General features: G+C 72.6%; 53 protein-coding genes and 1 tRNA gene (2 of these 54 cut by a window edge). 18 read left to right on the top strand and 36 right to left on the bottom strand.

What is annotated here, in order from left to right; all coding sequences use genetic code 11:
- On the top strand, positions 1-531 hold the 3' portion of the coding sequence (locus ACSDG8_RS26835; protein ID WP_210895024.1) for an MBL fold metallo-hydrolase. The gene continues 123 nt to the left of window position 1, outside the view; 531 of the gene's 654 nt are visible here — the last part of the coding sequence; the start codon falls outside the window, past its left edge; it ends in the stop codon at positions 529-531.
- A 45-nt stretch (positions 532-576) separates the two neighbouring features.
- Here the strand turns inward: ACSDG8_RS26835 and ACSDG8_RS26830 are convergent, their stop codons facing one another.
- Positions 577-1,191 carry a DedA family protein gene (locus ACSDG8_RS26830; protein WP_210942495.1) on the bottom strand — a complete coding sequence of 205 codons (615 nt, stop codon included), beginning with the start codon at positions 1,189-1,191 and terminating at the stop codon, positions 577-579.
- A gap of 89 nt (positions 1,192-1,280) precedes the next feature.
- The gene (locus ACSDG8_RS26825) at positions 1,281-1,955 is read right to left on the bottom strand and encodes a class I SAM-dependent methyltransferase (protein ID WP_210895022.1); all 675 of its coding nucleotides are present in this window, start codon (positions 1,953-1,955) and stop codon (positions 1,281-1,283) included.
- Positions 1,956-2,136: 181 nt separating this feature from the next.
- Between ACSDG8_RS26825 and ACSDG8_RS26820 the strand changes: the two genes are divergently transcribed.
- Positions 2,137-2,340 (top strand): cold-shock protein, encoded by a 204-nt coding sequence (locus tag ACSDG8_RS26820; RefSeq protein WP_184686822.1) that lies wholly within the window; start codon positions 2,137-2,139, stop codon positions 2,338-2,340.
- A gap of 50 nt (positions 2,341-2,390) precedes the next feature.
- Here ACSDG8_RS26820 and ACSDG8_RS26815 read toward each other — a convergent pair whose 3' ends face one another.
- From ACSDG8_RS26815 to ACSDG8_RS26795, 5 genes are all read right to left on the bottom strand, one after another.
- Positions 2,391-3,665, bottom strand: a complete 1,275-nt coding sequence (locus ACSDG8_RS26815) for an MFS transporter (protein ID WP_210895021.1) — start codon at positions 3,663-3,665, stop codon at positions 2,391-2,393.
- Positions 3,666-3,711: 46 nt separating this feature from the next.
- Entirely contained in the window at positions 3,712-4,287 is a 576-nt protein-coding gene (locus tag ACSDG8_RS26810; RefSeq protein ID WP_210895020.1) for an ArsR/SmtB family transcription factor, read from the bottom strand.
- Positions 4,288-4,383: 96 nt separating this feature from the next.
- Positions 4,384-5,292, bottom strand: coding sequence for a hypothetical protein (locus ACSDG8_RS26805; protein ID WP_210895019.1), 909 nt, complete (start codon positions 5,290-5,292; stop codon positions 4,384-4,386).
- Positions 5,293-5,462: 170 nt separating this feature from the next.
- Positions 5,463-7,112, bottom strand: a complete 1,650-nt coding sequence (locus ACSDG8_RS26800) for a CocE/NonD family hydrolase (protein WP_374223492.1) — start codon at positions 7,110-7,112, stop codon at positions 5,463-5,465.
- Positions 7,113-7,114: 2 nt separating this feature from the next.
- On the bottom strand, positions 7,115-7,639 hold the full coding sequence (locus ACSDG8_RS26795; protein ID WP_210895143.1) for a MarR family winged helix-turn-helix transcriptional regulator: 525 nt from the start codon (positions 7,637-7,639) through the stop codon (positions 7,115-7,117).
- A 135-nt stretch (positions 7,640-7,774) separates the two neighbouring features.
- Here ACSDG8_RS26795 and ACSDG8_RS26790 point away from each other — a divergent pair, with 135 nt between their 5' ends.
- Positions 7,775-9,910 carry an MMPL family transporter gene (locus ACSDG8_RS26790; protein WP_210895018.1) on the top strand — a complete coding sequence of 712 codons (2,136 nt, stop codon included), beginning with the start codon at positions 7,775-7,777 and terminating at the stop codon, positions 9,908-9,910.
- Positions 9,911-9,974: 64 nt separating this feature from the next.
- On the opposite strand, the gene ACSDG8_RS26785 is transcribed toward ACSDG8_RS26790, so the two are convergent.
- Positions 9,975-10,838 carry a lytic transglycosylase domain-containing protein gene (locus tag ACSDG8_RS26785; RefSeq protein ID WP_210895017.1) on the bottom strand — a complete coding sequence of 288 codons (864 nt, stop codon included), beginning with the start codon at positions 10,836-10,838 and terminating at the stop codon, positions 9,975-9,977.
- Positions 10,839-10,870: 32 nt separating this feature from the next.
- Positions 10,871-12,328, bottom strand: coding sequence for a DedA family protein (locus tag ACSDG8_RS26780; RefSeq protein ID WP_210895016.1), 1,458 nt, complete (start codon positions 12,326-12,328; stop codon positions 10,871-10,873).
- A 131-nt stretch (positions 12,329-12,459) separates the two neighbouring features.
- On the opposite strand from ACSDG8_RS26780, the gene typA reads away from it, so the two are divergent.
- Complete coding sequence (gene typA, locus ACSDG8_RS26775) at positions 12,460-14,328, top strand: translational GTPase TypA (RefSeq protein ID WP_210895015.1); 1,869 nt, start codon at positions 12,460-12,462, stop codon at positions 14,326-14,328.
- A 9-nt stretch (positions 14,329-14,337) separates the two neighbouring features.
- Here the strand turns inward: typA and ACSDG8_RS26770 are convergent, their stop codons facing one another.
- Positions 14,338-14,577: a hypothetical protein gene (locus tag ACSDG8_RS26770; protein ID WP_439427320.1), complete on the bottom strand. Its 240-nt coding sequence runs from the start codon at positions 14,575-14,577 to the stop codon at positions 14,338-14,340.
- 62 nt (positions 14,578-14,639) lie between these two features.
- On the opposite strand from ACSDG8_RS26770, the gene ACSDG8_RS26765 reads away from it, so the two are divergent.
- The gene (locus tag ACSDG8_RS26765) at positions 14,640-15,506 is read left to right on the top strand and encodes a serine hydrolase (protein ID WP_210897492.1); all 867 of its coding nucleotides are present in this window, start codon (positions 14,640-14,642) and stop codon (positions 15,504-15,506) included.
- A 5-nt stretch (positions 15,507-15,511) separates the two neighbouring features.
- Here the strand turns inward: ACSDG8_RS26765 and ACSDG8_RS26760 are convergent, their stop codons facing one another.
- A complete protein-coding gene (locus tag ACSDG8_RS26760; protein ID WP_210897490.1) occupies positions 15,512-16,309 on the bottom strand; it encodes a tyrosine-protein phosphatase in 798 nt (265 codons plus the stop codon).
- A gap of 44 nt (positions 16,310-16,353) precedes the next feature.
- Between ACSDG8_RS26760 and ACSDG8_RS26755 the strand changes: the two genes are divergently transcribed.
- Together ACSDG8_RS26755 and ACSDG8_RS26750 are read left to right on the top strand one after the other, a co-directional pair.
- Positions 16,354-17,451 (top strand): mandelate racemase/muconate lactonizing enzyme family protein, encoded by a 1,098-nt coding sequence (locus ACSDG8_RS26755; protein ID WP_210897488.1) that lies wholly within the window; start codon positions 16,354-16,356, stop codon positions 17,449-17,451.
- A gap of 99 nt (positions 17,452-17,550) precedes the next feature.
- A complete protein-coding gene (locus ACSDG8_RS26750) occupies positions 17,551-18,417 on the top strand; it encodes a C40 family peptidase (protein WP_307856287.1) in 867 nt (288 codons plus the stop codon).
- 61 nt (positions 18,418-18,478) lie between these two features.
- On the opposite strand, the gene ACSDG8_RS26745 is transcribed toward ACSDG8_RS26750, so the two are convergent.
- Positions 18,479-19,477: a TerC family protein gene (locus ACSDG8_RS26745; RefSeq protein WP_210897485.1), complete on the bottom strand. Its 999-nt coding sequence runs from the start codon at positions 19,475-19,477 to the stop codon at positions 18,479-18,481.
- Between the two features lie 406 nt (positions 19,478-19,883).
- Here ACSDG8_RS26745 and ACSDG8_RS26740 point away from each other — a divergent pair, with 406 nt between their 5' ends.
- A complete protein-coding gene (locus ACSDG8_RS26740; RefSeq protein WP_210897483.1) occupies positions 19,884-20,177 on the top strand; it encodes an antibiotic biosynthesis monooxygenase family protein in 294 nt (97 codons plus the stop codon).
- A 117-nt stretch (positions 20,178-20,294) separates the two neighbouring features.
- Here the strand turns inward: ACSDG8_RS26740 and ACSDG8_RS26735 are convergent, their stop codons facing one another.
- The 4 genes from ACSDG8_RS26735 to uvrB all read right to left on the bottom strand — a co-directional run bounded on the left by ACSDG8_RS26735 (position 20,295) and on the right by uvrB (position 24,647).
- On the bottom strand, positions 20,295-21,191 hold the full coding sequence (locus ACSDG8_RS26735; RefSeq protein ID WP_210897515.1) for a DUF5753 domain-containing protein: 897 nt from the start codon (positions 21,189-21,191) through the stop codon (positions 20,295-20,297).
- Positions 21,192-21,286: 95 nt separating this feature from the next.
- On the bottom strand, positions 21,287-21,619 hold the full coding sequence (locus ACSDG8_RS26730) for a VOC family protein (protein WP_439427319.1): 333 nt from the start codon (positions 21,617-21,619) through the stop codon (positions 21,287-21,289).
- A gap of 60 nt (positions 21,620-21,679) precedes the next feature.
- Positions 21,680-22,516, bottom strand: coding sequence for a helix-turn-helix transcriptional regulator (locus tag ACSDG8_RS26725; RefSeq protein WP_210897479.1), 837 nt, complete (start codon positions 22,514-22,516; stop codon positions 21,680-21,682).
- Between the two features lie 25 nt (positions 22,517-22,541).
- Positions 22,542-24,647, bottom strand: a complete 2,106-nt coding sequence (uvrB, locus tag ACSDG8_RS26720) for an excinuclease ABC subunit UvrB (RefSeq protein ID WP_210897477.1) — start codon at positions 24,645-24,647, stop codon at positions 22,542-22,544.
- 300 nt (positions 24,648-24,947) lie between these two features.
- Here uvrB and ACSDG8_RS26715 point away from each other — a divergent pair, with 300 nt between their 5' ends.
- A complete protein-coding gene (locus tag ACSDG8_RS26715; protein ID WP_439427318.1) occupies positions 24,948-26,567 on the top strand; it encodes a hypothetical protein in 1,620 nt (539 codons plus the stop codon).
- Between the two features lie 44 nt (positions 26,568-26,611).
- On the opposite strand, the gene coaE is transcribed toward ACSDG8_RS26715, so the two are convergent.
- Together coaE and rpsA are read right to left on the bottom strand one after the other, a co-directional pair.
- Entirely contained in the window at positions 26,612-27,790 is a 1,179-nt protein-coding gene (gene coaE, locus ACSDG8_RS26710) for a dephospho-CoA kinase (RefSeq protein WP_439427317.1), read from the bottom strand.
- Positions 27,791-27,951: 161 nt separating this feature from the next.
- The gene (gene rpsA / locus ACSDG8_RS26705; RefSeq protein WP_210897473.1) at positions 27,952-29,484 is read right to left on the bottom strand and encodes a 30S ribosomal protein S1; all 1,533 of its coding nucleotides are present in this window, start codon (positions 29,482-29,484) and stop codon (positions 27,952-27,954) included.
- A 312-nt stretch (positions 29,485-29,796) separates the two neighbouring features.
- Between rpsA and ACSDG8_RS26700 the strand changes: the two genes are divergently transcribed.
- From ACSDG8_RS26700 to ACSDG8_RS26680, 5 genes are read left to right on the top strand one after another with little or no spacing between them, the layout of a single operon-like run.
- The gene (locus tag ACSDG8_RS26700) at positions 29,797-30,600 is read left to right on the top strand and encodes a class I SAM-dependent methyltransferase (RefSeq protein ID WP_210897471.1); all 804 of its coding nucleotides are present in this window, start codon (positions 29,797-29,799) and stop codon (positions 30,598-30,600) included.
- A gap of 56 nt (positions 30,601-30,656) precedes the next feature.
- Complete coding sequence (locus ACSDG8_RS26695) at positions 30,657-31,259, top strand: Uma2 family endonuclease (protein ID WP_247679201.1); 603 nt, start codon at positions 30,657-30,659, stop codon at positions 31,257-31,259.
- A gap of 41 nt (positions 31,260-31,300) precedes the next feature.
- Positions 31,301-31,519, top strand: coding sequence for a DUF2945 domain-containing protein (locus tag ACSDG8_RS26690; RefSeq protein WP_030503817.1), 219 nt, complete (start codon positions 31,301-31,303; stop codon positions 31,517-31,519).
- The gene (locus ACSDG8_RS26685) at positions 31,506-31,853 is read left to right on the top strand and encodes a DUF3140 domain-containing protein (RefSeq protein ID WP_210897469.1); all 348 of its coding nucleotides are present in this window, start codon (positions 31,506-31,508) and stop codon (positions 31,851-31,853) included. Before ACSDG8_RS26690 ends, ACSDG8_RS26685 begins: the two co-directional genes overlap by 14 nt.
- Before the next feature lie 41 nt (positions 31,854-31,894).
- Positions 31,895-32,761, top strand: a complete 867-nt coding sequence (locus ACSDG8_RS26680; RefSeq protein WP_439427316.1) for a lysostaphin resistance A-like protein — start codon at positions 31,895-31,897, stop codon at positions 32,759-32,761.
- 75 nt (positions 32,762-32,836) lie between these two features.
- Here ACSDG8_RS26680 and ACSDG8_RS26675 read toward each other — a convergent pair whose 3' ends face one another.
- From ACSDG8_RS26675 to ACSDG8_RS26620, 12 genes are all read right to left on the bottom strand, one after another.
- A complete protein-coding gene (locus tag ACSDG8_RS26675; RefSeq protein WP_439427315.1) occupies positions 32,837-33,151 on the bottom strand; it encodes a hypothetical protein in 315 nt (104 codons plus the stop codon).
- Between the two features lie 71 nt (positions 33,152-33,222).
- Complete coding sequence (polA, locus tag ACSDG8_RS26670) at positions 33,223-35,922, bottom strand: DNA polymerase I (RefSeq protein ID WP_439427314.1); 2,700 nt, start codon at positions 35,920-35,922, stop codon at positions 33,223-33,225.
- 72 nt (positions 35,923-35,994) lie between these two features.
- Entirely contained in the window at positions 35,995-36,798 is an 804-nt protein-coding gene (locus ACSDG8_RS26665) for an amino acid ABC transporter ATP-binding protein (protein ID WP_439427313.1), read from the bottom strand.
- Positions 36,795-37,766, bottom strand: coding sequence for an amino acid ABC transporter permease (locus ACSDG8_RS26660; protein WP_210897462.1), 972 nt, complete (start codon positions 37,764-37,766; stop codon positions 36,795-36,797). Before ACSDG8_RS26660 ends, ACSDG8_RS26665 begins: the two co-directional genes overlap by 4 nt.
- Before the next feature lie 2 nt (positions 37,767-37,768).
- The gene (locus ACSDG8_RS26655; protein WP_210897460.1) at positions 37,769-38,680 is read right to left on the bottom strand and encodes an ABC transporter substrate-binding protein; all 912 of its coding nucleotides are present in this window, start codon (positions 38,678-38,680) and stop codon (positions 37,769-37,771) included.
- Positions 38,681-38,712: 32 nt separating this feature from the next.
- Positions 38,713-39,423, bottom strand: a complete 711-nt coding sequence (locus ACSDG8_RS26650; RefSeq protein ID WP_210943225.1) for an ABC transporter ATP-binding protein — start codon at positions 39,421-39,423, stop codon at positions 38,713-38,715.
- Positions 39,413-40,258 (bottom strand): ABC transporter ATP-binding protein, encoded by an 846-nt coding sequence (locus tag ACSDG8_RS26645; RefSeq protein WP_439427312.1) that lies wholly within the window; start codon positions 40,256-40,258, stop codon positions 39,413-39,415. Before ACSDG8_RS26645 ends, ACSDG8_RS26650 begins: the two co-directional genes overlap by 11 nt.
- Positions 40,251-41,390 (bottom strand): branched-chain amino acid ABC transporter permease, encoded by a 1,140-nt coding sequence (locus tag ACSDG8_RS26640; RefSeq protein ID WP_439427311.1) that lies wholly within the window; start codon positions 41,388-41,390, stop codon positions 40,251-40,253. Before ACSDG8_RS26640 ends, ACSDG8_RS26645 begins: the two co-directional genes overlap by 8 nt.
- A complete protein-coding gene (locus tag ACSDG8_RS26635) occupies positions 41,387-42,337 on the bottom strand; it encodes a branched-chain amino acid ABC transporter permease (protein WP_116507345.1) in 951 nt (316 codons plus the stop codon). Before ACSDG8_RS26635 ends, ACSDG8_RS26640 begins: the two co-directional genes overlap by 4 nt.
- Before the next feature lie 105 nt (positions 42,338-42,442).
- The gene (locus ACSDG8_RS26630) at positions 42,443-43,603 is read right to left on the bottom strand and encodes a branched-chain amino acid ABC transporter substrate-binding protein (RefSeq protein WP_439427310.1); all 1,161 of its coding nucleotides are present in this window, start codon (positions 43,601-43,603) and stop codon (positions 42,443-42,445) included.
- A 257-nt stretch (positions 43,604-43,860) separates the two neighbouring features.
- A complete protein-coding gene (locus tag ACSDG8_RS26625) occupies positions 43,861-45,081 on the bottom strand; it encodes a hypothetical protein (protein WP_439427309.1) in 1,221 nt (406 codons plus the stop codon).
- 36 nt (positions 45,082-45,117) lie between these two features.
- Complete coding sequence (locus tag ACSDG8_RS26620; RefSeq protein WP_030503803.1) at positions 45,118-45,738, bottom strand: ANTAR domain-containing response regulator; 621 nt, start codon at positions 45,736-45,738, stop codon at positions 45,118-45,120.
- 81 nt (positions 45,739-45,819) lie between these two features.
- Here ACSDG8_RS26620 and ACSDG8_RS26615 point away from each other — a divergent pair.
- Positions 45,820-45,902: transfer RNA gene (locus tag ACSDG8_RS26615), tRNA-Leu, on the top strand.
- A 99-nt stretch (positions 45,903-46,001) separates the two neighbouring features.
- Positions 46,002-46,685, top strand: a complete 684-nt coding sequence (locus ACSDG8_RS26610; RefSeq protein WP_439427308.1) for a transcriptional regulator — start codon at positions 46,002-46,004, stop codon at positions 46,683-46,685.
- Positions 46,686-46,712: 27 nt separating this feature from the next.
- On the opposite strand, the gene ACSDG8_RS26605 is transcribed toward ACSDG8_RS26610, so the two are convergent.
- Positions 46,713-47,888: a trans-sulfuration enzyme family protein gene (locus ACSDG8_RS26605; protein ID WP_210897451.1), complete on the bottom strand. Its 1,176-nt coding sequence runs from the start codon at positions 47,886-47,888 to the stop codon at positions 46,713-46,715.
- An 83-nt stretch (positions 47,889-47,971) separates the two neighbouring features.
- On the opposite strand from ACSDG8_RS26605, the gene ACSDG8_RS26600 reads away from it, so the two are divergent.
- Both ACSDG8_RS26600 and ACSDG8_RS26595 read left to right on the top strand, forming a co-directional pair.
- Positions 47,972-48,451 carry an Lrp/AsnC family transcriptional regulator gene (locus ACSDG8_RS26600; RefSeq protein ID WP_047894721.1) on the top strand — a complete coding sequence of 160 codons (480 nt, stop codon included), beginning with the start codon at positions 47,972-47,974 and terminating at the stop codon, positions 48,449-48,451.
- 61 nt (positions 48,452-48,512) lie between these two features.
- The gene (locus tag ACSDG8_RS26595; protein ID WP_210897449.1) at positions 48,513-49,508 is read left to right on the top strand and encodes an LLM class flavin-dependent oxidoreductase; all 996 of its coding nucleotides are present in this window, start codon (positions 48,513-48,515) and stop codon (positions 49,506-49,508) included.
- Positions 49,509-49,675: 167 nt separating this feature from the next.
- Here the strand turns inward: ACSDG8_RS26595 and ACSDG8_RS26590 are convergent, their stop codons facing one another.
- The 5 genes from ACSDG8_RS26590 to pyk all read right to left on the bottom strand — a co-directional run.
- Positions 49,676-51,973 (bottom strand): cellulose binding domain-containing protein, encoded by a 2,298-nt coding sequence (locus tag ACSDG8_RS26590; RefSeq protein ID WP_210897447.1) that lies wholly within the window; start codon positions 51,971-51,973, stop codon positions 49,676-49,678.
- A gap of 334 nt (positions 51,974-52,307) precedes the next feature.
- Positions 52,308-53,381 (bottom strand): sulfite exporter TauE/SafE family protein, encoded by a 1,074-nt coding sequence (locus ACSDG8_RS26585; protein WP_210897444.1) that lies wholly within the window; start codon positions 53,379-53,381, stop codon positions 52,308-52,310.
- Between the two features lie 111 nt (positions 53,382-53,492).
- The gene (locus tag ACSDG8_RS26580) at positions 53,493-53,960 is read right to left on the bottom strand and encodes an RrF2 family transcriptional regulator (RefSeq protein ID WP_210897442.1); all 468 of its coding nucleotides are present in this window, start codon (positions 53,958-53,960) and stop codon (positions 53,493-53,495) included.
- A gap of 70 nt (positions 53,961-54,030) precedes the next feature.
- Positions 54,031-54,915, bottom strand: coding sequence for an acyl-CoA thioesterase (locus ACSDG8_RS26575; RefSeq protein WP_210897440.1), 885 nt, complete (start codon positions 54,913-54,915; stop codon positions 54,031-54,033).
- A protein-coding gene (gene pyk, locus ACSDG8_RS26570; RefSeq protein WP_210897438.1) for a pyruvate kinase crosses the window boundary here: on the bottom strand, positions 54,912-55,952 show its 3' portion. It continues 408 nt past the right edge of the window; only the last 1,041 of its 1,449 coding nucleotides appear in the window; the start codon falls outside the window, past its right edge; the stop codon is at positions 54,912-54,914. Before pyk ends, ACSDG8_RS26575 begins: the two co-directional genes overlap by 4 nt.

Raw genomic sequence — 55,952 nt, 5'->3', positions numbered from 1 at the left:
GCCACCGGCGAGCAGGTGCTGATCGACGCCGCGAACGAGGCGCCACGCCTGCTGGAGCTGGTCGGCGACGGCGGGCTGTCCGCCGTGGTGACCACGCACCGGCACATGGACCACTGGGTCGCGCTGGAGGAGGTGGTGGCCAAGACCGGTGCGCGCGCGCTCGTGCACGCCGACGACGCGGAGGGCCTGCCGATCGAGGCCGAGCGGCTCAGCGAGGGCGACACCGTGCCGGTGGGCGACTGCGCGCTGGAGGTCATCCACCTGCGCGGGCACACGCCGGGCTCGATCGCGCTGCTCTACCGCGACCCGTCCGGCACCCCGCACCTTTTCACCGGGGACTCTCTCTTCCCGGGCGGGGTCGGAAACACCGACCAGGACCCGGAGCGCTTCGGGCAGCTCATCGACGACGTCGAGGCCAAGCTCTTCGACCGCCTGCCCGACGACACCTGGTTCTACCCGGGGCACGGCAAGGACAGCACCATCGGCGCCGAGCGGCCCGCCGTGCCGCAGTGGCGCGCCCGCGGCTGGTGAACACGACCGGCCCGGCCTCCCCCGTGGCGGCCGGGCCGGTCGCGGTCAGCCGGTGACAGTGACCGCGCGCAGCCGGCGCCGGGTGGCGAGCAGCACCGGCCCGGCGAGCAGCAGCCCGACCGCCATGGTCAGCACCGTGGGGTTCAGCGCGCCGGGAAGCAGCCCGGTCAGCGCCCGCGCGGTGAGCCCGAGCGCCACGTAGAGCCCGGCCCAGGCGGTCGCCCCGGCCGCCGCGCAGGCCAGGAACCGCCGGTACGACATCCGCAGCCCGCCGGCGGCCAGCGGCAGCAACGCGTTGAACACCGGCAGGAACGGCGCCACCAGCACGATCCGTCCGCCGCCGCGGTGCAGCAGCGTCTCGGCGGCGGCCCACCGGGACTCGCCGATCCAGCCGCCCACCCGGCTGTCCCGCAGCTGCCCGCCCCAGCGCCGTCCGGCGAAGAAGCTCAGCGACCAGCCCGCCAGGCAGCCGGCGACCACCGCCGCGACGGTCAGCGCACCGCCGGCCGGGCGACCGGCGCCGACCGCCGCGAGCACCGCGGCGTCGCCGGGCACCAGCACCCCGATCAGGGGTACGGCGTCGGCGAGCATCACGATGCCCAGCAGACCCATCAGCAGGGTGGTGGGCAGCTCACCGGCGGCGGCCACGAGATCGTTCATGAGCTGCACGCTATGGCCCGCCGGTCACCCGGCACATCGGGCATGATCCCCCAGTGGCCCCGGACACCCGACCCGGAGATCCCTGAGGGTCATCGGGGGCGCAGCACCTGCACCCGTCGTACCGGGGAGTCGACAAACGGTTCGGTGGTCGGCACCAGGTAGGTGGCCACCAGTTCCAGCCCGTCCGGCGGCAGGTGGCCCCGGTCCGGGTCGCCGACCAGCACCTGGACTCCGTGCGCGGCGCAGCGCCGCAGGTAGGGCAGGACCCGGGCGGCCAGGCCCGCGTCGTAGAGCGCGTCGCCTGCCACCAGCAGGTCGGTGGCCGGCACCCCGTCGAGCAGGTCGGCGCCGTCGGCGGTCACCCGGACCCGGTTGGCGCGGGCGTTGACGGTGATCGCCGCCACCGCGTACGGGTCGATGTCGTTGGCGATCACCTCGTCCGCGCCGGCGAGCGCGGCGGCGATGGCGACCAGCCCCGATCCGGCGGCCAGGTCGAGCACCCGCCGCCCGGCGGCCAGTTCGGGGTGGTCGAGCAGGTGCCGGGCCAGCGCCTGCCCGCCGGCCCAGACCGACGCCCAGTACGGTGGCGGCAGCGACCGCCCGGCGGCGGCCTCCATCCGGGCCCACCAGAGGATGGCGTCCTCGGCCAGGTGGAGGCGCACCTCGGGCACGAACGGCGTGTCGACCAGGCGCAGGCGGTCCGGGCCCACGCCGGGCGCCGCGATCTCCTGTTCCAGGTCGGCCAGAGCCGTCTGCGTGCTCATCGGGGCAAGCATGCCGCGCCCCGCCGGACGCCGGGGTCATTTTCCCGGCGCGCCACGTATTCACGGGCGCGCCGCGCGCTTCCGGCAGCGGAATGCCGCCCGGACGGTTACTGTCAGGGTGGTACAGGGCGACCACCGGCCGCGGGGCCGGGGCTCGCCCGCATTGAACAGGGAGAGACGCATGGCAACCGGCACGGTCAAGTGGTTCAACTCGGAAAAGGGCTTCGGCTTCATCGAGCAGGACGGCGGAGGCCCGGACGTGTTCGTCCACTACTCGGCCATCCAGAGCAATGGCTACCGCGAGCTGAACGAGGGCCAGAAGGTCGAGTTCGAGGTGACGCAGGGCCAGAAGGGCCCGCAGGCGGACAACGTCCGTCCCATGTAATGACGTGCCGGTGACGGCGGTCGGAAACCGACCGCCGTCGCAGCGCACCATCAGGACGGCGCGGCCGGCAGGTCGCGCCGTTTCCGTAGCGGTCCGGCCAGCAGGATGAGCGGGGTCGCGGCCAGCCAGGCGGTCATCACCCGGATCGCGCCGCCCGGCCCCCAGGCCGCGCCCAGCGCACCGGCGAGCAGGGCGGCCAGCGGAATCGTGCCGTAGTTGAGCAGGTGCATGCTCACCGTGACGCGGCCGAGCAGCCGGTGCGGCGTGTACGTCTGCCGGAAGCTGCCCTTTACCACGTTGCCGACCGCGACGCCCAGGCTCACCAGCACACCGCCGAGCACCAGCCACGCCGTGCGCGCGCCCGGTCCGGCCAGCGGGATGAGCAGCGCGGGCGGCCCGGTGAGGGCGCCGGCGACCAGCAGCGTACGGGCGCTGCCGATCCGGCGGGCCAGGCGCGCGGCGAGCGCGGCGCCGATCACGCCGCCGAGGCTGGCGAGCCCGATCAGGAGGCCGACCAGGCCCGCCGGGAGTTCGGCCGAGCGCACCAGGAACACCACGAGCAGCGCCTGGTAGCCGGTGAGCCCGATGTTGCTCGCCGCCCCGAAGACCGTCAGCACCCGCAGGTACGGGTCGCGGACGACGAACCGCAGTCCGTCGGCGACCTCGCGGCGCAGCGACGTCGTCGCGTCCGGACGGTGCGGCCGGGCCTCGACCGCGCTGATGCGACGCAGGCAGAGCGCGGACAGCAGGAACGTGAGCGCGTCCAGCGCCACGGCGGTCACCGCGCCGACGAGCTGGGCGACGAGACCGGCCAGTCCGGGCCCGACGAGGTAGCTCGCGGTCTGTGTGGCGTGCAGCCGTGCGTTGGCCTCGGGCACCTGCTCGGGACGCAGCAGCGTGGGCAGGTAGACCTGGTCGGCGGTTTCGAAGAAGACCCGGGCCAGGCCGGCGCCGAGCGCCACGATCAGCAGGTGCCCGACGGTGAGCATCCCGGCCAGGGCGGCCACCGGCACGCTGGCGAACAGCGCCGCGGCGGCGAGGTCGGCGGCGATCATCACCGGGCGGCGGCGGACCCGGTCGACCCACGCCCCGACCGGCAGGCCGGCCAGCAGCCAGGGCAGCCAGGCCGCGGCGGTGAGCACCGCCACCTGGAAGGTGCTCGCGTCGAGCACCGCGACAGCCACCAGCGGCAGCGCCACGGCGGTCATGTTGCTGCCCACGGCGCTGACCGTGTGGCCGGTCCAGAGCAGCCGGAAGTCTCGGTTCCGGAACAGCCCGCCGCGCGGCGGGGCGGCCGGCCCGGCCGTACGCGCGGAGGCGGTCACGACGGGCGCCCCGGTAAGGCGTTCGCGGCCGCAACACTGTGGGCGGTCACGGCCGGCCCGGGACGCCGTGGGCGAAGACGAAGACGGGCTCGCGGCGCTGCCCGTCGTCGGGGATCGGCCGGTCGGCCCATCGGGTGAGCAGGGCGATCACCTCGCGGCCGAGCGTGTCCAGCTCGTCCGGGGTCAGGTGCAGCCAGTGGTCGGTGCTGAACGGGGCGTCGTTCCACGCGGCGTGCGTCTCGTCGGACGCGGTGTGCCAGGCGCGCACCATCTCGGTGTGCCGCTCCAGGTTGAGCGAGCCGGCGGCCTCGACGACCACCCGGGTGGACGGGTCGTCGCCGAAGTCGGACTCGGACCAGCGCACGCCCCGGTTGCGGGGCTTCCACCAGCGTTCCCGGCGGTCGCGTGCCAGCTCGGGCGCCTCGACCAGCAGGTCTGCGGCGGCCAGCACCTTGAGGTGGTGGCTCACGTTCGCCGGCGCCTGGTCGGTGCGCTCGGCGAGCATGCCGACGGTGCACGGGCCGTACACCTTGAGCACGTCCATGAGCCGGCGGCGCAGTGGGTGGGCGAGCGCGGCGAGCACCCGCGAGTCGGTGATCTGCCGGACGGTCGGCTGTTCCATGCGCCGAGTCTCACATCAGCAAGAGGTGTTGCGCAACACCTCTTGCCGAATTGCCCCGCCGACGGCGCCGCGACCGGCGGTCGCGGCGCCGGACGGTCAGGCGGTCAGCCGCCGGGACAGCTCGTCGGCGACGTCCCGGGCGATCTGCGGCGGGATGGCCTCGGCGATCTTCTCCGGCGGCAGGCCGGCCAGCACGCCGGAGACGATCTGCTGCTCGTCGGTGAAGTCCTTGCCGGACAGCTCGTTCACCTGCGCGACGAGCGCCGGCCAGGCGCGCAGCATCGCCAGCATCTGCTGCAGCGGCGAGTTGGCCATGGGCGGGTTGACCAGACCGGTCGTGTTGGCCGGCGAGATCAGCCAGTTGCGCAAATTCTGCAGGTCGGCCAGGACGTCGCCGACGGTACGGTTCCTCGATCCGGTGTCGTTGATGAGCCGGTCGGTCTGTTCCATGTCGTCCTCCGGTTTCGCGATGGCGATCATTCCGATCGCGGTCAGGTAGCGGCGGAACAGCGGGGTCTGGTCGCGCCCCGCCTTGGTCGAGTCGCGGAAGAAGCTGAAGTGGGTGTGGAACAGGTGGCTGCTGTCGCCGCCGGTACGCCGTCCCAGCCGGTCCCAGCGCCGCACGGTCCGGCCGTCCGGCGAGTAGATGATCTCCCTGATGTCCCGGGTGTCGGCCGCGTCCGCCCTGCACTGCGCCACCATCCAGGTGGAGAACGTCCGCAGGTTGTGCGTGCTGCCGCCGGAGCGGACGGAGAACGTGCCGACGTCCAACCCGGACGCGTGCAGGGTCAGCCCGTTCCGGTCCCGGCTGGACTCCACCACCGAGTAGTCGTTGCGCACGACCCGGTCCGAGCCGCAGTGGTAGCCACCTCGGTGGTTGACGTCGCCGACGATGCCGACCTCCGCCGGCTCCAGGTCGTCGCCGCGTACGGCCTTCTTGTCGACGTTGAGATAGGTGAGCAACAGGTTCCGGACGGCCAGCAGGTTCGCCGGGGCCGACGTCATGGCAGATCCCCTTCCGATCGATGACCGGCGAGGGCATGACAATCACACCGCGTGATGACATGCGATCCGCGGACGCGCCCCGCCGGATAACTGCACGGCACCGGGCACTTGCCCCGAGCTTAACCACGGTTAGGCAGAAGTGCCCAGCTCAGAAGCGGTTTTTTGGACTATCAGCCTGCTGTGGACGGTGGCCGCACGAGCGGCAGCGCCAACCCCGAGGGATGCTCACGATCGTGGAGGATCTCTCGCCAGCCAGCACGAAGAGTCACGGCCGTGCCGAGTGGCTCGCCGGTGCCGGGGTTACGGGCGTAACGGGGATGGGCGCCACCGGAGACTTGGACGCGCAGCCGGTGCCCGGGCGCGAAGCGGTACGCGGTCGGCCAGAGCGTCACCGGCACCGTGACCACACCGGACGGATCGCGTGGGAACCGCCCGGGCTCGACGCGGACCAGTCCGTCGCAGACGTTCCAGGAACGCTCCCGCCGGTCCACGTCGCACAGACGCACGAACACGTCCAGGTACGACAGTTCGCTGCGCAGGTGAATCTCGGCGCGTACCGGCCCGGCCACCTCGACCGGCTCGGCCAGCGGCTCGCTGGTGTAGGTGAGCACGTCCGGCCGGGCCTCCACCGGCCGGTTGTCCACCGCGCCGGCCCGCTGGGCCACGAGCAGCGGTCCGCCCAGCGACGGCGTCGGGTCGGCCGGGTCGTACCAGAAGCGGTCCGGCGCGCCGTGCTCCGGCGGTTGCGCGGCGAGCCCGCCGCCGGAGCGCAGGTGCCATCGGACAGGCGTGGCCGGCGGCGGCCAGTCGGGCAGGTCACGCCAGCCGCCGCCGGCCCCGCCGACGTGCACCCGCACCGGCGCGCGCTGCGGCGCGGGCCGCCCGGCCAGGTGCGTGTCGAGCCAGTCCAGCCCTTCGCGCAGCGACGCCACGAGCAGGCCCGGGCTGCCGTGGGTCCACGGACCGACGACCAGGCGGGGTCGCGCTCCGGTGGCCCGCAGGCGGGCGTAGTCGTCGAGCTGGGCCGGCAGGAAGATGTCCTGCCAGCCGCTGACCATGGCGACCGGGGCCCGTACCTCGGTGATCCGTTCGCCGAAGACCCGGGTACGCCAGTAGTCGGCGTCCGGGGTGTGGTGGCGCAGCCACTCCTGGAAGAACGGCACCGTGACGCCGGTGGCGACCCGGTCCGCCTCGGCCAGCGGCAGATGCGCGAGGGCACGGGCGAGCCGGGGCTGGCCGCGCTTGAGTTCCCACTGCCGGGCCAGCCAGGGCACCGTCTGCGCCTGGAGCAGCTCGGCCCAGGTGAGCACGGTGTCCAGCGCGAACGACTCCCCCGCGTACGTGGAGTCGCGGGTGGCCGAGGCGGTCACCACGGCGACCATCGCGCGCAGCTCCTCGCCCGCGTCGGCGGCTACCGCCCACTGCACGAAGCCCTGGTAGCTGGCGCCGAACATGCCGAGCGAGCCGGTCCACCACCGCTGGCGGCGCAGCCAGTCCAGCGTGTCCAGCCCGTCGTCGCGCTCGTGCACCAGCGGAGCGAACTCGCCGCCGGAGCCGTACGTGCCGCGGCAGGACTGGATGACCACGTGGAAGCCCCGCTCGGCGATCAGGCGGCCGAGCAGCCGGACCGGGCCGCCCCGCCCGTACGGGGTGCGGATCAGCACGCAGTGGGCGCCGGGCAGGTCGGGCGCGTAGTGGTCGGCGCGCAGCGTCACGCCGTCACGGACCCGGACCGGGATGTCCCGGGTGACGGTGACCCGCCCGGTGCGGGCGGCGGGCAGTCGCAGCGCCGCGGTGGCGGCCCGGGTGACCAGCCGCACGGTCAGTCGTCTCCGCCCGGGACTGGCGCGGCGCCGCGGCGGGGCGCGGCGCGGATCTCGTCGCGGTGGGTCCGCATGGAGTGCACCATCTCCGCCATGAACCGCTGCACCACGGCCAGCTCGTCGTCGCTGAAGCGGTCCATCACCTCGTCGGTACGGCGCCCGAGCGGGCCGAAGAAGCTCTGCGCGAGCGTGGCGCCACGGTCGGCGTAGTGCAGGAGGATCTTGCGGCGGTCGGCGGTGTCCCGGTCGCGGCGGATGTGGCCGCCGCGTTCCAGGCGGTCGACGAGCGCGGTCACCGAGCCGGAGGAGATGTTCAGCGCCTCACCGAGGCGGCCCGGGGTGATCGGGTCGCCGACCAGCTCGGCCTCCATCACCGCGATCAGCGCGTGCAGGTCGGTGGCGTTGAGCCCGTGCAGCCCGGCGAAGGCGTGCCCGATGTGCTGGGCGTCGACCGAGTAGCGGCGCAGGTCGTTGGTGATCTCGGCGACCATCCGCCCGCGCGGGTCGTCCCGTCGCCGGTACATCCTGTGCGCCACCGCTCGCCGCCACCCCCCTGTCCGGACCCGGTCCGGTTGCAGCATAGAACCACCCCGGATAATCTCGCTTATCAAGATACTCGTTCAAAGAGAATCCTCCGCGACCAATAGTGAGGGCATCCGATGTCACTGTTCTCCCGCGTCGTCCGGGGCCGGCTCGCCGCCTGGCTCACCCTGGCCGTCGCGCTCGTCGTCGGCGTAGTCGCCTTCGGGCTGCCGAAGCCGGACAATCCCGACCCGGTCTCCGGCACCGGCCTGTCCGTGGAATGGCAGTCGACGCAGGTCGAACGGCTACAGGACCAGTTGCCCTCCAAGGACGCCCAGACCGCCCTGGTGGTGGTCAGCCGCGCCGACCAGGCGCCGCTGAGCGGCGCCGACCGCGGCACGCTCGACGGCCTCTCCGGCCAGCTGAGCTCGCTCGCCGCCGGCGGGCGGGTCTCCCCCGCCCAGGTCTCCCCGGACGGGACCGTGGCGCTGGTCGCGGTGCCGCTGTCCACCGAGGGCGGCCCGTCGGCGGTGGTCGACGAGGTGGAGAAGCTCCGCGAGGCGGTCGGTGACCTGCCCGGCGAGCTGACCGTCGAGGTCACCGGCGGCCCGGCGTTCACCGCCGACCTGGGCAAGGTGTTCGAGGGCGCCGACACGACGCTGCTGCTGTTCACCGCCGCCGTGGTGGCGGTGCTGCTGCTGATCACCTACCGCAGCCCGTTCCTGTGGCTCGTACCGCTGCTCGTGGTGGGCGCGACCGAGCAGATCACGCTGCGCGTGGTGGAGTCCCTCGTGCCCGCGTTCGGCATCTACCTGCCCAGCGGGCAGGTGACCGGCATCGCCAGCGTGCTGGTGTTCGGCGCCGCGACCAACTACGCGCTGCTGCTCATCGCCCGCTACCGGGAGGAACTGCGCCGGGAGGAGGACCGGTTCGCCGCCATGCGGTCCGCGCTGCGCCGTACCGCCGAGCCGATCCTGGCCAGCGGCAGCACCGTCGTCCTCGGCGTCCTCACGCTGCTGCTGTCCGAGCAGGAGACCAACCGGGCGCTCGCCCTGGCCTGCGCCACCGGTGTGATCCTCGCCATGCTCTCCGCGCTGTTCGTGCTCCCCGCCGCGCTGCTGCTGTTCGGCCGGGGCCTGTTCTGGCCGTTCATCCCCCGCGTCGGCAGCGCCGCCCGCGAGGGCCGGATCTGGGGCCGCCTGGGCGAGATGGTCGTCCGCCGGCCGCTGCCGGTCGCCGCGCTCGCCGTCCTGCTGCTCGCCGGCCTGGCCCTCGGCGGCCTCGGCATCCGCACCGGCCTGTCCGAGACCGAGCAGTTCAGCGAGAAGCCGGAGGCGGTCGCCGGGGCGGAGACGCTCGCGCGGGCATTCCCGGCCGGCAGCACCCAGCCGGTGGCGGTGCTCACCAACCCGCAGGCCGCCCAGGCCGTCCTCGCCGCCGCGAGCGACGTCGACGGGGTCGCCTCGGCCCGCCCGGGCGCCGCCGGCGACCGGGTCGCCCAGATCGACGTGGTGCTCACCGCCGAGCCCGGCAGCGCCGCCTCCGACCGGGCCGTGGTGGCGCTGCGCGACGCCGTGGCCGCCGTACCGGATTCCGCGCCGCCCGCCGTGGACGGCGCGGACGCCCCCGACGGCGCCCTGGTCGGTGGTTCGGTCGCCGCCACGTACGACTCGAACGAGGCGAACACCCGGGACCTGCAGCTGATCCTGCCGCTCATCCTGCTGCTGGTCGGCGCGGTGCTGGTGCTGCTGCTGCGCGGAATCCTGGCGCCGCTGCTGCTGGTGCTGACCGTGATCGCGTCGTTCTTCGCCAGCCTCGGCGCGGCCTGGCTGCTCTTCGACCACGTGCTGGACTTCCCGGCGCTGGACAGCGGGGTGCTGCTGCTCGCGTTCGTCTTCCTGGTGGCGCTCGGCGTCGACTACAACATCTTCCTGGTCACCCGGGCCCGGGAGGACGCCCGGCGCACCGGCACCCGCGAGGGCATGCTGTCGGCGCTGCGGGTCACCGGCGGCGTCATCACCAGCGCCGGCATCCTGCTCGCCGCGGTCTTCGCGGTGCTCGGCGTGCTGCCGCTGATCACGCTCACCCAGATCGGCATCATCGTTTGCCTCGGTGTGCTGCTGGACACGCTGCTGGTCCGTACCGTGCTGGTGCCGTCGCTGGCGTTCCTGCTCGGCGACCGGTTCTGGTGGCCCGGCCGGATCAAGCGGGACGCCGACGCGCCCACCGGCGCCGCCGAGGCGCCGGCCGAGCCGGTGCCCGCGCGGGACTGACCTCGACGGAACGGGCGGGGGCCGGCACGTTCGCCGGCCCCCGCCCGTTCGTCTGTTCTTCAGCTCAGAAGCTGAGGCACTCGCACTCGGTCATCAGCGCCCGCACGTTGCGCACGTACTGCGGGTTGGGGATGGCCAGCGGCATGTCCTTCTGCGCCACCTTGCCGTGACCGAAGTTGTAGGCCGCGATCACGGCGTTGAGCAGGCACGAGTCCAGCTGCGCGGTGCACAGCGAGGCGTCGAGACGGTAGTCGGCCTTGAAGTACATGTCGCCGATGTACTTGGTCAGCCAGGCCAGGTAGCTGCCGCCCAGGTAGGCGTTGTCGCGGTAGTCCTCGACGTCGTACGACTGGCCGAACCGCTGGTTCATCCACTCCGCCGTATCCGGCATGACCTGCATCAGCCCGATCCCGGTGTCACAGGCGATGATGTTGGACTGCCACCCGCTCTCCTGCCAGGCGGTGGCCTTCAGCAGCGCCGACGGGATGCGGATGTCCGGCGCGGAGGTCGGCCAGTAGGTGCGCGCCGCGGCGTCCGCGAGCGCCGCCTTGACCTGGCTCCGGCTGGCCTTGGTGCCCCGGTAGCTCGGCTTGCAGCCCTCGTCCACGTCCTTGGGCGGTTCCGGCGGAAGCCGGGTCTCGGTCGGCGGATCCGGCCGGGCCAGCGGCTTGGTGGACGTGCGCGGCGGCTTGGCTCGTGAGGCCGACGCGCTCGGGCTGGGCCGCCCGCCCATCGCCGCCACCGCCGGCGGCTCCTCGCTGGGCGCGTCGGCGGGCGCCTCCTGCGGTTCGTCCGCCGGCGCCGCCGTGGGCAGGTCCGCGGCGACCTCTCGGACCGGCCGTTCCTGTTCGCCGCACGCCGTCAGCGTGCCCGTCGCGAGCAGCGCCGCCACCGCCACCGCGGCCCACCGGCCGAGTCCTCGCCGCATCCGACCTCCCCCGTCGTCGCCGTCGGCGCACCCTAACAAGGATCGGCAGGTCCACGGGGTACCCGAGACGCCGACCGGCGCCGCCGCGGACGGGGCGGCGCGTCCCGTGGGGCCGGGTCGCCGTCGGCCGGGTCCGGCCGCTCGGCGCCGTCGGCCAGCCGGTCCCGGGTCGCCCACGCCACCACGAACACCGTGGTCCAGGCGATGCCGAGCAGCACCGCCGTGACGGTGCCGCTCGCGGTGCTGAGTCCCAGGTAGAGCCGCGCGCCGGTGACCATGACCACCCCTGCCGACGCGGCCGTCCAGACGGCCACGCCGACCGGCCAGCGCACGCCGCGGGACAGCAGCCAGGCCAGCGTGCCGAAGCTCGCCGTCACCACCGCGTTCTGGGTCGGGAACAGGTCACCGGCCCGGTCCGGGCCACCCGGATCTGTCAGATCCGCGACAACGACGAGCAACACCAGCGGCACCGCCGCGCCCACGGTGCCCAGCACCCCGAGCGGATCGGCCCGCCACGGCCGGCCCCGCCCCGTCACCACGGCGGCCACCACGGCGACCGCGGCGATGAGCAGCCAACCCCGCAGACCCGACACCGCGGCCTGCGCCGCGTCGACCACCCCGGGGGTACGCCGGGCGGCGAACCAGTCGGCGACCAGCCCGTCGAGGACGCCCAGCCCGCTGTGCCGGACCACCGCCTCCAGCAGCAGCGCCACGGCCAGCCCGGCGACGAACAGCAGCGCCAGCCCCAGCACCAGGTTGACCAGCAGGCTCCAGGCCGGCCCGACCCGCATCCCGAGCAGGAAGAACAGCACGCCGTACCGGGACCGCAGCCAACGCAGCGGCGGCAGCGCGGCGGCCCGTGCCGCCAACGCGCGCACCGGGTCCGGGTTACGCCCCAGCCAGCGTCCCGCCAGCACCACGCCGAGCAGGCACAGCAGCAGGGCCAGCACCGCCCCGGTGGCCCGGCCGAGCAGCTTCGACACCCGCTCGTACGACTCGCCCGCCAGGTAGCCGGCCAGCACCGAGGCGCCGACCCAGCTCGCCACCCCGGCCAGGTTCCACGGCGCGAACCGCCGGTACGGCATCCCGGCCGACCCGGCCAGCCGGGGCGCCAGCGTACGGGCGAACGCGATCCAGCGGGCGGCCAGCACACCCCGGCCGCCCAGCCGGTCCAGCAGCGAGTCGGCGCGCCGCCACCGGTGCGCCCCGATCCGGGCGCCCACCCCCGAGGCGCGCAGCCGTGGGCCGTACCGCCGCCCGGCCCGCCACGCGAGTGTGTCTCCGATCACTGCGGCGGCGGTCATGGCCACCAGCACGGGCGCGAGGCGCAGCGTCCCCGCGTACGCTAGGAAGCCGACCAGAAGCAGGGTCGCCTCGCCGGGCATCAGCAGCCCGACGATCACCGCGGTCTCCGCCGCGACGATCGCCGCGGCGGCCAGGTAGATCAGCAGGGGCGGCAGCTCCTGCAGCCAGCTCAGCAGGTCAGGCATCGGGCACACCGCACGGGTGTCAGCATGCCAGTCGCTGGAACGGTCGGCACAGCACTTTCGACGCAGATCCGGGCGATCTCGGGGTGACCCCGAGGCGTGCCCGGGCAACCGCAGACAGGAGTATGGAGGGTATGCAGCTACGCACCGACCTCCGCAACGTCGCCATCATCGCCCACGTCGACCACGGCAAGACGACCCTGGTCGACGCCATGTTGCGGCAGGCCGGCGCCTACGGCGCCCGCGGTGAGACCACCGATCGGGTCATGGACTCGATGGACCTCGAGCGGGAAAAGGGCATCACCATCCTCGCCAAGAACACCGGCGTGCGGTACCTGCCGGCCGACGGCTCGGAACCGGTCACCATCAACATCATCGACACCCCCGGTCACGCCGACTTCGGCGGCGAGGTCGAGCGCGGCCTGACCATGGTCGACGGTGTGGTGCTGCTGGTCGACGCCAGCGAGGGCCCCCTGCCGCAGACCCGGTTCGTGCTCCGCAAGGCGCTGCGCGCCCGGCTGCCGATCATCCTGGTGATCAACAAGGTGGACCGTCCGGACGCCCGGATCAAGGAGGTCGTGGACGACACCTACGAGCTCTTCCTCGACCTGGACGCCGACGAGGAGCAGATCGACTTCCCGATCGTCTACGCCTGCGCCCGCGACGGCATCGCCTCGCTGACCCAGCCCGCCGACGGCGCGGTCCCGGACGACAGCAGCAGCCTGGAACCGCTGTTCCGCACCCTGCTGGACACCATCCCGGCGCCCGCGTACGACGAGGACGCGCCGCTTCAGGCGCACGTCACCAACCTCGACGCCTCGCCGTTCCTGGGCCGGCTCGCGCTGTGCCGGGTCCGCCAGGGCACCATCAGCAAGGGCCAGACCGTGGCCTGGTGCCGCACCGACGGCAGCACCCAGCGGGTCCGCATCTCCGAGCTGCTGATGACCGAGGGCCTGGAGCGCAAGCCCGCCGAGTCCGCCGGACCGGGCGACATCATCGCCGTCGCCGGCATCCCGGAGATCATGATCGGTGAGACGCTCGCCGACGCCGAGAACCCGGTCCCGCTGCCGCTGATCACCGTGGACGAGCCGGCCATCTCGATGACCATCGGCACCAACACCTCGCCGCTCGTCGGCCGGGTCAAGGGCGCCAAGGTCACCGCCCGGATGGTCAAGGACCGGCTCGACAAGGAGCTCGTCGGCAACGTGTCGCTGCGGGTGCTGCCCACCGAGCGGCCGGACGCCTGGGAGGTGCAGGGCCGCGGCGAGCTGGCTCTGGCCATCCTGGTCGAGCAGATGCGCCGCGAGTCCTTCGAGCTCACCGTCGGCAAGCCGCAGGTGGTAACCCGGGAGATCGACGGGAAGACCTGCGAGCCGGTCGAGCGGCTGACCATCGACTCCCCGGAGGAGTACCTCGGCGCGATCACCCAGCTGCTGGCGACCCGCAAGGGCCGCATGGAGCAGCTGGTCAACCACGGCACCGGCTGGATCCGGATGGAGTGGCTGGTCCCGGCGCGCGGCCTGATCGGCTTCCGCACCGAGTTCCTCACCGAGACCCGCGGCACCGGCATCCTGCACCACGTCTTCGAGTCGTACGAGCCGTGGTTCGGCGAGCTGCGCACCCGCAACAACGGGTCGCTGGTCGCCGACCGGGCCGGCGCGGTCACCGCGTTCGCCATGACCAACCTCCAGGAGCGCGGCCAGCTCTTCGTCGACCCGGGCACCGAGGTGTACGAGGGCATGATCGTCGGTGAGAACTCCCGCTCCGACGACATGGACGTCAACATCACCAAGGAGAAGAAGCTCACCAACATGCGCTCGTCGACCGCCGACGAGACCGAGAAGCTGATCCCGCCGCGCAAGCTGTCGCTGGAGCAGGCGCTGGAGTTCTGCCGCGAGGACGAGTGCGTCGAGGTCACCCCGGCCGCGGTGCGCATCCGCAAGGTGGTGCTGGACCAGACCCAGCGCGGCCGGATGGCCGCCCGCCGCAAGCACGCCGGCTGACCCACCCGCTCACCAGCCCCACCCGGAGCCCGGCCCGCCCTCAGGCGGGCCGGGCTCCGGTGTCCACCCGAGACGGCGCAGCTCGGCCGCGTGCGCGCCGGTGCCGCAGCACAGGTCCAGACAGCGGCCGGGGCCCTCGCCCAGCAGGCCGGCCAGCACCGACCGGATCCGGTCCATGTAGACGGACGAGGTCTCGCTGGCGTACTCCTCGTACCAGTCGGCGATGTCGTCGTACAGCGGGGTCGTCATCTCCGCACGCTAGCCCCGCACCGGGGCCCGCCGCTGCCCCGCAGATCGGCTACGGTGCCCCCATGACCTGGGAGGAGCTCGACGCGCACCTGGACAAGGTGCCCGGCACCGTCTCCGCGTACGTGGGCCGGCCCGGCGCGCGGCCCACGTGGACGCGACGCGCCGACGCCACCCACTACGCGGCGAGCACCATGAAGCTCGCAGTGCTGGTGGCGCTGTTCCGGGCCGCCGAGGCCGGCCGGCTGGACCTGGACGCGCCGGTGCCGGTGCGCAACTCGTTCGACTCGGCCCTGCCCTGCGCGCCCCGGTTCGCCAACGCCCGGGACTACGACAACGACGAGGCGGTCTGGGACCGGGTGGGCGGGGACGCGCCGCTGCGCTGGCTCGCCGAACGGATGATCGTCCGGTCCAGCAACCTCGCCACGAACATCTGCATCGGCCAGGTGGGGCTGCCCGCGGTGGCGCAGGCGTGGGCGCTCGCCGGGGCCCGGCACAGCGTCACCGGGCGCGGCATCGAGGACTTCGCCGCCCGCGACTCCGGCATCGACAACCTGGTCACCGCCGCCGACCTGGCCGCGCTGCTCGGCGAGCTGGCGCTCGGCGCGACCCGGCCCGGCCCGCTCGCCCCGCCGTCCGCCTGCACGGCCATGCTCGACGTGCTCGCCGCCCAGGAACACCGCGAGGACCTGGCCGCCGGGCTGCCCGACGGCACCCGGATCGCGCACAAGAACGGCTGGGTACGCGGCGTGCGCCACGGTGCCGGTGTGGTCTTCCCGGACGACGCCCCGCCGTACACGATCGTCGTCTGCACCACCACCGACCTGGCCGACGGCGGCGCGGACGGCGACGAGGTCGAGGACGACGCCTGCCGTCTGATCGCGCACGTCTCCGCGCGGGTCTGGGCGGCGCGGCACGACCTGGCCGGCTGACCCGGCTACTCCAGCAGCCGCTCGCGCAGCGCCGCGCGGTCCGCGTCGGTCACCCCCAGACCGTCACGCAGGTACGCCTCGAACGAGCCGTGCGCCCGGCGCACCTCGTCGTAGGCGGCGTCCAGGTATTCCGGGCGCACCTCCAACAGCGGCCGCGCCGCAGCCGGGTCCAGGTCGGGCCGGCGCCGGATCATCGCGGACAGCAGCACCTCGCGCAGGCTCTCGGTCAGCTCGTTGTGCACCAGGTAGTCAGCGCGGATCGCCTCCTCCTCGACGCCCAGCGCGGTCAGCAGCACCACCGACAGCCAGCCGGTGCGGTCCTTGCCGGCCGAGCAGTGGAACAGCAGCGGCAGGTTCGCCTCCTCCACGGCCAGCCGCACCGCCGCGCTGAAGCCGGCCCGCGCCGGCTCGCCGGTGACGAACCAGCGGTAGATCGCGGTCATCGCCCCCGGCATGCCCTCGCGGGCCAGCGCCGCGTACGCGTTCAGGTCGTGGCCCTGCAGCACCGCCGAGACGTACGTGAAGACGGGGTGCGCCGCGTCGTAGACCGGCAGGTGCACCTGGCGGGGCTCACCGACCAGCCGGTCGGGCGGGGCCACCGCCTGCTCGTGGACGTCGCGCAGGTCCACCACGCAGGCCGGGCCGAGTTTGCCCAGCACCGGCAGGTCCTCGTCAGTGAGCCGGCCCAGCGCGGGCGTGCGGATGAGCCGCCCGGCGCGTACCCGCCGCCCGTCGGTTGTCGGCAGTCCGCCCAGGTCACGCGCGTTCGGCGCGCCCACCAGCTCCCATTCCCGCCCGGTCATCGGCCCTCCCCTGTTCGCCGCCAGTTGGCTATAGGGTGCCCCACATGACGATCGCCGCGGTACGCACCCACCGGCTCTCGGCCCCCTTACACACCCCGTTCGTCACCGCGCTGCGCCGTACCACCACCGTGGACACGCTGGTCGTGGAGGTGATCGACGGCGACGGCCGTTCGGGTTTCGGTGAGGCGCCGCAGGTCTGGCAGGTCACCGGCGCGTCGGTGGCCGGCGCCGAGGCGTGCGTACGCGAGATGCTCGCGCCGCTGCTGATCGGCCGGGACGCCGACGACCTCCAGGCGGGTTGCGCGCTGGTGCGTCGCGCCGTGGTGGGCAACGAGTCGGCGAAGGCGGCGCTCGACGTGGCGCTGCACGACCTGGCCGCGCGGCGGCTCGGCGTACCCCTGGTGCGCCTGCTCGGCGGCTCGGCGCTGCGCGTGCCGACGGACGTCACGCTCGCGGCCGGCGACGCGGTCGACCTGGCCGCGACGGCGGCGCGGCGCGGCGCCGAGGGGTTCGGGGTGCTCAAGCTCAAGGTCGGCACCGACGCCCGCGGCGACCTCGAGCGGGTGCGGGCGGTGCGGGCCGCGGTCGGGCCGGAGGTGCGGATCCGGCTGGACGCCAACCAGGGCTGGACGCCGCGGGAGGCGGTCCGGGTGATCCGCGCGATCGAGGACGCGGGGCTGGACGTCGAGCTGGTCGAGCAGCCGGTGCACCGCCGTGACCTGGACGGGCTGGCCTGGGTCAGTGAGCGGGTCGGGCTGCCGATCCTGGCCGACGAGTCCGTCTTCGACACGCGTGACCTGGTCGAGGTGATCCGGCGGCGGGCGGCGGACATGGTGAACGTGAAGCTGGCCAAGTGCGGCGGCCTGCAACCGGCCCGCACGCTGCTGGACCTGGCCGCCGCGCATGGCATGGGCACCATCGTCGGGTCGATGATGGAAGGGCCGGTAGGGGTCGGCGCCGCCGCCAGCCTGGTCGCCGCCTACGGGACCACGGCGGTGTCGGACCTCGACGCCGCGTGGTGGCTGGCCTGGTCGCCGGTCACCGGCGGCATCCGGTACGAGGGCGCGAGCGTGCTGCTGCCGGACGCGCCGGGGCTCGGCGTCACCGGCCTACGTGAAGCTAAGATTCAAAGAAGTGGTTGAGTGGCGGCAGAATTTTTCATAGGGTCGCCCGGAGAACCACTGCAGAGAGGGGTGCGCGTGGTGCCTCAACCGTGCCGACAGGCCGTCGTACGGGTGCCGGTGGCGACCCTGTGGACAGCACCCGACGCGGTGCGCCCGATCGACCGGCCCGCCCTCGCCGACTGCCCCGACATCGCCGGCTGGATCGCCGGAATGGACCGCGACCAGCTGGTCGGCGACTGCGTCCTGACCCAGTTGCTGCTCGGCGAGCGGGTACGGGTCACCGAGACGCGGACGGACGGCTGGACCCGGGTGGTGGCACTCGGGCAGCCCGCCGCGAAACACGGCGCCGACGGCTACCCGGGCTGGATGCGGACCGCCCACCTGACCGTCGCCGACCCGGTCGACGCCGCGCTGACCGTCGACGTCGCCCACACCACGCTGCGTGTCGCGCCGGGCGGCGCTGCGGCGCTCAGCGGCCTGGTGCTCGGCACCCGCCTGGCGTCGGCCGGACGGCCGGTGGACGGCGGGCGGCCGGTCCGCGTACCGGGTCGGGCCGACCCGCTGTGGGCCCCGGAGGGCGACCTGGTGCCGCTGCCGGCCGAACGCCCCGAGGCCAAGGAGGTGCTCGCGGTCGCCGAGCGGCTGCGCGACCTGGTGTACGTCTGGGGCGGCCTGTCCACCGACGGCATCGACTGCTCCGGGCTGGTCCACCTGGCCTGGCGGCGGTACGGGATCACGCTCCCCCGCGACGCCGACGATCAGGCGGACGCGACGACTCCGGTGGCGCTCGACGACGAGCGTCCCGGCGACCTCTACTTCTTCGCGCGGCCCGGCCGGCGCGTCCACCACGTCGGGATCGTGTCGGCCGAGCCGCACGGCGGCCGGCGCCGGATGCTGCACGCCTGCTACCTGACCCGCCGGGTGGTCGAGGAGGAGCTGCCCGCCGACCGGGTCGCCACACTCGTCGGCGCGCACCGCGTCTGACACTCGCAGAAACGCCGCTGGGCGCCCCCGGCACGAGGACGCCCAGCGGTTGGTGATCCGGTCAGCGGCGGGCCTTGACCAGCTCCCGGCGCCGGTCCCGCGACGACTTCGCCAGGCTTGCCACAGTGGCCACGGCCAGGGTGCCGAGGATGACGGTGAGCGACAGCCAGATCGGGATGTGCGGGGCCCATCCCACCGGCTCGCCGCCGTTGATGAACGGCAGGTGGTTGTCGGCGAGCGCCTCCAGCACCAGCTTCACGCCGATGAAGCCGAGCACCACCGCCAGCCCGTAGCTGAGGTAGATGAGCCGGTCCAGCAGGCCGCCGAGCAGGAAGTAGAGCTGCCGCAGCCCCATCAGCGCGAACACGTTCGCGGTGAAGACCAGGTACGGCTCCTGGGTGATGCCGAAGATCGCCGGGATCGAGTCGAGCGCGAAGATCAGGTCGGTGGTGCCGATCGCGATCATCACGATCAGCATCGGGGTGAAGAGCCGCCGTCCGTTCTCCCGGGTGGTGATCCGCGCCCCGTCGTAGTCCCGGGACAGCGGCAGCGCCCGCCGGCTCCACCGGATCAGCAGGTTCTCGCTGAACTCGTCCTCGTCCGGCTCGCCCTGCCGGGCCAGGTTCACAGCGGTGTAGATGAGGAACGCGCCGAAGATGTAGAACACCCAGGAGAACTGGGAGATCAGCGCCGCGCCGGCCGCGATGAAACCGCCGCGCATGACCAGCGCCAGGATGATGCCGACGAGCAGCACCTTCTGCTGGTACTGCCGGGGCACCCCGAAGCGGGCCATGATGATGACGAAGACGAAGAGGTTGTCCACCGAGAGGCTGTACTCGGTGAGCCAGCCGGTGTAGAACTCGCCCGCCACGCGACCACCGGCGGTCAGCCAGAGCACCACGCCGAAGATCAGCGCCAGGCCCACGTAGAAGCCCACCCAGAGGCTCGACTCGCGGACGCTGGGCTCGTGCGGTCGCCGGCCGATGATGAACAGGTCGGCGAGCAGGACCGCGGTCATCGCGATCAGCGTTACCGCCCACACCAATGCGGACACGTTCAAATCCATCCTCCGGCAGACACGCGGCGTCGGGCACACCGTACGCCGGGTGGGGTGCCGGGGTGCGTCGACGCTGACAGGGGTGACTGTCGGAGGTCTCTTCCGCCGGAACCCGGTAGCTGGTTCCGACCGACGGAGCCGGGTCGGGCCACCGTGGGGGTACCGGGGCTCTTCCGTGCTGACGACTCCGCCGCGAGGGAATACTCCCCTCCTCGGCAGCCATTGTTCACCATCACACCCAGGCGCCGCATCTCCGGGCCGTCGTCCGGCTGGGTGACGTGTGCCGCCTCACGTCGCGCAGCGCGTCCTAGGAGGCTAGCTCATAGCCTGCCCGCTCGGACATCGACCCGGCCGGACGGGATCTCCCCCGGGGCGTACGCCCGTCGGGGCGGCATGGCAGGCTGCGGGCATGGTTCTTGAGGTCGCGCTTATCGATGTGACGCCCGGAAACGAGGACGACTTCGCCGCCGCCTACGCGCAGGCGCGGCCGATCCTCGCCGGCGCCGAGGGCTGCCGTTCCGTGCGGATGACCCGGGGCGTGGAGTCGCCCACCCGGTTCGTCCTGCTGGTCGAGTGGGACTCGGTCGAGGCGCACGACGTGAACTTCCGCCAGACCGAACGGTTCGCGCAGTGGCGCGGGCTCATCGGCCCGTTCTTCGCCGGGCCGCCGCTGGTCGAGCACTTCACCGACGTCCCGGCCTGAACTGTCGTACCCGTGCCGTAGCCTGCGCGCTGCGCGGCCATCGGCCCCGACGGTCATCGGGGGCGCCGGGCCCGGTGGTCGCGCCAACTCGTGCCGGTCAGCCCGCCATGCTCACAGTCAGTCCAGCTCGTGCGGATCGCGCTGACGGGGCACCGGCGCGGCGCCCAGCCGCCGGGCCACCAGCTCGGCCGTGGCATCCGGTGGCAGCGCGACCGCGAGCAGCCGTTCGATGACCCGCTCGTAGTGGGCCACGTCCGTCTCGGACACCAGGCGCACGTCGGTGGTGAGCGTCTCCACCAGCACCGTGCGCGGGTCCGCCGGATCGGGGTAGGCGTAGTACGAGAACGGCGCGAGCGGGTGCGGGCCGTCGCCGCAGGACGCGCCGGGCAGCAGCCGGACGCTGACGCGTGGCCGCTCGCCGAGGGCGAGCAGATGCCGCATCTGGTCGCGCCACACGTCACCGGGCAGGCCGTCCGGGTCGCAGACCCGCTCGTCGATCAGCGCCGTGTAGTGCGGCGGGTCCGGCCGGATCAGCAGCTCCTGACGCGCCGCGCGGGCGCGGACCTCGGCCTCCACGTCGACATCGCCGGTCAGCGCCGCGCCCGCCGACACCCGCAACCGGGCGTACGCCGGGGTCTGGAGCAGGCCGGGCACGAGCGCGCACTGGTACTCCACGATGCGCTCGGCGCCCGCCTCCAGCTCGACGTACGCCCGCTGCCGTTCGCCCATCTCGCCGAGCGCCCGGGACCAGCCGCGTCCGGTGGCGGCGTCCCGGGCGATGACGATCAACTCGTCCCGCTGCGGCGACGGCACCTGGTAGACGTCGAGCAGGTCGAGCACGTCGGCCAGGTCGGGCCGGCTCTGCCCCAGCTCGATGCGGGACAGCTTCGAGGTGGACGCCCAACCCAGCCGGACGCAGACCTGCTCCAACGTGAGCGACTCGCGGCGGCGCAGCCGGCGCAGCTCCACACCGAGCCGCGCCCTCCGGACCACGGGACTTGCTGACAACGGCATGCACGCCTCCCAGGGGAGGAGCGTACGCATGACCATCACGCTCGGCAATACCTCGCCCACACAGCGCTACCATGCCCGAAGTAGACGCCAGTCGTTCAGGGGCGGTAGGTGCCGAACGACCAGACCACTCCGGACAGGTCGCGGGCGATGTAGTCCCGGGAGCCGTAGTCGGTGTCGAACGGCGCCCGGACGATCTCCGCGCCGGCCGCCCGGGCCCGCTCGTGGTGCGCGTCGACGTCGTCGATCGCCAGGTAGACGCGGTGGTCGTCGTCGGCCGGGCGGGGCTGCGGCGCCGGCCCCGGGCCGAGCATCACCAGGTCGCCGGCGTACTCCAGCTCGACGTGGACGAGCGTGCCGTCGGGCAGCTCGTGCAGCTCGCGCACGGTGAGGCCGAACGCGGAACAGAGGAAGTCGACGGCGGCTCGCACGTCGGGATACCGCAAGACGGGATAAACGCTCTGCATGCCGCCAGTCTGCCGCCCGGCCGGTCAGGCCGGATTGGACGAATGGGATCCCGGCCCGACCAGCGCGGCCGGGGTGGCCCCGGCGAACTCGCGGAACTCCCGGATGAGATGCGACTGGTCGTAGTAGCCCCACCGGGCCGCCCGCTCCGCCCAGCCGGTCTCGTCCGCCACGGCGGCGGGCGCGGTGAGCACGGTGCGGCCCAGGCTCGCGTACGCCCGGTCGAAGCGCAGCAGGCGGGCGACGGTCCTCGGCGGCAGTCCGAACTCCTGCCGGAACCGGACCGACAGGTGGCGGCGCGAGAAGCCCAGCTCCTCGGCCAGCGTGGCCACACCCACCCCGCCCTCGCTGCCGGCCAGCCGCCGCCAGGCCGCCAGCAGGTACGCGTCCACCGGCGCGGTCTCCGCCAGCCGCGCGGCCAGGACGGCGTCGAGCCGGGCGAAGCGCTCCGGCCAGCCCTGCGCTCCGGCCAGCTCGTCACGCAGCCGGGCCAGCCAGCCCGCCACCGCGTCGACCGGCACCGCCCGGTTGGCCAGGTCGGCCAGCGGCAGCCTGAGCAGGCGGCGGGCCGCCGGGGCGGTCAGCAGCACCTGGACCCCGGTGCCCGTCCCCACGGTGCGGGTGGCGCACCAGCCGTCGAACGGACCGGCCAGGAACGCGTTCGTGCCGTACGCGCCCCGGGCCGGGTCACGCGGGTCGGTGACGTCCATCGGGTCGCCCCAGCCGAGGATCAGCACCACGAACGCGCCCGCCACCTCCCGGCGCGCCAGCGGGACGGGCACGTCCTCGCGGTAGCCGAGGTAGCGGTCCACCCACTGGCGCAGTCGCGGGTCGGGGCGCGCGACGACGGCCTCGGTCAGCATCGCGCCGCCCCGGCCGCCGTGCCGGTCACCGGACCCCTGCGGCGTCCATTCCGCGCAGCTCCTTCTTGAGGTCGGCGACCTCGTCGCGGATCCGGGCGGCCAGCTCGAACTGCAGCTCCCGCGCGGCGGCGAGCATCTGGTCGTTGAGCTCCTGGATGAGGTTGGCCAGGTCGGCCCGGGCCATCCCCTCGCGCGACGGGGTCCCCGCGGCGCTGCGTCGGCTGCGCGTCTCCTTCACCGGCGCCTTGCCCCGGGAGAGCTGCCGCACGGCCCCGCCGACGTTGCTGTTCTCGGTGTCCTCCGCCTCGCGGTAGATGTCGTCGAGAATGTCGTGGATCTTCTTGCGCAGCGGCTCCGGGCTGATGCCGTTCGCCTCGTTGTGCGCGATCTGCTTGGCCCGGCGCCGGTTGGTCTCGTCGATCGCGTTCGCCATCGACGGCGTGATCTTGTCGGCGTACATGTGGACCTGGCCGGAGACGTTACGGGCCGCCCGGCCGATGGTCTGGATCAGCGACCGGCCGCTGCGCAGGAACCCCTCCTTGTCGGCGTCGAGAATCGCCACCAGGGAGACCTCGGGCAGGTCGAGACCCTCCCGGAGCAGGTTGATGCCGACGAGCACGTCGTAGTCGCCCTTGCGCAGCTCGCGCAGCAGCTCGACCCGGCGCAGCGTGTCGACCTCGGAGTGCAGGTAGCGCACCCGGATGCCGTTCTCCAGCAGGTAGTCGGAGAGGTCCTCGGCCATCTTCTTGGTGAGCGTGGTGACGAGCACGCGCTCGTCCCGCTCGGTGCGCAGCTTGATCTCGTGCATGAGGTCGTCGATCTGGCCCTTGGTCGGCTTGACCACCACCTCGGGGTCGATCAGGCCGGTGGGGCGGATCACCTGCTCGACGAACTCGCCCTGGGCCTGCTCCAGCTCCCACGGGCCGGGGGTGGCGGAGAGGTAGACCGTCTGGCCCACCCGCTCCAGGAACTCGTCGAAGCGCAGCGGCCGGTTGTCCGCGGCGCTGGGCAGGCGGAAGCCGTGGTCGACGAGCATGCGCTTGCGGGAGGCGTCGCCCTCGTACATGCCGCCGATCTGCGGGATCGTCACGTGCGACTCGTCGACCACCGTGAGGAAGTCGTCGGGGAAGTAGTCGAGCAGGCAGTGCGGCGGGCTGCCGGGCAGCCGGCCGTCGATGTGCATGGAGTAGTTCTCGATGCCGGAGCAGAAGCCCACCTGGCGCATCATCTCGATGTCGTAGGTGGTGCGCATGCGCAGCCGCTGGGCCTCCAGCAGCTTGCCCTGCCGCTCCAGCTCGGCCAGCCGCTCGCCCAGCTCGACCTCGATGTCGCGGATCGCGCGTTCCATCCGCTCCGGGCCGGCGGCGTAGTGCGTGGCCGGGAAGATCATCAAGCTGTCGACCTCGCGGACCACGTCGCCGGTCAGCGGGTTCAGGTAGTAGAGCTTCTCGATCTCGTCACCGAACAGCTCGATCCGGACCGCCAGCTCCTCGTACGCCGGGATGATCTCCAGCGTGTCGCCGCGGACCCGGAAGGTGCCGCGCTGGAAGGCCATGTCGTTGCGGGTGTACTGGATGTCGACCAGCCGCCGCAGCAGCTGGTCGCGGTCGAGCTCCTGGCCCACCTTGACCCGGACGGCGCGCTCGAGGTATTCCTCCGGCGTGCCCAGGCCGTAGATCGCCGACACCGTGGCGACCACGATGACGTCCCGCCGGGTGAGCAGCGACATGGTGGCCGAGTGCCGCAGCCGCTCGACCTCCTCGTTGACCGAGGAGTCCTTCTCGATGTAGGTGTCGGTCTGCGGGATGTACGCCTCGGGCTGGTAGTAGTCGTAGTAGGAGACGAAGTACTCCACCGCGTTGCGCGGCAGCAGCTCGCCGAACTCCTTCGCGAGCTGGGCGGCGAGGGTCTTGTTGGGGGCGAGCACCAGGGTCGGCCGCTGGAGCCGCTCGACCAGCCACGCCGTGGTGGCGCTCTTGCCGGTGCCGGTCGCGCCGAGCAGCACCGTGTTACGGTCGCCGCGCCGCACGCGACGCTCAAGCTCGTCGATCGCCGCCGGCTGGTCACCGGCCGGCTGGAACTCACTGACGACCTGGAATCGGCCGTCGAGCCGGGGAATGTCGAGCGCCATGCCACCAACGGTACGCCCGAGGTCCGACACTTCCGGCCACGACCACGGACCGTCCCTGATCAGCTTCGATATTCCCATTGTGTGGCTCATCTCACGGGTTTACCCTCGTACCGTAGGCCGCTCGCGGCGGCCGACCGGGCCGGCGACCGCCCCCTTCCGGGGCCCGGTTGCCCCCGGCGCCAGGGCCGCAGCACCCGGGTCGACCGGCGTGCGCGCCGACGGTGGTCGCGCGCAGGCGCTGACCGGCCGCCGCGAGCGCCCCTGCTCGTCACCGAAACCCCGCTCTCGCGTTCTCCACTCGTGGGGACCTCTCCCGACCGCCGGCCGCGACGCGAGCCCGACACCGGCGCGCCCCTGCCCGCCGACGACGCCGGCCGGCCGCGCGGCTCGGGTCGTCCCCACCGGCTCACCGCCCGCGGGGGCGGCGACCAGGCCGTGCCCCGTGAGCCCGGCCGGCGGCACCGCCGCGCCCGCACCAGCTCGCCGGTCCGGCCCGCCACAGTGGCCGGGCGGCGCCGCCGCGCCGAGGCCGGCGCCGGCCGCTCCCCCGTTCTCCCGGCCCGCCCGGGAGGCGACCCGGAAATGGACGGCGCCGACGACCCACCGGACGGGCCGGACCGCCGCCGGATCATGCTCGCCGCGCTCGCGGGCGCCGCCGTGATCTCCGCGACAGCGCTGGTCGCCGCGCTGCTGGCCTGGGTACCCGGGCGGGGCGAACCGGCCGCGACGGCCCGCCCGCTCACCCCGGCCGAGGCCGACCGGGTGGCCGCGCTGCGGGTCACCAACCTGCGCGACGTGCGCGCCGGCGTCCGGGTCACGGTGGGCGCCGGCGGCGCCCGTACCGAACTGGTCGGCTGGGTCGACTGGGCCCGTCCCCTGGTCTACCTGGACGTCGGCGGTCCCGGCGCGGGCGGCGACCGGGGCCTGGCCCAGGCCACCACGTCCGCGCTGCTCGTGCGCCCCGACCCCGCGGCGCTCCCCACGCCGGCCCGGCCCCCGCTGGTGCCGCCCGTGGACCGCTGGCGGATGCGGGACCCGGCCGGCGGGCACAGCCTGGGCGCGGTACGCGACCTGCTGATCGGGCTCGGCGCCGCGCGGGTCGACCCGCCCGGCACGGACGGCAGGTGGTTGCGCCACGACAGCGTCGACGGTGTGCCGGTGGACGTGCTCCAGGCCCCGCTGCCCGTGCCGGGCGACCCGCGGCCCACGCTCTGGCTGGACGCGGACGCCCGCCTGCACCGGCTCGCCGGGCGGCTGGCCGACGGCACGCCGGTCACCGTCGAGCTGAGCCGCGCGGACCGGCCCACGCTGCACCCGGTGGACGCCCTCGGCGGCCGGCCCGGGCAGCCCCGTGACCTCACCGACGACGAGGCCGAGCGACTGGCCGCGCTGCCCGCCCGGCTACGCGCCGTCGGCGGCGCGGCGGTGACCGCGACCGCCCCGCTCGGCCCGTCCGCCACCCTTCGCGGTACGGGCACGCTGAGCTGGGCGACCTCGTCGGCGTACCTGGTGGTGATCGAGGACGGCAGCGGCCGCCGCACCCTGCGCTGGGCCCGGCCGGGCCAGGTGGCCGAGGTGCACCGGTCCCCCGACGGGCCGGCGACGCCCCCGACGCCGGTGCCGACCGGGCTGCTCTCGGCGCGCACGCGCCCGCCCGGCGACGACCTGGACCGGCTGCTCGACGCGGCGTTGCGGGCCGCGGTGCGCGCGCCGGAGGGCGCCGCCGTCCGGATACGGGAGGACCGGCTCGCCGACCGGGCCGTCGACGTCGTCGAGGTGCCGGGCGGCAGGCGCTGGTGGCTCGACCGCGGCGGGCTGCCGCACCGGCTGGAACTGCGTACCGGGTCCGGCGTCTGGGTCCGGCTCGACCTCACGCCGGGCCGCGTGCCCGCCGGTTCGCCGGCCCCGACGTCGCGCTGACCCGCCCGCCGCCGCGCCGGATCAGCGGCGCGGCGGGAGTGCGGTCAGGGGCGCCAGCCGGTCTGCGCGGCCCACTCCTCGGCGCGCAGGTGCTCCTCGTCGAACCACGGGTCGTTGACGGTGCCCCACGCGGCGCGCTCCGGCGCGGTGGCCGCCAGATCCCGCTTCACCTGCAGATAGTCGGCCCGCCGCGCCGGGTCGGCGCGCAGGTGGTCGCGCATCAGCAGCGCGTGCCGCCAGCCGGGCGAGCCGGCCTCGCGCAGGTGCAGCCGCACCGGACGGCCCGGGTCCGCGCCGCCGTGCAGCCGCTTGGCCCAGCGCGTCGGCTCGGGCTGCCGGGGCGCGTCCCACCACTCGCCCGGCAGCCGGGGGAAGCCGGCGTCGGCGAGCCGCTGCGCGAGCGGGCCGTCCGCCTCGTCCAGCGAGGAGACGGTGACCTGGATGTCGATCACGTCCGGCGCGGCGAGCCCCGGCACCGCGGTGGAGCCCACGTGGTCGACCCGGAGGTCACCGCCGGCCGCGTGGCGGATCCGGGCGGCCAGCCGGGCGTACTGCTCGGGCCAGGTCGGGTCCGGCCCGGCGAGCGCCGCCGGGTCGGGCGGCACGGCGCGGCGCTCGCGGACGTTGCGCTCGTAGGGCACCAGGCGGTCCCGCCAGAGGGCGTCCACGGCGGCGTGCAGCTCGGTGAGCGTGCCGTCGTTGGTGAGCAGCACGTCGGCGACCGCGCGGCGGGTGGCGTCGTCGGCCTGCGCGGCGATGCGCCGCTGCGCCTCCGCCGCGGCCATCCCCCGGTCGCGGGTCAGCCGGGCCATCCGGGTCGGCACGGCCGTCTGCACCACGACCACCAGGTGGTACGTCGGCGCGAGTCCCACCTCGGCCAGGAGCGGCACGTCGTTGACGACTATCGCGTCGGCGGGGGCGGCGGCGACCAGTTCGGCGCTACGCGCGCGTACCCGGGGATGGGTGATCCCTTCGAGCGTGCGGCGGGCGGCCTCGTCGCCGAAGACCAGCGCGCCCAGGGCGGCCCGGTCCAGCGCCCCGTCAGCGTCCAGGATCTTCTCGGAGAAGGCGGCGACCACCTCGGCCAGCCCGTCGGTGCCGGGCGCGACGATCTCGCGGGCGATGCGGTCCGAGTCGACGATCACCGCGCCCAGCGCGGAGAGCCGGCTCGCCACCGCGCTCTTGCCCGATCCGATTCCGCCGGTCAGCCCCACTTTCAGCACCCGGACAGTCAACCGGATCTCCGGTCCGCATGCCAAACCCGCCCGGCGTACGACGCGGGCCCCGCCCCCGGCGCTCCGCTGGTGCGGAACGCGGGGACGGGGCCCGTCGTCAGAGGCAGTCGCCGGTTCGTCCGGTGGGACGTACAGGCGTCAGCGTCCGGTCACTTGCCGCCGGCGAGCTTCTCCCGCAGCGCGGCGAGCGCCTCGTCGGTCGCGAGCGTGCCGGCCGGCTCCTCGGCCTGACGGCTCGGGGCCGAGGTCGAGGTCGAGGTGGTGCCGCTGGTGGCGGGCGGAGCCGGGTTGGCAGCGGCCTCGGCGTCGGCGGCGCGGGAGGTCTGCACCTGCTTGGTGTGGGCCTCCCAGCGCTGACGCGCCTCGGCGTACTGCTGCTCCCAGGTCTCGCGCTGCTTGTCGTAGCCCTCGAGCCACTCGCCCGTCTCCGGGTCGAAGCCCTCCGGGTAGATGTAGTTGCCCTGGTCGTCGTAGGTCGCGGCCATGCCGTAGAGGGTCGGGTCGAAGTGCTCCTCGCCCTCGACGAAGCCCTCGTTGGCCTGCTTGAGCGACAGCGAGATCCGGCGGCGCTCCAGGTCGATGTCGATGACCTTGACCATGACCTCGGAGCCGACCTGCACGACCTGCTCCGGGATCTCCACGTGGCGCTCGGCCAGCTCGGAGATGTGGACCAGGCCCTCGATGCCGTCGTCCACGCGGACGAACGCGCCGAACGGCACCAGCTTGGTGACCTTACCCGGCACGATCTGCTGGATCGCGTGGGTGCGGGCGAACTGACGCCACGGGTCCTCCTGCGTCGCCTTCAGCGACAGCGAGACCCGCTCGCGGTCCAGGTCGACGTCCAGGACCTCGACCTCGACCTCCTGGCCCACCTCGACGACCTCGGACGGGTGGTCGATGTGCTTCCAGGACAGCTCGGAGACGTGCACGAGGCCGTCCACGCCGCCCAGGTCGACGAACGCGCCGAAGTTGACGATCGAAGAGACGACGCCCTTGCGGACCTGCCCCTTCTGCAGCTTGTTGAGGAACTCGGTGCGCACCTCGGACTGCGTCTGCTCCAGCCAGGCACGGCGGGACAGGACCACGTTGTTGCGGTTCTTGTCCAGCTCGATGATCTTGGCTTCGAGTTCGCGGCCGACGTACGGCTGCAGGTCACGCACACGCCGCATCTCGACGAGCGACGCGGGCAGGAAGCCACGCAGGCCGATGTCGAGGATGAGACCACCCTTGACGACCTCGATGACCGAGCCGCGGACGACGCCGTCCTCGTCCTTGATCTTCTCGATCGTGCCCCAGGCCCGCTCGTACTGCGCCCGCTTCTTGGAGAGGATCAGCCGACCCTCCTTGTCCTCCTTCTGGAGGACGAGGGCCTCGATGTGGTCGCCCACCGAAACGACCTCGGCCGGGTCCACGTCGTGCTTGATCGACAACTCCCGAGAGGGGATGACACCCTCGGTCTTGTAGCCGATGTCGAGCAGGACCTCGTCCCGATCGACCTTGACGACGGTGCCTTCGACAATGTCGCCGTCGTTGAAGTACTTGATGGTCTCGTCGATCGCGGCGAGGAAAGCTTCCTCAGAGCCGAGGTCGTCGTGGGTGACCTTGTTTGCGCTCGAGGTGGCCTCGATGCTGCTCGTCATGTGGGCGGTTGCTCCGGTCGGATGGGTTGTCACAGCGGGCATGGGTGTCGCAGTGACTCTGCCGCGCCAACGGATCCGTCGCCGGGCACACCGAACGATCGACGCGAGAAGATCATTAGTGGCTCCGGTGACCGCGCACCTGCTCCCTGCCGAGGCACACGATCCGCGAGCGCATCGTCTAGCCTACCCGCTGCATTACCACAGCGTGCAAGCCCTCCCGGGTCCGCGCGAACTCATCGCCTGCGAAAGCGGAGATTTTGCGCGGTAAGGTGCCACAGCTGTCTCGTCCGTCACATCCGTCCCAACCGCCACCCCACCCGACCGGCCCGGTGCCGCCGGACCTAGCGTGGACGGGTGGACGACGACAGGGTGACCCGCCGACGGGTCGAGGCCGGTGAGATCCGCCGCGCCAACCGCGGCTGGTGGGACACCGACGCCGACGCGTACCAGGCCGAGCACGGCGCGTTCCTCGGCGACGTCGACTTCGTCTGGTGCCCGGAAGGGCTGCGCGAGGCCGATGCCCGGCTGCTCGGCGACGTGCCCGGCCGGCGGATCCTCGAACTCGGCGCCGGCGCGGCCGCCGCCGCCCGCTGGCTCGCCGCCCAGGGCGCCCGGCCGGTCGCGCTGGACCTCTCCGCCGGCATGCTGCGGCACGCCGCCGAAGCCGCCGACCGCACCGGCGTACGCGTGCCGCTGGTGCAGGCCGACGCGCTCGCCCTGCCGTTCGCCGACGCCGCGTTCGACGCCGTCTGCACCGCGTTCGGCGCGATCCCGTTCGTCGACGACTCGGCGGCGGCGATGCGCGAGGTGGCACGGGTGCTGCGCCCCGGCGGCCGGTGGGTCTTCTCGGTCACCCACCCGATGCGCTGGATCTTCCTGGACGACCCGGGCGAGGGCGGGTTGACCGCCGTGCACTCGTACTTCGACCGCTCCCCCTACGTCGAGCAGGACGAGCACGGCGTCGCCACGTACGTCGAGCAGCACCGCACGCTCGGCGACCGGATCCGGGAGCTGGTCGACGCCGGTTTCCGCCTGTTGGACCTGGTGGAGCCGGAGTGGCCGGCCGGACACGAGGGGATCTGGGGCCAGTGGAGCCCGCTGCGCGGGCGGCTGTTCCCCGGCACCGCCATCTTCGTCGCCGAGAAGCCGGCGGACTGAGCGCGTCGCACGTCCGGTGCGACACGAGCTCCGGCACCCGGCGGTACGCTCGCCGCATGAGCGCCGAGCCCGTCCCGGCATCACCTGGCCCCTGGTGTCCGGACCCGATGCGGCAGCAGCGTGCGGACTACACGCTGGCGGATCTGCTCACCCTGCCGGAGGACGCCCCCCGCGTCGAACTCGTCGACGGAGTCATCCAGGTGACACCCTCCCCCACCCTGGGCCACCAGGACATATCCCTCCTGCTCAGCCTCTGGCTGCGGTCGCACGCTCCGGCCGGGCTGCGAGTCGCCCAGGCCATCGGGGTCGGACTCAGCCCGAACACCAGCCGCCAACCGGATGTGCTGCTCCACCACGCCGGGCTACCGAGCGACAGGTCCCTCCTGCGGCCGGCGGACGTCGTCCTGGCCGTCGAGATCGTCTCCCCCGGCACCCGGCGGGTCGACCGGTTCGCCAAGCCGGGCGAGTACGCCGCCGCCGGGATCCCGTTCTACTGGCGGATCGAGCAGGACCCGGTGCACCTCTACGCGTACCGCCTCGGGGAGCGGATCGGCCCCGGGGGCGAGCGGCAGTACGAACTGGTGGACGATGGCAGCGAGGTGATCGAGCTGTCCGAGCCGTTCGCGATCAAGCTGCCGATCGCGGAGATCCGGCCCTGACCACGCCGTTACTCGGTATCCACTCCGGGTAACCGGGCGGCATGGCCGAGAAGGAGTTCCGCGCCGGCGACCACGTCTCCTGGGCCAGCCACAGCGGCCGGGCGTACGGCGTCGTCAAGGAGAAGCTGACCGAGCGCACCCACGTCCGCGGGCACACCGTGAACGCCTCCCCGGAGCAGCCGCAGTACCGGATCACCAACGACGACTCGGGCCGCGACGTCGCCCACCGGCCGGAGGTGCTGCGCCATGAGTCGCGCTGAGGACCCGCAGCAGACGTACCGGGAGTTCACCGACGCGGTGAACATGAAGCCGGGCGAGCTGACCCGCTGGCTGGAGACCGAGGAGTCCAAGCACGTCGGCTGGCACAAGAAGGGCACCGCCGGCGGTGAGTCGGTCGGGCACGACTCCGGCCGCCGGATCGTCGACCTGCTGCGCCGCAAGCGTGCCGACCTCACCGCCGCCGACTACAAGCACATGCGCAAGGTGATCGGGTACGTCCACCGCCACCTGGCCCAGCGCCCCTCCGGAGACGTCCGCGACACGAGGTGGCGCTGGTCGCTGATGAACTGGGGTCACGACCCGCTCAAGAGCTGAGCCGGCCGGGTCGTTCGCCCCGCGTTGGTACCGTGCGGGCGATGACGACAGACGTCTCGACCGCCGGCCGTCATCCCCGCGCCGGACGGGTGGTCCTCCTGGCGGGCCTCGGGCTCGTCGCCGTCGCGGCGATCTTCCTGGTGGCGACCGGGAACACCGGTGTCCGGTACAGCGCCGACCACGACGGCACCGTACCGATGTGGACCCGATGGATCCCGGCGCTGGCCGGAATCGCGCTGATCCGCCTGATCCCGCCCGCGCCCGACCCGAGGTGGCCGGACCCGGTGGCGCCGTACCGCGAGGCGGTGCCGCTGCTGCTGGCCGGGATCGCGTTCGCCGCGCTCATGCCGCTGCTGGGCGGCGAACCCGCGTACACGCTGTTGAAGCTCGCGCTGCTGCTCGGCGTACCCCTTGTGGTGTTCCTGGCCGCGCGGCGGCGGCCACCGCGGTGGCGGCCGGGGCCGGCCCCGGCGGACGCCGTCCACCGGTGGGGTCCGGCGCTGCCGGTGGCGGTGTGGCTGGCGCTCAGCTACGCGACGCCGCTGGCCGTGCCCGCCAGCGACTGGGGGCGGACCGTCACGCCGGTCGAACTGGTCGTCACGCTGCTGGTGGCGTTCGCGGTGAACGCGCTGCTGGAGGAGGTCTTCTACCGGCGGTGGCTGCAGACCCGGTGGGAGTCGCTGCTGGGCCGCTGGCCGGCGATCGTGCTCGCGTCGCTGGTGTGGGCGCTCTGGCACGTGGCCATCCAGGGCAGCGGCCGGCCCGCCGTCGACGTGGCCACGGTGCTCGTCAACCACGGCGTGCTCGGACTTTTCCTCGGCTACCTGTGGTCCCGGTACCGCCGGATGTGGCCGCTGCTGGTGGCGCACGGCGCGCTCAACGCGATGCCCGTCCTGCTCGGCCTCTGACCTGCTCGGCATCGGCCGGACCGTTGCCGATCCAGCGGTGTCCGGGCGGCGGCCGCCGCCCGGGGCCGCCACGGCTCAGCCGGACGTCGTGTACCACGGCTCAGGTTGCAACGACCAGTACACCGACGAGGGGCAGGTCGCCCGGGACAGCTGGCCGACCGCCGCTGCGTTGCCCAGGCGGGTGATCTCGTCTCCGGCGAGGCTGAGGCATTGGATCACCACCCGGACGGTGCCGGTGCCGCCGGTGCAGGTCGCGTACCCGACGCCGGCCGAGTCCCAGGCGCTGCACCCGGTCGGGGCCGCCTGCGCCGCCGTGGCGGGCGTGAGGACTGCCGCGGCGGCCAACAACCCGGCTGCCGCCACCCGGCTCACCATCTGACGTACGCCCATCGCCACCCGCCCCTTAGAAGTCGATGAATATCGACCACTGTAAGTATGGGGACGGGCACGGGCAAGAACGGCTAGTGGTCGGCGCTGTTCCAGTCGTGGCCCTCGCCCACTGAAACCTCCAGCGGCACCGACAGCGGGTACGCCTCGCCCATCTCCTTGCGCACCAGCGCCTCCAGCGTCTCCCGCTCGCCCGGCGCGACCTCGAAGACCAGCTCGTCGTGCACCTGCAACAGCATCCGCGACCGCAGCCCGGCGTCGCGCAGCGCGCCGTCGACGTGCAGCATCGCGACCTTGATGATGTCGGCCGCCGAACCCTGGATCGGGGCGTTGAGCGCCATCCGCTCGGCCATCTCCCGGCGCTGCCGGTTGTCGCTGACCAGGTCGGGCAGGTAGCGGCGGCGGCCCAGGATGGTGGAGGTGTAGCCGTCCTGGCGGGCCCGGGCCACCACCTCCTGGAGGTAGTCGCGGACCCCGCCGAACCCGGCGAAGTAGTTCTCCATCAGCCCGCGAGCCTCCTCGGCGGAGATGCCGAGCTGCTGGGACAGGCCGAACGCGCTGAGCCCGTACGCCAGGCCGTAGTTCATCGCCTTGATCTTGCGGCGCTGGTCGGCGGTGACGTCACCGACCTCGACGGCGAACACGGAGGACGCGGTGGCGGCGTGGAAGTCGTGCCCGGAGTTGAACGCCTCGATCAGCGCATCGTCCGAGGACAGGTGCGCCATGATCCGCATCTCGATCTGGCTGTAGTCGGCGGTGAGCAGGCACTCGTAGCCCTCGCCGACCACGAACGCGCGCCGGATCCGGCGACCCTCCTCGGTGCGGATCGGGATGTTCTGCAGGTTCGGCTCGGTGGAGGACAGCCGCCCGGTCGCCGCCACCGTCTGGTTGAACGTGGTGTGGATCCGGCCGTCGTCGGAGACGGACTTGAGCAGGCCGTCGACAGTCGACTTGAGCTTCGCCACGTCCCGGTGGCGCAGCAGGTGGTGCAGCAGCGGATGCTCGGTCTGCGCGAACAGCCACTGCAACGCGTCGGCGTCGGTGGTGTAGCCGGTCTTGATCCGCTTGGTCTTGGGCAGGCCCAGCTCGGTGAAGAGGATCTCCTGCAACTGCTTCGGCGAGCCCAGGTTGAACTCGCGGCCGACCACCTCGTACGCGCCCTGGGCGGCGGCCTTCACCTCGGCGGCGAAGTGCGCCTCCAGCTCGGAGAGGTAGTCGGTGTCGGCGGCGATGCCGGTGCGCTCCATGGTGGCGAGGACCCGCATGAGCGGCAGTTCCACGCCGGCCATCAGCCGGGCCGACTGCTCGCCGTCGCGGGACAGCTCGGCGTCGATCGCGTCGGCCAGGTCGAGCGTGGCGCGGGCCTGGAGCATCAGGTTCTGCTCGGCCACGCCCTCGTCGCCGAGCCCGTCGAGCGTGAGCTGACCGGTCTCCGGCGCGTCGACGCGCAGCTCCCGGTGCAGGTAGCGCAGGGCCAGGTCGGTCAGGTCGTAGGAGCGCTGGTCGGGGCGGGCCAGATAGGCGGCGATCTGGGTGTCGCGGGCGATGCCCTGCAGCTCCCAGCCGTGCGCGGCGAACGCCAGCACCGCCGGCTTGCTGTCGTGCAGCACCTTCGGGCGCTCGGCGTCGGCCAGCCAGCCGGCCAGCGCGGCCTCGTCGCCGGCGTCCAGCCGGCTCGGGTCGAACCAGGCGCCCGCGCCGGCCGCGGTGGCCAGCGCCATCGCGGTCACGGTGGCGGTGTGCCGGCGGTTCGGGCCGGTGTCGAGCGTGACGGCCAGGCCGACCGGTGCGCCCGCCGGGGCGTGCGTGTCGAGCCAGCCCGCGAGCGCGCCCGGCTCGGTGAGCACCGCGCCGTCCAGGTCGAAGCCCGCCTCGGCCTCCGGCTCGACCGCCTCCAGGTATTGGTAGAGCCGGTCGCGCAGGATGCGGAACTGGAGCGTGTCGAAGACCTGGTGCACCGCTTCGCGGTCCCAGCCCTGCCAGCGGGCGTCCTCCGGGCGGACCGGCAGCTCCAGGTCGGAGACCAGGCAGTTGATCTCGTAGTTGCGGATCACGTCGGCGAGCCGCTCGCGCAGGCTGTCGCCGGCCTTGCCCTTGATCTCGTCGGCGCGGGCCACCACGCCCTCGACCCCGCCGTACAGGTTGATCCACTTGGCCGCGGTCTTCGGGCCGACGCCCGGCACGCCGGGCAGGTTGTCGCTGGTCTCGCCGACCAGCGCGGCCAGGTCGCGGTAGCGGTCCGGGGTGACGCCGTACTTCGCCTCGACCGCGGCCGGGTCCATCCGGGCCAGGTCGGAGACGCCCTTGCGCGGGTAGAGCACCGTGACGCGCTCGCCGACGAGCTGGAACGCGTCCCGGTCACCGGTGGTGATCAGCACGTCCATGCCCTGGTCGCGGGCCTGCCAGGCGAGCGTGGCGATGACGTCGTCGGCCTCGTAGCCCTCCTTCTCGACCACCGGCACGCGCAGCGCGGCCAGCACCTCCTTGACCAGGCTGACCTGGCCCTTGAAGTCGGTCGGGGTCTCGCTGCGGCCGGCCTTGTACTCGGAGTACTTCTCCGTGCGGAAGGAACGGCGGGAGACGTCGAACGCCACGACGATGTGCGTCGGCTGCTCGTCGCGCAGCACGTTGATCAGCATCGAGGTGAAGCCGTAGACGGCGTTCGTCGGCTGCCCCGTGGTCGTGGAGAAGTTTTCCACCGGCAGGGCGAAGAACGCCCGGTATGCCAGGGAGTGTCCGTCGACGAGGAGCAGGCGCGGCGTCGTAGCTGTCACGGCTGCGACTCTAGTCCGTACGCCCGACAACTCCGGCCTCCGGTGCGGCGCGCGCCGCACCGGAGGCCGAGGTCAGAGAACCTTGGCCAGGAACGCCTTGGTCCGCTCGTGCTGGGGCGCCGAGATCACCTCGCGCGGGTCGCCCTGCTCGACCACGACGCCGCCGTCCATGAACACGAGGTGGTCGCCCACCTCGCGGGCGAAGCCGATCTCGTGGGTCACCACGATCATCGTCATGCCGTCGCGGGCCAGGTCCTTCATCGTGTCCAGCACCTCGCCCACCAACTCCGGGTCGAGCGCGCTGGTCGGCTCGTCGAACAGCATCAGCTTCGGCCGCATGGCCAGCGCCCGGGCGATCGCCACCCGCTGCTGCTGGCCGCCGGAGAGCTGACCGGGGTACGCGCCGAGCTTGTCACCCAGCCCCACCCGGTCCAGCAGCTGCGCGGCGTGCTCCCGGGCCTCCGTCTTCTTGGCCTGGCGCAGCAGCACCGGGGCCTCCATGACGTTCTGCAGCACCGTCATGTGCGGGAACAGGTTGAACCGCTGGAACACCATGCCGATGGCGCGGCGCTGCGCGGCCACGTCCCTGTCCCGCATCTCGTAGAGCTTGCCGCCGCGCTCCCGGTAGCCGATCAGGTCGCCGTCCACCCAGATCCGGCCGGCGTCGATCTTCTCCAGGTGGTTGATGCAGCGCAGGAACGTCGACTTGCCGGAGCCCGAGGGCCCGAGCAGGCAGCACACCTCGCCGGAGCGGACCTCCAGGTCGATGCCCTTGAGCACCTCCAGCGGCCCGAACGACTTGTGCACCTGCTCGGCCCGCACCATCAGGCCGGACTCGGCCCCCGACACCTGCGGGGAAGCGGTCATGTCCGTCATTGCGCCGTCCCACTCGTGGTGCTGCCACTCTCGGCCGCAAGCCCTCGGAGCCGCTGCCGAGCCCGCGTACTGCGTCCGAACCCCTTGGAGTAGTGCCGCTCCAGGTAGTACTGCCCCACCAACAGGACGCTGGTCAGCAGCAGGTACCACAACGTCGCGGCGACGTACATCGGGAAGGGCTGGAAGGTCCGGGAACCGACGGCCTTGAGCTGGAAGAACAGCTCCATCGACACCGGCACGAAGGCCACCAGGGAGGTGTCCTTCAGCATCGCGATGGTCTCGTTCCCGGTCGGCGGGATGATCACCCGCATCGCCTGCGGCAACACGATCCGCCGCAGGATCTGCGCCCGGCTCATGCCCAGCGCCTGAGCCGCCTCGGTCTGCCCCTCGTCCACCGACTGGATGCCGGCCCGGACGATCTCGGCCATGTACGCGGCCTCGGACAGCCCCAGCGCCAGCATGCCGGCGACGAAGCCGGTCAGGATGTCCACCGCGCTGAACCCGAACAGCCGGGCCTCGAAGTCGTGCAACCCGAACAGCGCGCCGATCTGCCGGTCGAACGGCAGACCGAACTCCAGCCGCGACCAGAGGATGCCGAGGTTACCGAAGAGGATCGCCAGCACCAGCCGGGGCACCGCACGGAAGAACCACGTGTACACCCAGGCCACGCCGCGCAGCACCGGGTTGGGCGACAGCCGCATGATCGCGATGACGATGCCCAGGCCGATGCCGATCACCATCGACGTGATCAGCAGCAGGATGGTGCCGCGAAGTCCCTCGATGATCGGCGGACGGAACATCTCGTCCACCATGAACGACCACTGGAACGCGGAGTTCGTGACCAGCATGTGCACGAACATCGCGACCAGCACGGCGATGACCGCCACGCCGACCCAGCGCCCGGGGTGCCGCACGGGCACGGCCTTGATCGGTTCAGGCCGTGCCCGTCCGGATGTGTCGGCCGACATGGTCAGACCGACGGGTTCAGTTCAGCGTTGGTGATGGCGCCGCCCTCGACACCCCACTTGCTGAGCGCCGCCTTGTAGCTGCCGTCGGCGATGACCGCCTGCACGGCCTCCTTGAGCACCTCGGCGAACGCCTGCTGGTCCTTGTTCACCGCGTAGCCGTACGGCGCCGACTCGTAGATGTCGCCGAGCACCTCCAGCTGGCCGTTGCTCTGCTTCACCGCGTACGCGCCGACCGGGGAGTCGGCCAGCATGGCGTCGTTCTTGCCGCTGCCCACGGCGGCGGTGGCGTCGCTCTGCGCCTGGTACTGGTCGATCTTGATGGCCGGCTTGCCGGCGTCGGTGCACTTCTTCGACCGGGCGGTGATGTCGTCGAGCTGAACGGTGCCGACCTGCACGGCGATCTTCTTGCCGCAGGCGTTCTCCGGGTCCACCCCGGCCGGGTTGCCCTTCTTGGTCGCCCACTGGGTACCAGCCGAGTAGTAGCTCACCATGTTGACCGTCTTGAGACGGTCGGGGTTGATGGTGAACGACGAGACGCCGACCTCGTACTTGCCCGAACCCACACCGGGCAGGATCGCGTCGAACGGCGCCGACTCGTACTCGGCCTTGAGACCGAGCTTCTGGGCCACCGCGTTGAACAGCTCCACGTCGAAGCCGACCACGGTCTTGCCGTCGGCGTCGAGGAACTCGGCCGGGGCGTACGTCGAGTCGGTGCCGACCTTGATCACGCCGTCGGCCTTGATCGCGTCCGGCACCTTCGCGGCGAGGTTGGAGTCGGCAGTGGCGGACACCGACGGGCCGTCGCCCGGCTCGGCCGAGTTCTCCTTCTCGCCGCACGCGGCGAGCGAGAGCAGCAGGACGGCCGCACCGGCGACGCCGAGCGCCGCCCGCCGTCCGGGGTTGGAGTGGAACATGGCGGTACTCCTTATTGCGAGGGGTCGGTCGGTCAGGCCACGCCGAGGTAGGCCTCTTTGACCGAGGGGTCGTGCAGCAGGTCCGTGCCGGAACCGCTCTTGACGATCCGGCCGGTCTCCAGCACGTACGCCCGGTGGGCGCGCGCCAGCGCCTGCTGGGCGTTCTGCTCCACCAGCAGGATCGTGGTGCCCTGCTGGTTGATCTCCGTGATGATCGTGAAGATCTGCTGGATCAGCATCGGCGCGAGACCCATCGACGGCTCGTCGAGCAGCAGCAGCTTCGGCCGGCTCATCAGCGCCCGGCCGACGGCGAGCATCTGCTGCTCACCGCCGGAGAGCGTGCCGCCGGCCTGCTTGCGCCGCTCGGCCAGCCGCGGGAACAGGTCCAGCACCCGGGCCAGGTCCTGCGCGATGCCGGCCTTGTCGCGCCGGGTGTACGCGCCCATGTCCAGGTTCTCCAGCACCGACATGCCGGGGAAGATGCCCCGGCCCTCGGGCGCCTGGCACAGCCCGCGCCGCACCCGCAGGTCGGCCCGGAGCTTGGTGATGTCCTCACCGGCGAACTTGATCGTGCCGGAGGCGACCGGCCGGATGCCGGAGATCGCCCGCATGGTGGTGGACTTGCCGGCGCCGTTCGCGCCGATCAGCGCGACGATCTCCCCCTCGTCCACGGTCAGGCTGATGCCGTGCAGCGCCTGGATCCGCCCGTAGAGCAGGCTCACGTCCTCGATCTCAAGCAGCATCGTCCGGCACCCCCAGGTACGCCGCGACCACCTTCGGGTTGTCCCGCACCTCGGCGGGCAGCCCTTCGGCGATCTTCTTTCCGAACTCCAGGACCACGATCCGGTCGGTCACGCCCATCACCAGGCGCATGTCGTGCTCGATCAGCAGCACCGTCACGCCCTGGTCCCGGATCTGCCGGATGAGCTGGAGCAGCTCCTCCTTCTCCGCCGGGTTGAAGCCGGCGGCCGGCTCGTCCAGGCAGAGCAGCTTCGGGTCGGTGGCGAGCGCGCGGGCGATCTCCAGCCGGCGCTGCTCGCCGTAGGACAGGTTGCGGGCGAACTCGTGCATCCGGTGGCTGATGCCGACGAACTCCAGCAGGCGCTCGGCCTTCTCCCGGCCCTCGCGCTCCTCCTTCCAGTGCCGCGGCAGGCGCAGCAGCGCGGCGATCACGCTGGTCTTGTGGTGCGCGTCCGCGCCGACCTGGACGTTCTCCAGCGCGGTCATCTCCGGGAAGAGACGGATGTTCTGGAAGGTACGGGCCATGCCCATCCGGGTGATCTGGTGGCGCTTCTTGCCACTGATCTTCTGGCCGAGGAACCGGATCTGCCCCTCGGTGGGCTGGTAGATGCCGGTCATGGCGTTGAAGCAGGTGGTCTTGCCGGCGCCGTTCGGGCCGATCAGACCGAGGATCTCCCCCTTGTAGAGGGTGAAGTCCACGTCGTTGAGGGCCACCACGCCACCGAAGCGCAGCGTGACGTGGTCGACCTCCAGCAACGGCTCCCGCTTGCCGACCGCCTCGACGGCGGGGGCCGCCGCCTGGGCCGGAACCTTCGGGTTCTGCTCGGTGTCACTCACCGACGATCACCTCCTTGCGGCGGTCCTTGAACTCCGCCGCTCGTCGCCGGTTCGGGATCAGGCCCTGCGGCCGGAAGATCATCATCACCACGAGCACCAGGCCGAAGAAGAGGAACCGGTACTCGTACAGCTCGATGCCGAACAGCTCGATGCCGCGGAACCGCTCGATCATGTACGCCACCAGGCCGCCGCCGACGATCGCGCCGACGATGTTGCCCGAGCCGCCGAAGATGACGGCGGCCAGGATGATGATCGAGTTGAGCAGCTCGAAGTTCTGCGAGTTGACGAAGTTCTGCTTACCGGCGAACAGCGCGCCGGCCAGGCCGGCGATGGCCGCGCCGGAGGCGAACGCCCACAGCTTGAACTTGAACGTCGGCACGCCCATCAGCTGGGCCGCGTCCTCGTCCTCCCGGATCGAGATCCAGGCCCGGCCGACCCGGCTGTGGGTCAGGTTCCGCACCCCGATCACCACCAGGATGATCAGCGTGAGCACCAGCCAGTAGTACGGGCGGGCGTCGAGCACGCCGAACCACGGCCGGCCGTCGGCGTACTGGCCGGGCGGGTGCGGGATCTGGTTGAAGCCGCGCTGTCCCTTGAGGAACTCGGAGCTGACCGCCGCGATCCGGATCATCTCGGCGAAGCCGAGCGTCACCAGCGCCAGGTAGTCGCCGCGCAGACGCAGCGTCGGCGTACCGAGCATGACGCCGGAGACCATGGTCAGGCCGATCGCGATCGGCACCACCGCCAGCCACGGCCACAGCGTCTTGAGGTCGCTGCTCGGCGAGGTCAGCACCGCGACCGTGTACGCGCCGACGGCGAAGAAGCCGAAGTAGCCGAGGTCGAGCAGGCCGGCGAAGCCGACCACGATGTTGAGTCCGACCGCCAGCAACACGTAGATCGAGACCGTGAACATCACCTGGGTGAAGTTCGCTCCCGGGGTCGGGATCGGCCCGAGGTACTGGTAGAACTCCCTGTTCGGCAGCGCGTAGAAGAACGCGATGACCGCGGCCAGCAGCACCCAGCGCACCCAGCGCGGCGCGTGGTGCCAGCGTTCCGAGATCGCGTGCCGGCCCTGCCGCAGCTTGTCCGCCGCCGTCTCCCGCCGCTCCGGCGGGTCGATGGTGGTCGTCATGCGCGTGCCCTCCCCAGTGATTCGCCGAGCAGACCGGTCGGCCGGAACATCAGCAGCACGACCAGCACCGCGAACGCGGCGAAGTCCTTCCACTGACTGCCGAACAGGCCCGCGGCGTAGTTCTCCACGACGCCGAGCAGCAACCCGCCGACGAGCGCGCCCCGCAGGTTGCCGATACCGCCGAGCACCGCCGCGGTGAACGCCTTCAGGCCCAGCAGGAAGCCGACGCTGTAGGTGAGCGTCTGGATCCGCACGTCGTAGAGCAGGCCCGCGACGCCGGCCATGGTGCCACCGGCGATGAAGACCATCAGGATGATGCGGTCCTTGTTGACGCCCATCAGGGCCGCCGTGTTGGCGTCCTGGGCCACCGCCCGGATGCCGCGGCCGGTACGACTGCGGTTGATGAACTGGTCCAGCGCGAACATCATCACCAGCGCGGAGCCGACCGTGAGCAGCTGCACCGCGTCGATCGGCACCCCGGCGATGTGGAACAGCGGCTTCGAGCTGACCAGGATCGGCGCGCCCTCCGGCCGACGCCGGGTGTAGACGCCGAACGCCTCCGAGATGGCGATCGAGGCGCCGATGGCGGTGATGAGGAACGCCAGCGGCGGCGCGTTGCGCTTGCGCAGCGGCCGGTACGCCACCCGTTCGATCACCGTCGCGGTGCCCGCCGAGGCGATGGCTGCCACGATCATCGCCACCAGCAGGTAGAACAGGATCGAGCCGAGGCCGCTGACCTGCGAGTTCTGGTCGAGTCCGAATCCGTTCCAGGTCCAGATCGCGGCGAACGCGCCGGCGATGAAGACCTCGGAGTGGGCGAAGTTGATGAGCCTTAGCACGCCGTACACAAGCGTGTAGCCGAGCGCGACCAGGGCGTAGATGGCGCCCTGCGTCAAGCCGGTCGTGGTGAGTTCCCCGAAGTTGGAGAACAATCCGTCGAAGTCCAAGGGAGGGACGCTCCGTCGCTCAAGAGAAAAAGAGGGCGCGGCCGGGAGCCAGCTCCCGGCCGCACCCGCGATCACTACTCAATCGCCAGTCCAGCGATCGAACGCTCAGGACTTGGGGATCTCCTGGTCCGGGACGACCTTGCCGCCCTGCACCTTGAACGCCCAGACCTTGACCTGCGCCGGGTCGAGCTCGCCACCCTCGACGAACTTGTAGGTGGCGGCAACGCCCTCGCCGCTGTAGCCCTTCACGAACTCCAGCAGGTCGGCGCGGCTGCTCTTGCCGGCCTTGATGCCCGCCAGGAGGATGTTCGCCGCGTCGTAGGCGGTGTCGCTGTAGGTGCCCGGGTCGGTGCCGTTGAGCGCCTTGAAGTCGGCGGCGAAGGTGCCGCGCGCCTCGGTGGACGGAGCGCAGGGGCAGGTGAGGATGGTGCCCTCGGCGGCGGCAGCACCGGCGGAGGTGATGTACGCGCCGTCGTTCACGCCGTCACCGGCGACCAGCGGAGCGGTGACCCCGGCAGCGGTGAGCTGCTTACGGATCAGGCCGGCCTCCTGGTAGTAGCCGCCGTAGAAGACCGCCTTCACGTTGGCGGCCTTGACCTTGGTGACCACGCCGGAGAACTCGGTCTGCTTGCCCTCGCCCTGGACCTTGTCGCTGCCCACGACCGAGGCGCCGAGAACCTTCTTGACCTCGTCGGCCAGGCCGGCGCCGTACGCGGACTGGTCGTCGATGACGTAGACCCGGTCGGCCTTCATCACGTTCTTGATGTAGTTACCGGCGGCGGGGCCCTGGCTCAGGTCGTTGCCGACCGCGCGGAAGAACGTCTTCCAGCCCTGCTCGGCGAGGCTGGGACGGGTCGCGGAGGGGGTGATGGTGACCAGACCGGCCTCGTTGAACAGCGGACCGGCGGCCTCGGACTCGCCCGAGTAGGCCGGACCCACGACACCCAGGATCTTGGTGTCGTCGATCGCCTTCTGGGCCAGACCCGGCGCCTGGTCCGGGCTGCCCTGCGAGTCGAGCTCGGCGAGCTCGACCTTGCAGTCCGGGTTCTCCTTGTTGTACTTGTCGACGGCCAGCTTGACGCCGTTCTTCTCGTTGATGCCCAGCGCGGCCGAGCTACCGGTCAGCGCGCCGAAGAAAGCGATCTTGCTCCCGCAGGCGCTGCCCCCGGAACCCTCATCGTCGCTGCCGCTGGAACAAGCGGTGCCACCGGCGACGAGCGCCAGCATGGCGACCCCGCCGATCACGCGTGCGAGCTTCTGCCTCAAGGCCCGAACCCTCCTCCGTCCATGATCCGAACCACCCGCCGCTGATTGGCCCTTGCGGGGTGGACGAACCAAGACCGTCGTCGCCGGTCTGGGGCGGGACGTTATCCCACCACGAGCGGTGGCGTAAGACCTGGAAAGCGGGGTTGACCGAACCGTTACACGCGGTGGCGGATTCAAGCCGATCGCCGTAAGAACCGAAGGCGGAGAAAGGCTCTCACCAACTAATCCTCGGTAACGGGTCCACCTGCGAGCACCCGCTACCGATCGACGACCGGCAACGCCCCCCACCAGGCACGGGACGTTTTCCCGTCGTCGGTGACCACGAACAGCCCGTCGTCGCCGACGGCCACCGCCAGCGCGGCGTCGCCACCGTCCGGCACCGGCACCGACGTGATCACCGGAAGCCACGACGCGCCGCCGTCACGCGACATCCAGAGCCGTCGCTGAGCCCCGTCACCGGTCACCGCGACGAGCCGCCGACCCGACGCCGCGAGCGCATCCACCGACGACACCCCGGGACCCGCCGCACCGAACCCGCCGACCCGCCGCCACCCCTGCGCCGTACCCACCGGGGCGGCGGACGGCGAGCCGCAGTCGTCGCACGCGCGCCACACCGCGAACCGGTCCCCCACCGGCCCGACGACCACCGGCCCGCCGTCGGCCGCCGCCGCCCGCTCCGCCGCCCCGGCGGCGCCCTCCGGCACCGGCAACGCCACCCGCCGCCACACCCGGCCGTCGGCCGAGAACCACGCGAGCGGCGCCCGGGCCGTACCGCCGGGCGGCAGCAACGACCCCACCACCAGCCAGCCCGGGCCCACCGCCGCCACGTCGTAGGCAGCCGTCCGGCCCCGGCCGTCACTTCCCAGCTCGTCGACGCCCTCGCGCAGGACGAACCCCTCGGCGTCCGGCGACGCCCACACCGCCGCGCCGTCGACCCGCGCCCCCGCGATCAGCCACCCGCCCGGCCCGGCCGCCAGCCGCGACGCGAACACCGCGCGCGGGCCGCCGAACAGCTCGAACGCCGCCGGCGCCTCCCGCAACGGCCCGCCCGGCCGCCAGACCCACGTCCCGGTACGCGGATTGCCGTGCACGCCACCCGTCTTCGCGCCGAGCGCCGCCATCCCGTCGCCCCGGCAGGCCACCGCGTAGAGCACGTGCTGACGGCCGTAGAACGTCTGCGCGCGTACCGGGATCGGCGACCAGGACACGCCGTCCGATGAGGACCACGCCGCCGGCCGCGTCTCCCCCGCCGGATCGATCAGCCCGCCCACCACGTACCAGCGGGCACCGCAGCGCACCGCGTCACGTGGCACCGCGCGGCCCACAGCGCCGGCCGGAAGCGTCAATTCCACGGCCCGCCACTGCGGACGCAGCGGCGCGGGCACCGGCAGCGGCCGCGGGCCGGCGTGACAGGCCCCCAGGAGCAACGCGGCGGCGGTCACGGCGACGAGCGCCGGCCGGACGCGCGCGGAAGGCATGAATCCGATCCTATCGATCGGACGCCGTCCGGCAGGTCAGGAAGCCGGCTGCTCCACCTCGCCGCCGGTGGTCTCGGCGAGGATCCGCTCGGCGACCTCCTTCATGGTCATCCGGTGGTCCATCGCGGTGCGCTGGATCCACTTGAACGCCTGCGGCTCGGTCATGCCGTACGTCGTCATCAGCGCGCCCTTGGCGCGCTCCACGGTCTTGCGGATCTCCAGCCGGTCGGTGAGGCCGGCGACCTCCGACTCCAGCGCGGCGATCTCCGAGTAGCGGGACAGCGCGATCTCGACCGCCGGCACCAGGTCGCTCTTCTGGAACGGCTTGACCAGGTACGCCATCGCGCCGGCCGCCCGCGCCCGCTCCACCAGGTCACGCTGGCTGAACGCGGTCAGGATGATCACCGGGGCGATACGCGCGCCGGCGATCCGCTCGGCGGCGGCCAGCCCGTCCATGATCGGCATCTTGATGTCGAGGATGACCAGGTCCGGCTTGAGCTCCTCGGCGAGCTTGACGGCGGTCTCGCCGTCGCCGGCCTCGCCGACCACCTCGTAGCCCTCTTCGACGAGCATCTCGGCCAGGTCCAGCCGGATGAGCGCCTCGTCCTCGGCGATCAGAACGCGCTTGCGCTCGGCGTCCGCCTGCATCTCGCCCACGAGCCACTCCCACCATCGATCCCGGCACGGTCACCACCCATGCTCCCGCATGAGCCTAGTCGGGTACAGTTACCGCACCCCGCCGGGATGGTGGAACGGCATACACGGAAGTCTCAAACACTTCTGCCCGAAAGGGCTTGCGGGTTCGAATCCCGCTCCCGGCACTTCTTGTCATACACGTGTTCGAGGATGTTGCTGTGCATCCTCCCGAAATGCGGGCACGAGCCCGCGCCCTTCGCGCCCGGGGTCACAACATCCATTCGGTGGCCCGCAGCCTTTCCCTGCCCTACACCACGGTCTGGCACTGGTGCGTCGACCGGCCCCAGCCGGCGGTCTTCGGCAGCGCGGTCCGCTGCTTCCGCTGCCGCCCCGACCAGGACGGGCCACCTGATCCGGCCGCCTACGCCTACCTGCTCGGACTCTATCTTGGTGACGGCCACCTGGTTACCACCGATCGAACGCCGGTGCTCCGCGTCTACTGTGCCGACGCCTGGCCGAGCCTCATCGACAAGTGCGATGCCGCGATGCGGGCGGTGTTGGCAAATAAGGTGCAGCGCATCCAGAAGCGGGGCTGCGTTGCCGTACAGAGCACCGCCGCCCACTGGCCGTGCCTGTTTCCGCAGCACGGGCCAGGCAAGAAACACGAGCGACCGATCGTCCTGGCCGACTGGCAGCGCACCATCGTCGAGGCCCAGCCGGGCGACTTGCTGCGGGGCCTGTTCCACTCCGACGGCTGCCGCTTCGCCAACCGGGTCGTCGTTCGCGGGAAGGAATACGTCTATCCCCGCTACATGTTCTCCAACCGCTCCACCGACATCATGGCGCTGTGCCAGTGGTCCCTCGACCTGCTCGGTATCGCGTGGCGGATGAACCTGCCGTGGTCGCTGTCCGTGGCCCGCCGGGAGGCCGTCGCCGCGCTGGACCGGCATGTCGGCCCGAAGTCCTGACTCGACGGCGCCAGCAACGGCCGGGCGTCAGATCCGCGCCAGCGCCTGGGCGAGGTCCGCCCGCAGGTCCTCCGGGTCCTCCAGGCCGACCGAGACGCGCAGCAGCCCGCCGCACGGCTTGGCGTCGCCCTCGACCGGCCGGTGGGTGAGCGAGGCCGGGTGCTGGATCAGCGTGTCGACGCCGCCCAGCGACACCGCGTGGGTGATCAGTTCGCAGGCGCCGGCGACCTCGGCCGCGGCGGGCGCGCCGCCGCGTACCTCGAAGGCGAGCAGGCTGCCGGTGCCGGACATCTGCCGCCCGACCAGCCCGGCCGGGTCGTGCAGCGACGGGTGGTGGACGCGCTCGACGGCGGGGTGGCCGGCGAGCCAGGCGGCGAGCTTCTCGGCGCCGGCCTGCTGGGCGCGGACCCGCAGCGGGAGGGTCTGGATGCCGCGGTGCAGCAGGTACGCGCCGAGCGGATGCAGGACGGCGCCGGTGACGGCGCGGACCTGCCGCAGCCGGGCGGCCCACTCGGGGGCGCAGGCGATCACGCCGGCGAGGACGTCGCCGTGGCCGCCGATGCTCTTGGTGGCGCTGTGCAGCACGAGCGCGGCGCCGTGGCGGGCGGGCTGCTGGAGCACCGGGGTGGCGACGGTGTTGTCGACGAGCAGCGGGACGTCACCGGCGGCGTGGGCGAGCGCGGCGATGTCGACCAGGTCGAGGCTGGGGTTGGCCGGGGTCTCGACCACGACCAGGGCGGTGTCGGGGCGGATCGCGGCGGCCACGTCGGCGGGGGTGGCCCAGGTGACTGTGGTGCCGAGCAGGCCCGTGGCGAGGACGTGGTCGGTGCCGCCGTAGAGGGGCCGGACGGCGACGACGTGGCGGTTGCCGTCGCGGGTGGCGGCGAGCAGGGCGGCGGTGAGCGCGGCCATGCCGCTGGCGAAGGCGACGGCCTCGGCGGTGCCTTCGAGCTGGGCGAGCGCGGTCTCGAACCGGGCCACAGTGGGGTTCCAGAGGCGCTGGTAGACGGCGCTGCCGCCGGCCGGGAGGGTGCCGCCGGTGGCGAGCGTCTCGTAGTCGTCGCCGCCGCCGGCCACCGAGGGCAGCGGGTTGGTGGTGGACAGGTCGATGGGCGGGACGTGGACGCCGAGCCCGGCGAGGTCGGCGCGCCCGGCGTGTACGGCTGCGGTGTCCACGGAAGTCATGACGGAACTGTCGAACATGACGACGCTGGTGGGCAATAGCAGCGAACAAGATTCTGCCGATTGCGCTTTCGCCCGGCGGTGATTCGGTGAAGGATGGTCACATGCCTGCCGCACCGAATGATGTACGGCCGTTCGCCGGCCTGGACGACACCGACCGCGCGATCCTCACCGAACTGGCGGCCGACGGCCGGCTGCCGAACAACGCGCTGGCCGAGCGCGTCGGGGTGGCGCCGTCGACGTGCCTGACGCGTACCCGGGCGCTGCGCGAGTGCGGGGCGATCCGCGGGTTCCACGCCGAGGTGGACCCGGCGGCGGTGGGTCTGCCGTTGCAGGCGCTGGTGTCGGTGCGGCTGACCGCGCACGAGCGGGCCGCGGTGGACGCGTTCCGCGCCCGGTCGGTGCGACTGCCAGGGGTGGTGTCGGTGTTCCACGTGGCCGGCGCGGAGGACTACGTGCTGCACGTACGGGCCGCCTCCGGCGACGCGCTGCGGGACTTCGTGCTCGACCATCTGGCTGTGGATCCGGCGGTGCAGCACACCCAGACCAGCCTGATCTTCGAGCAGGCCCGGGGTATGGGGTAGCGCACCCGGCGGAACAATTCCGGCACGTGGGCTGTTGCACCACGCTGTGATCGACGTACCCATGTCTGTTCTTGATCTTGCCCCGGTGGCGGCGACCGGCAACGCCGGTGAGGCGCTGCGATACACCACGGAGCTGGCCCGCCGCGCCGAGGAGCTGGGCTACCGCCGGTTCTGGGTGGCCGAGCACCACAACATGCCGGCCATCGCCAGCTCCGCCCCGGCGGTGCTGCTCGCGCACCTGGCCGCGAACACCAGCACCATCCGGCTCGGCTCCGGCGGGGTGATGCTGCCCAACCACGCGCCGCTGGTGGTGGCCGAGCAGTTCGGCACCCTGGAGGCGCTGCACCCGGGCCGGATCGACCTGGGCATCGGCCGGGCGCCCGGCACCGACCAGGTGACCGCGCTGGCGCTGCGCCGCACCATGGAGGGCCTGTCCGCCGAGCACTTCCCGCGCGAGCTGGCCGACCTGATGAACTACTTCTCCGGCGCCGAGCCCGGCCCGATCACCGCGACGCCGGGGCGGGGCCAGTCGCCGCAGGTGTGGCTGCTCGGGTCCAGCGGGTTCAGCGCGCAGCTGGCCGGTCTGCTCGGGTTGCCGTTCTCGTTCGCGCACCACTTCAGCTCGCAGAACACGATCCCGGCGTTGCAGCTCTACCGGCAGAACTTCCGGCCGTCGCAGTGGCTGGACCGGCCGTACGCGATGGTGGCCGTCAACGCGGTCTGCGCGGAGACCGACGAGCGGGCCGAGTGGCTGGCCGGGCCGGCCGGGCTGTCGTTCCTGAAGCTGCGCTCGGGGCGGCCGGAGCCGCTGGTCACGCCGGAGGAGGCGGCGGCGTACCCGTACTCGGAGTTCGAGCGGGAGTTCGTCGCCCAGCGCCGCGACGGGCAGGCGACCGGTTCGCCGGAGACGGTGGCCCGGCAGCTCGGGGAGCTGCTGGAGCGCACCGGCGCGGACGAGCTGATGCTCACCTCGATGGTGTACGACGTGGCCGACCGGGTCCGCTCGTTCGAGCTGATCGCCGAGAAGGTGGCGGGCGGGCTGCGCCGGGAGGGCTGAAACACGCTCTTCATAGCCACGTCACCGCAGCGTCGCGTGGGACGCATAACTTTGTCCCCGGTGGTGGTACGGCATTCCCGGTCGGGACGGGTCGGGAATGCTGCGGTGTGGAGCACCGGGTCGCCGGCGGAGCGGATTCCGCGGCCGGCGACCCGGTGCCTGCCGTTTCAGCGCAGGTAGATGTTCGGCGCCGGCGGGGTGCTCATGCCGTCGCCCAGGAAGTAGCCGGGGTGCGGCGGCTGGTTGTACGCGGTGTTCTGCCAGGCCACTGCCACCCGGTACTGCGGGTCGTGCATCAGCGTCGGCAGGCGCAGGCCGGTGGTCACCGGCGTGCTGTAGATCCGTAGCGCGGTGCTGTCGCTGGTGCGCCAGACGACCTCCTCGCGCCAGTCGCCGAGCAGGTCCGCCGAGAGGGCCGGGGTGGACTTGGTGCCGTTGTTCGAGGCGACGCCGCTGCCGGTGAGCAGCCGGGTCTCGCCGCCGGTGCCGTACTTGTCGATCTTCGTGGCGTCGAGCAGTTCCCGTACCGGGTCGCCGTCCCACCAGATCAGGAAGTTCGCCGACGACGGCTTGCGCCCGACGTTCTGTCCCCGGGTGTTGAGCAGCCCGTCGACAGCCGACGACCAGGACTCCGCGCCCGGGCTGCCGGCCCAGACGTCGCCGGAGACGCCGCGGCCGTTGTCGCCGCTGGGCGCGGTCTGCCAGATGATCTGCCCGGTACGCGCGTCGGCCATCCAGGAGCTGGGCTTGCTGCCGTCCTCGTCGACCTTGAACACCTCCAGGCCGGAGCGGAAGGGGTCGAGGTCGCCGACGTGCAGCGCGTCGCCGTGGCCGTTGCCGGTGGAGTACAGCAGCCGGCCGTTGTCGTCGATCGTGGCGGCCCCGTACACGATTTCCTGGCGGCCGTCGTTGTCGACGTCGGCCACGGAGAGCTGGTGGTTGCCCTGGCCGGCGGCGGCGCCGTTGCCGGAGGCGTTCGAGTCGAACGTCCAGCGCTTGCGCAGCGTGCCGTCGCGGAAGTCCCAGGCCGCGACAACGGCCCGGGTGTAGTAGCCGCGCGCCATGATCAGCGAGGGGCGCTGCCCGTCCAGGTACGCGGTGCCGGCCAGGAACCGGTCGACCCGGTTACCGTACGAGTCGCCCCAGGACGAGACGGTGCCGCGCGGCGGGTCGTAGTCGACAGTGGACAGCGCCGCGCCGGTGCGGCCGTCGAACATGGTCAGGTACTCCGGGCCGGCGAGCACGTAGCCGCTGGAGTTGCGGTGGTCGGCCGAGCCGTTGCCGATCACCTGGCCGGTGCCGGAGCGGGTGCCGTCGGCGGTCTTCATGGCCACCTCGGCGTCCCCGTCGCCGTCGTAGTCGTACACCTGGAACTGGGTGTAGTGGGCGCCGGCGCGGATGTTGCGGCCCAGGTCGATGCGCCACAGCCGGGCGCCGGTGAGCGTGTACGCGTCGACGTAGACGTTGCCGGTGTAGCCGGACTGGGAGTTGTCCTTGGCGTTCGACGGGTCCCACTTGAGCACGAACTCGTAGCGGCCGTCGCCGTCGAGGTCACCGACGCTCGCGTCGTTCGCGGAGTAGCTGTAGCCCTCCCCGGACGGGGTGGTGCCGCCGGGCGGCGGCTGGATCGGCACGTCCAGGTAACCGTTGGCGAACTGGAGCGCCGGGGCGGACGCCGCCTGCTCGGCGCCGTTCACCACGGCCCGCACGGTGTACGCCGATCCGGCCGCCGCGCCGCTGTCCAGGTACGTGGTGGCGCCGGTGATCGGGCTGGCGTTCACCTTGGTGCCGCCCCGGTAGAGGTTGAACGTCACGCCGGTGGTCTCGGTGCCGAGCAGCCGCCAGGAGACCAGGTTCCCGCTGCCGGAGCGGACGCTGACCAGGCCCCGGTCGAGGTCCTCCATCTGCTTCGCGCCGGCCGGCGGGGTGGTCGGCGGCGGAGTGGTGGGCGGCGGGGTCGTCGGCGGGGGTGTGGTCGGTGGCGGCGTGGTGGGCGGCGGTGTGGTGGGTGGGGGCGTCGACGGAGGCGGGGTGGTGGACGGCGCGCCGGTGCAGGCGGTGCCGTTGAGCGTGAACGCGGCCGGTACCGGGTTCGACGCGTTGTTCCACGAGCCGTTGAAGCCGAAGTTCGCGGTGCCACCGGTGCCGAGGGCCGCGTTGTAGCCGGCGTCGCGCGCGCTCACCTGCGCGCCGGACTGGCTGACCGTGGCGTTCCAGGCCTGGACGACCTGCTGGCCGGCGGCGAAGCTCCAGCCGAGGGTCCAGCCGTTGACCGGGTCGCCGAGGTTGGTGACTGTCACGTCGGCGCCGAAGCCGCCGCTCCACTGGTTGGTGATCCGGTAGTCGACCCGGCAGGCGGCGGCCGCCGCCGCGGCGGTCATCGTGGTGAGCACGCCGGCCGACAGGGTGACCGCCGAGGCCGCGGCGAGCAGCGCGAGCCGGCGGCGTGGGGTGGTGAGGTGCACGGGGATGCCTTTCGCGGAGGTCAGGCACGCGAGGACGCCGGCCTGCCCGGGCCGGCGGGAAGGTACGTGCCCTGCTGCGACGGGCGACGTCAACGCATCGACGTCGGTGATTAGGCTCCGCGCTCCGTCAGCCTAGGTCACCGCCGGACACCCCCACAAGCGCGGCGACGCGGCGGATCGTCGGCCCGCGAGAAGAGACGGCCGACAGCCGATATACCGCAGAGTCATGAATATGACCGAGAGGCATATCGGCCAGCAGGACGTCTCTCTTGGACGAGCGACACGCCGGTGCAGACCCGCCGGGGCGAAGGCGCGGCCCGGGCCGCGAGGCGGCTCAGCCCTCGACAGCGGCGGCGAGCTTCCGCGACTCCGCGGCCTCGTCGGTCTCGGCGGCGGCGACCGGCGCCGGCTTGGCGGCGCCCGCCGGCTCGACGATCTCCCCCGGCTCCGCCGACCGCGCGGGCTCCCCCGCCTCGGCCGGCGACGCGGAGACGACCGCGGCCTCGGCCGGCGACGCGGAGGCGAGCGCCGCCTCGACGGTGGCGCGGGCACGGCGGGTACGGCGCAGCGCGCGCACCGCCAGGACGATGGCGGCCACCCAGGCGACGCCGAGCAGCGCGTACACCACCGCCGGCACCGGGCCGCCCAGGTCACCGGCGCGCAGCAAGGTGCGGGCGTTGGTCAGCACGATCACGCCACCGATCACGGCGCCGAGCAGCTGGGCGGGGACGATGCGGACCAGCCAGGCCGCGATCGGCGCGGCGATCAGGCCACCGACCAGCAGCGCGCCCACGATGGGCAGCAGGAAGCCCTCGGAGCCCAGTCCGATCAGGAAGCCGACGCTCGCCGCGCCGGCCACGACGAACTCGGAGGTGTCCACCGAGCCGATGACCTTGCGGGGCTCCATCCGGCCGGAGACCAGCAGCGCCGGGGTGGCCACCGGGCCCCAGCCTCCACCGCCGGTGGCGTCGACGAAGCCGGCGACCAGGCCGAGCGGGGCGAGGAAGCGGCTACGCAGCCGGCCGCCGGCGCGGTTGGCGCGCAACGGCCGGGAGAACCGCACCAGCAGGTACGCGCCGAGCGTGAACAGGATGGCCGCCATCCACGGGGCGGCCGCCTCGGTGGAGATGGAGCTGAGGAACGTCGCCCCGGCGAACGCGCCGATCGCTCCGGGCAGCGCGATCCGGCCGACGACCCGCCAGTCGACGTTGCCGAAGCGCCAGTGCGAGACGCCCGCGGCGAGCGTGGTGCCGATCTCGGCCAGGTGCACCGAGGCCGACGCGGCGGCCGGCGCGACACCGGCGAGCAGCAGCAGCGTCGAGGAGGTCAGCCCGTACGCCATGCCGAGCGAGCCGTCGACCAGTTGCGCGGCGAGCCCGACGAGGGCGAGTACCAGCAGCTTGCGCACGAGCGCCCCCTGACTTTTCGGTATCTCCTATCAACTTGGTCGACAATGCGGCACGGAGGTGGTCCCGGTCAAGTCCCCCATCCGGTTGGTAGGACGCGCCGGACGGCGCGGTCAGGTCCAGGCGCGCGGGTCGGCGGCCAGCTCGTTGACCCGGCCGGGCAGAGCCCCGGAGGCCACGTCGGCGATCGTGACCAGCTCGAGGATCTCCCGCTCGCTGGCTCGCAGCGCGATCCAGACGTCCTGCAGCGCGCGGGCCGCGCCCTGGTAGCCGAGCTGTTCCGGACGGTGGCCGCGCACGTGCGCGAGCGGACCGTCGATGACGCGGATCACCTCGGCCAGGGAGATCTCACCGGCCGGGCGGGCCAGCCAGTAGCCCCCCTCGGGACCACGCTGGGCGTGCACGATGCCGCCCCGGCGAAGCTGGAGCAGGATGCTCTCCAGGAACTTCGGCGGGATGTCCTGGGACCGGGCGATCTGCTCGGCGGTCACCGGGCGGCTCCGCTCGGCGGTCCCGTCCGCGACCGAGGCCAGCTCAGCGGCTGCGCGGAGGGCGTAGTCGACCCGGGCGGAAAGACGCATACGGCCAGGTTAGTCCGCTGGAGTGCGGGCCGCCTCGCCGACCCGCGCCCGGACGATCATTACCCGCCGCTCAGCCCCCGACCCGGCGCAGCAGGCCCTCCTGCACGGCGCTGGCGATGTGCCGCCCGTCGGCGGTGAACATCCGCCCGGTGGCCAGGCCACGGGCGCCCGACGCCGACGGGCTCCAGCAGTCGTACAGGAACCACTCGTCGGCGCGGAACGCCCTGTGGAACCACAGCGCGTGGTCAAGGCTCGCGCCGACCACGCCGCCCGGGCCCCACACCTCGCCGTGCACGGACAGCACCGAGTCCAGCAGCGTCAGGTCGGAGGCGTACGTCAGCGCGCACGCGTGCAGCAGCGGGTCGTCCGGCAGCTTGCCGTCCAGGCGCATCCACACCCGCTGGTGCGGTTCGGCCGGGCGGTCGCCGGGGCGTACCCAGCCGGGCTCGCCGACGTAGCGCACGTCGATCGGGCGCGGGATCATCCCCCAGATGCCGAGCCGCTCCGGGTAGCGGGAGAGCCGGTCGGTCATGGTCGGCACGTCGTCCGGGCCGGGCACGTCCGGCGGCACCGGGGCGTGGTGGTCCAGCCCTTCGTCCTGCCGGTGGAACGACGCCGACATGAAGAAGATCGGCTTGTCGTGCTGCAACGCCACCGAGCGGCGCACCGAGAAGGACCGGCCGTCGCGGACGTTCTCCACCTGGTACTCGATCGGCTCGGCCGGGTCGCCGGGACGCACGAAGTAGCCGTGCAGGGAGTGCACGGCCCGCTCCGCGTCGACGGTGCGGCCGGCCGCGACCAGGGCCTGCCCGGCGACCTGCCCGCCGTAGACCCGCTGCGGGCCCACCGGCGGGCTCATCCCCCGGAAGGTCATCTCCCCGGTACGGGCGAGGTCGAGCACCTCCAGCAGCTGGTCGACCGCCGCCTGCCCGGTCGCCGCACCGCCACCGCTCACTGGAGAGCTCGCGCCGAGGCCGCATCCACGAGCGAACCCAACTGGTGCACGCGCAGCGTGTTGGTGGAGCCGGGGGTGCCGGGCGGGCTGCCCGCCACGATCACCACATAGTCGCCCGGGTTGGCCCGGTTGAGGCCCAGCAGCGCCTGGTCGACCTGGCGGAACATGTCGTCGGTGTGCTGGACGAACGGCATCAGGAACGTCTCCACGCCCCAGGAGAGCGCGAGCTGGTTGCGCACCTCCGGCACCGGCGTGAAGGCCAGCAGCGGCAGGTCGCAGTGCAGCCGGGCGAGCCGCTTGACGGTGTCGCCGGTCTGCGAGAACGCCACCATGGCCTTGGCGCCGATGGCCCGGGCGATGGAGGAGGCGGCCACGGTGAGCGCGCCGCCGTGCGTACGCGGGTCGTGCTGCAACCGGGGGACGGCGATCGAGCCGGCCTCGGTGGTGGTGATGATCTTGGCCATGGTGCTGACGGTGAGCACCGGGTACTTGCCGACGCTCGTCTCGCCGGAGAGCATCACCGCGTCCGCGCCGTCGAGCACCGCGTTCGCCACGTCGGAGGCCTCGGCGCGGGTCGGGCGGGAGTTCTCGATCATCGAGTCGAGCATCTGGGTGGCCACGATGACGGCCTTGGCGTTCTCCCGGCACAGCTGCACGGCGCGCTTCTGCACCAGCGGCACCTGGTCCAGCGGCAGCTCGACGCCGAGGTCGCCGCGGGCGACCATGACGCCGTCGAAGGCCAGCACGATCGCCTCCAGGTGATCCACCGCCTCCGGCTTCTCCACCTTGGCCAGGACCGGGCGGCGCACGCCCTCCTCGTCCATGATCGAGTGGACGAGCTTGATGTCCTCGGGCGAGCGGACGAACGAGAGCGCGACCAGGTCGACACCGAGGCCGAGGGCGAAGCGCAGGTCCTCCGCGTCCTTGTCCGACATGGCCGGGACGCTGACCGCCACGTTCGGCAGCGAGACGCCCTTGTTGTTGGAGACCGGGCCGCCCTCGGTGACCAGGCACCGGATGTCGTTGCCGGTGACGTC

Source organism: Micromonospora sp. LA-10 (assembly GCF_051853095.1).
Classification (GTDB): Bacteria; Actinomycetota; Actinomycetes; order Mycobacteriales; family Micromonosporaceae; genus Micromonospora; species Micromonospora echinospora_A.
Note: the sequence above shows the minus strand (reverse complement) of the source record. Positions and strands in the feature narration are given on the sequence as shown.

Excerpts from the sequence above, each read along its gene's own strand:
- ACSDG8_RS26785 (WP_210895017.1), bottom strand. The coding sequence starts at position 10,838 with ATGCGGCGAGGACTCGGCCGGTGGGCCGCGGTGGCGGTGGCGGCGCTG.
- ACSDG8_RS26760 (WP_210897490.1), bottom strand. The coding sequence starts at position 16,309 with ATGACCGGGCGGGAATGGGAGCTGGTGGGCGCGCCGAACGCGCGTGAC.
- ACSDG8_RS26735 (WP_210897515.1), bottom strand. The coding sequence starts at position 21,191 with ATGCCGTTGTCAGCAAGTCCCGTGGTCCGGAGGGCGCGGCTCGGTGTG.
- ACSDG8_RS26655 (WP_210897460.1), bottom strand. The coding sequence starts at position 38,680 with ATGTTCCACTCCAACCCCGGACGGCGGGCGGCGCTCGGCGTCGCCGGT.
- ACSDG8_RS26810 (WP_210895020.1), bottom strand. The coding sequence starts at position 4,287 with ATGGAACAGCCGACCGTCCGGCAGATCACCGACTCGCGGGTGCTCGCC.
- ACSDG8_RS26830 (WP_210942495.1), bottom strand. The coding sequence starts at position 1,191 with ATGAACGATCTCGTGGCCGCCGCCGGTGAGCTGCCCACCACCCTGCTG.
- uvrB (WP_210897477.1), bottom strand. The coding sequence starts at position 24,647 with ATGGCGCTCGACATTCCCCGGCTCGACGGCCGATTCCAGGTCGTCAGT.
- ACSDG8_RS26690 (WP_030503817.1), top strand. The coding sequence starts at position 31,301 with ATGGCCGAGAAGGAGTTCCGCGCCGGCGACCACGTCTCCTGGGCCAGC.
- ACSDG8_RS26755 (WP_210897488.1), top strand. The coding sequence starts at position 16,354 with ATGACGATCGCCGCGGTACGCACCCACCGGCTCTCGGCCCCCTTACAC.
- ACSDG8_RS26770 (WP_439427320.1), bottom strand. The coding sequence starts at position 14,577 with ATGACGACCCCGCTGTACGACGACATCGCCGACTGGTACGAGGAGTAC.
- ACSDG8_RS26650 (WP_210943225.1), bottom strand. The coding sequence starts at position 39,423 with ATGCTGCTTGAGATCGAGGACGTGAGCCTGCTCTACGGGCGGATCCAG.
- ACSDG8_RS26665 (WP_439427313.1), bottom strand. The coding sequence starts at position 36,798 with ATGACGGACATGACCGCTTCCCCGCAGGTGTCGGGGGCCGAGTCCGGC.
- ACSDG8_RS26580 (WP_210897442.1), bottom strand. The coding sequence starts at position 53,960 with ATGCGTCTTTCCGCCCGGGTCGACTACGCCCTCCGCGCAGCCGCTGAG.
- ACSDG8_RS26795 (WP_210895143.1), bottom strand. The coding sequence starts at position 7,639 with ATGTACCGGCGACGGGACGACCCGCGCGGGCGGATGGTCGCCGAGATC.
- ACSDG8_RS26685 (WP_210897469.1), top strand. The coding sequence starts at position 31,506 with ATGAGTCGCGCTGAGGACCCGCAGCAGACGTACCGGGAGTTCACCGAC.
- ACSDG8_RS26600 (WP_047894721.1), top strand. The coding sequence starts at position 47,972 with ATGCCTGCCGCACCGAATGATGTACGGCCGTTCGCCGGCCTGGACGAC.
- ACSDG8_RS26780 (WP_210895016.1), bottom strand. The coding sequence starts at position 12,328 with ATGCCTGACCTGCTGAGCTGGCTGCAGGAGCTGCCGCCCCTGCTGATC.
- ACSDG8_RS26625 (WP_439427309.1), bottom strand. The coding sequence starts at position 45,081 with ATGCCTTCCGCGCGCGTCCGGCCGGCGCTCGTCGCCGTGACCGCCGCC.
- ACSDG8_RS26640 (WP_439427311.1), bottom strand. The coding sequence starts at position 41,390 with ATGACGACCACCATCGACCCGCCGGAGCGGCGGGAGACGGCGGCGGAC.
- ACSDG8_RS26595 (WP_210897449.1), top strand. The coding sequence starts at position 48,513 with ATGTCTGTTCTTGATCTTGCCCCGGTGGCGGCGACCGGCAACGCCGGT.
- typA (WP_210895015.1), top strand. The coding sequence starts at position 12,460 with ATGCAGCTACGCACCGACCTCCGCAACGTCGCCATCATCGCCCACGTC.
- ACSDG8_RS26820 (WP_184686822.1), top strand. The coding sequence starts at position 2,137 with ATGGCAACCGGCACGGTCAAGTGGTTCAACTCGGAAAAGGGCTTCGGC.
- ACSDG8_RS26675 (WP_439427315.1), bottom strand. The coding sequence starts at position 33,151 with ATGGGCGTACGTCAGATGGTGAGCCGGGTGGCGGCAGCCGGGTTGTTG.
- ACSDG8_RS26605 (WP_210897451.1), bottom strand. The coding sequence starts at position 47,888 with ATGTTCGACAGTTCCGTCATGACTTCCGTGGACACCGCAGCCGTACAC.
- ACSDG8_RS26725 (WP_210897479.1), bottom strand. The coding sequence starts at position 22,516 with ATGCTGACCGAGGCCGTCGTCGCGCGCCCCGACCCGCGACTGCGCCAG.
- ACSDG8_RS26805 (WP_210895019.1), bottom strand. The coding sequence starts at position 5,292 with ATGACGTCGGCCCCGGCGAACCTGCTGGCCGTCCGGAACCTGTTGCTC.
- ACSDG8_RS26765 (WP_210897492.1), top strand. The coding sequence starts at position 14,640 with ATGACCTGGGAGGAGCTCGACGCGCACCTGGACAAGGTGCCCGGCACC.
- ACSDG8_RS26740 (WP_210897483.1), top strand. The coding sequence starts at position 19,884 with ATGGTTCTTGAGGTCGCGCTTATCGATGTGACGCCCGGAAACGAGGAC.
- ACSDG8_RS26695 (WP_247679201.1), top strand. The coding sequence starts at position 30,657 with ATGAGCGCCGAGCCCGTCCCGGCATCACCTGGCCCCTGGTGTCCGGAC.
- ACSDG8_RS26825 (WP_210895022.1), bottom strand. The coding sequence starts at position 1,955 with ATGAGCACGCAGACGGCTCTGGCCGACCTGGAACAGGAGATCGCGGCG.
- ACSDG8_RS26660 (WP_210897462.1), bottom strand. The coding sequence starts at position 37,766 with ATGTCGGCCGACACATCCGGACGGGCACGGCCTGAACCGATCAAGGCC.
- ACSDG8_RS26680 (WP_439427316.1), top strand. The coding sequence starts at position 31,895 with ATGACGACAGACGTCTCGACCGCCGGCCGTCATCCCCGCGCCGGACGG.
- ACSDG8_RS26790 (WP_210895018.1), top strand. The coding sequence starts at position 7,775 with ATGTCACTGTTCTCCCGCGTCGTCCGGGGCCGGCTCGCCGCCTGGCTC.
- rpsA (WP_210897473.1), bottom strand. The coding sequence starts at position 29,484 with ATGCCCGCTGTGACAACCCATCCGACCGGAGCAACCGCCCACATGACG.